We start from the raw sequence: 55,554 nt of genomic DNA, 5'->3' as shown, positions 1-55,554 counted from the left end.
AGCTGGAGCACAGTCTTGGCCGCCACGCGCTTGAGCGCCTGAGCGTCGGTGTTGGCGCAGATAAACTCGACGCCTTCGATGTTGCTCTCGACCATGTGATTGACGGCATTACCACCGCCGCCGCCGACGCCGATCACCTTGATGACCGCGCTGCTTGAGGGTGCGTTATCTACCAGTTCGAACATAAGCCCCGTCTCCTGGACCGCTCGCGGCCCGTATCAGAAATTTCCTTTGAACCAGCCCTTGATCTTGTCCAGTGCCGGAAAACCATCCTTGAGTCCCCGCCGGGAGACGTCCTCCCTCTTCGGCTGAGCCGATACTACTCGCCCGTGGCCGTGTAGGCCATGTCCATGCTTGGCGTCGCGCATGCCGTAATGTAGCAAACCGACCCCTGTCGAATAAATCGGGTTGCGCACGACATCGGCGAGGCCTCTGACGTTCTGCGGACTGGCGATGCGCACCGGCATGTGGAATATCTCCTCGGCCAGCTCGACTACGCCCTCCATCCGCGAGGTGCCGCCGGTCAGTACCACGCCGGCCGCCACCAGATCTTCATAGCCGCTGCGGCGCAGCTCCTCGCGCACCAGCGTGAACAGCTCCTCGTAGCGCGGCTCGACCACCTCGGCCAAGGCCTGGCGCGACAGATCCCGGGCAGGACGCTCGCCGACGCTTGGCACCTTGATCATCTCATCGCTCGAGGCAAGGTGGGTCAGGGCACACGCATACTTGACCTTGATATCTTCAGCGTATTGGGTCGGCGTGCGCAGCGCCATGGCAATATCGTTGGTCACCTGGTCACCGGCGATGGGAATTACCGCGGTGTGGCGGATGGCGCCTTCGGTGAAGACCGCGATATCGGTGGTGCCGCCGCCGATATCGACCATGCATACCCCCAGCTCGCGCTCATCCTCGGTCAATACCGCATGACTCGACGCCAGCTGTTCCAGAATGATCGCATCGACCTCGAGGCCACAGCGACGCACGCATTTTTCGATATTCTGCACCGCGTTCAGTGCTGCAGTAACCAGGTGCACCTGCGCTTCGAGGCGCACACCGGACATTCCCAGCGGCTCGCGAATGCCCTCCTGCTTATCGATCGAGAACTCCTGAGGCAGTACATGAAGTACCCGCTGCCCTTCGGAGATGGCCCGCGCCCTGGCCGAGTCGATTACCCGCTCGATATCGTAGGTGCTGACCTCGCGCTCCTTGATCGCCACCACACCGTCCGAGTTCATCGAACTGATATGGCTGCCGGCGATGCCGACATACACCGAGTGAATGTCGCAGCCGGCCATCAGCTCGGCTTCTTCCACGGCGCGCTGAATCGACTGCACCGTGGACTCGATGTTGATCACCACGCCCTTCTTCATGCCCCGGGACGGATGCGACCCGATACCGGCGATTTCGATACCGCCATCGTCGGTGGGTTGCCCCACGATCGCCACGACCTTGGATGTTCCGATATCCAGCCCGACTACCATATTGGAAGCGTTGGGTTGTCCTGCCATGGGTCGTGGTCACTCCTCAAACTTGTCGATATTAAGCGTCCGTTAAAAAGCACCTTTAGACATAGGCACAATTATAGGAACAACTTGTGTTGTTTCACCAGTAGTCGGCGAAAAACATACGTCAGAATACGGGGCTTTTTAAATAAAAGGAACACCCCGTGGTGTGAGTTGCCGGGAACTCGGCGAAAAAAACGCCCTAAGAGCCCTGCGCTTCATCGTCATCCCCGGTCTCGGTTTCACCATGCCAGGCAACCGCCACACCATTCGGATAACGCAGATCGATGTAGCGAATATGCGACGCCTGAGCCCCCAGCTGGCGCTGCCAGGCGGCGCTCAATCGCGCCAATCGCGCATCGCGATCATTACGCCCCAGCATCACCCAAGCGCCATCATCGAGCTGCAGCCGCCAGGCGCCACGCGCCTCAAGCCGCAGCTGAGTAATGGTCAAACCCAGGGTATCCAGCCGCGCGGAAAGATCATGATAATAGGCCAATACCTCGGGGCCACTGCCCTCCGGGCCGGCCAGATCCGCCAGGTCGCCGGGTGGCGACACCGGACCGAAGGCAAAGGGCTCACCTTCGGGATTGAGCAGAAAGTCATCGTTCCAGCGTGCCACCGGCACCTGTTCGATCAGCTCGAAGGTCAAGGCGTCGGGCCACTCCCGGGAGATCCGCACCTCGGCCAGCCAATCGATCTCACGCGCCTCGCGACGCAACTCACCGAGATTCACCGACAGCCAGGTGCGCCCCTGAATCAGCGGCGCCAGCTCCTCGCGCAGATAGCCGGCGCTGACATGGCGCAGTTCACCGCTGATCGAAACCCGCTCGACCGGCCGGTCTAGCCACAGCCAGAGTGCGCGGCCACCGGCCAGCAGCAGTACCAGAAACAGCATCAGTCCGACCAGGGACCCTCGCGCGGCGTGACTCATAAAGGGCTCAGAGTTCCTTGGGGTCGTCGAGAGTAGTGGCCAGAATACGACACACCAGCGCATCGAAGTCGTAGCCCGCGTAAGCCGCCGACTGCGGGACAAGGCTATGATCGGTCATGCCCGGCACGGTATTGACCTCCAGCAGCCAGAAGCGGCCCTGGGCATCGCGCATGACGTCGACTCGCCCCCACCCTTCGCCGCCGATGGCCGCGAAAGCGCGCCGGCATAGCTCACCGAGTTCGGCTTCTTCGGCGGCAGCAAGCCCGCACGGCAGGTGGTAGCGGGTATCGTTGGAGATGTACTTGGCTTCGTAATCATAGAAGCCGCTGGGCACTTCGACGCGAATCGGCGGCAGGGTGTCGTCGCCGAGCAGCGACACCGTATATTCAGGTCCCTGGATGAAACGTTCGGCCATCACCTGAGCATCGAAACGCGCCGCTTCCTGGTAGGCCGCAGCCAGCGCCTCGCGACTATCGACGATACTGATCCCCAGGGTCGACCCCTCGTGCACCGGCTTGACGATCAGCGGCAGACCCAGCTGCTCACAGACTCCTTCCCAATCGGCGTCCACGCCTAGAATCACGCTCTCCGGGGTGGGCAGCCCCAGCGCCTGCCACACCTGCTTGGTACGCTGCTTGTCCATGCCCAGTGACGACGCCAATACCCCGCTACCGGTATACGGAATGCCGAGGAGTTCCAGCGCGCCCTGCAGAGTGCCGTCTTCTCCGCCGCGGCCGTGCATGGCAATAAACACTCGATCCGGGGCCAGCGCCTCGAGGCCGGCCAATCCGCCATCAGCCAGATCGTAACCGGTCACGTCGAGACCACTGCGCTGCAGCGAGGCGAGCACCGCGGCACCGCTGAGCAGCGACACTTCACGTTCCGCAGAGTCGCCGCCATACAGCACCACGACACGGCCGCAGGCATGGCGAAAAGTCGTCTGATTCATAGTGTCACCTTGTTCAGATCCAGCTGTGCCTCCGCCAATGCCAGGGAGATGCCGCCCACGTCACCGGCGCCCTGGGTGATCAGAATATCACCGGAACGCAGCACGTTGGCGAGCAGCCCCGGCAGCTCGGCCTTGCCCTCGACGAACAGCGGATCGACCTTGCCACGCTGGCGGATCGAACCGGCCAGGCTGCGCCCCTCGGCCCCTGGCAACGGCGCCTCGCCGGCGCTGTAGACGTCCAGCAGCAGCAGGGTGTCGACCCCGGACAGCACCCGCACGAAGTCCTCGTAGAGGTCGCGGGTACGCGAATAGCGGTGCGGCTGATAGACCATCACCAGACGCCGCTCCGGCCAGCCGGCGCGCACCGCGCGTATCACCATCTCCACTTCACGCGGGTGGTGGCCGTAGTCGTCGACCAGCATCACCTCACCGGCGCCGCCCGGCGCGGCGAAGCTGCCATGCACCTGAAAGCGCCGCCCCACACCGGCAAACCCGGACAGTCCGCGCTGGATCGCCGCATCGCTGATGCCGGCATCGGTAGCCACGACGATCGCCGCCATGGCATTGAGGGCGTTGTGTTCACCAGGCATTGCCAGGCGCACCGCCAAGGGTGCCAGGCCGCCGGGACGATGCGCCGTGAAGCATACCTCCCCGCCCTGCTGCACGAAGTCGGCGATACGATAGTCGGCATCGGGGCTGAAGCCGTAAGTGACGAACTGACGATGCACATCGTCGAGCAGCCCACGCACGTGGTCATCATCGATGCACAGAATCGCCAGGCCGTAGAACGGCAGGTTGTGCAAAAACTCGATGAAGGTGCTCTTGAGTCTTTCGAAGTCGCCGCCGTAGGTGGCCATATGGTCAGCGTCGATATTGGTGACGATGGACACCATCGGCTGCAGGTGCAGGAAAGAGGCGTCCGACTCGTCGGCCTCGGCAACCAGATAGTCGCCCTCGCCAAGGCGCGCGTTGGTACCGGCGCTGGTCAACTTGCCGCCAATCACGAAGGTCGGGTCCAGGCCGCCCTCCGCCAGCAGCGTGGCGGTCATGCTGGTGGTGGTGGTCTTGCCGTGGGTGCCGGCCACGGCGATGCCGTGGCGAAAGCGCATCAGCTCGGCAAGCATCTCGGCGCGCCGCACGACCGGTACGCGGTGCTGATGGGCCCAGCGGATCTCGGGATTGCCGGCATCCACCGCCGTGGATACCACCACGACGTCGGCGCCCTCGGCGTGATGCTGGTGATGGCCGATGCAGACCTCTATGCCGCAGCCGCGCAGATGCTCGACCACGCTGGAGGCCTTGAGATCACTGCCACTCACCCGGTAGCCCTGGTTGGCGAGCACCTCGGCGATGCCACACATGCCGGCACCGCCGATACCCACGAAGTGAATGCGTCGAATCCGCCGCATGCCGAGGCCGGTGGCGGTCGCTTGGATGGCGTTTATATCAGTCAAAAGCAGTCTCCATGCAGCCGGCCACCAGGCGTTCGATAGCGTCAAGGCGGGCCTCGCCTCGTGCCTTCACGGCCATGGCGGCCAGCGTCTCGGGGGCCAGCAGCGCCTGCAGGCGCTCGGCCAGAAAGTCGGGGGTCAGGGTCGCCTGGGGGATCAACTCGGCCGCCCCGGCATCCACCAGCGCCTGGGCGTTGGCGGTTTGATGATCGTCTACCGCATGGGGAAACGGCACGAACAGCGCCGGCTTGGCCGCGGCGGCCAGCTCGGCCACCGTCAGCGCGCCGGCCCGGCAAACGACCAGATCGGCCCAGTCATAAGCCGCAGCCATGTCGTCGATAAACTCGCTGACCCCGGCGCTGACGCCGGCCGCGGCGTAGGCGTCGCGGGTGGCATCTGCCTTGTCGCGACCCGCCTGATGATTCAGCAACGGGCGCTGGTCTTGCGGCAGCCGTGCCAGTGCTTGCGGCAGACACTGGTTGAGCGCCTGTGCGCCCAGCGAGCCCCCCACCACCAACAGGCGCAGCGGCCGCTGGCGCATCGCCTCGGCGCTGCGCGGCTCGGCCCCCAGTGTGGCGATCTCCTCGCGCACCGGGTTGCCCACCACCTCGGCGCGCCCGTCCAAGGCTTGGGGGAAGGCGGCATAGACGCGCCGCGCCAGACGCGACAGTGCCTTGTTGGTCAGTCCGGCCACGGCGTTCTGCTCGTGGATGATCAGCGGTCGACGCATCAACCAGGCCGCCAAGCCGCCGGGGCCGCTGGCGAAGCCGCCCAGCCCCACCACCAGTTGCGGATCGAGATCACGAATCACGCTGCGCGCCTGGACAATCGCGCGCAGTAGGCGCCACGGCGCCATCAACCAGCCCGCCGCGCCCTTACCGCGCAAACCGGCGACATCGATGCAGTGCAGGGGAATGTCAGCCTCCGGGACCAGGCGGTTCTCGATCCCGCGCGGACTGCCCAGCCACTCGACGTGAACGTCCTGGGCCGCCAGCCCACGGGCCAACGACAGTGCCGGGATCACATGCCCTCCGGTACCGCCGGCCATGATCAAGACGCGCCGGGGAAAACGCTGACTCACTTGGCGACTCCTGTCGAACGCGCACCGTCGGCGCTACGCGCCCGCGGTGCAGTGGGTTTGGCACGGCGCAAGGCACGCCGTGTCTCGGCATCGACGCGCATCAATAGACCGATCATCGCCGCACTGATCAGCAGACTCGACCCGCCGTAACTGAGTAGCGGCAGCGTCAGACCCTTGGTCGGCAGCATCCCGGTACTCACCGCAATGTTGATAAACGCCTGGGAACCAATGACCAGCGCAATGCCATAGCTGAGATAGGCGGCAAACGGCAGCCGAGCCACCTCAGCGCGACGGCCAATCTTGAGTGCACGCAACACCAGCAGCGCAAACAGCCCGACCACCGCAATGGCGCCAAACAGACCAAGCTCCTCGGCCAGCACCGCGAACACGAAATCGGTATGTGCCTCGGGCAGATAAAAGAGCTTCTGCACGCTGTTGCCGAGCCCAAGCCCAAGCCAGTGTCCGCGGCCGAAGGCGATCAGCGCCTGGGTCAACTGGTAGCCACTGGCAAACTGATCGGCCCAGGGATCGGCAAAACTGGTCAGGCGCGCCAGGCGATAGGGTTCGGCGATCGCCACATAGAACCCCAGCACCCCCACCACCAGTAGCAGCAGCCCGAAGCGCCACAGCGGCGCACCGGCCATCAGCAGCATGCCCATTACACAGCCGGTCATTACCACCACCGCGCCATAGTCGGGTGCCAGGATCAGCAGCAACGCAATCAACGCCACCACCAGCAGCGGACGTAGAAAGGCGCCCCAGTGCTGGCGAACCTCGGCCAGGAAGCGTTCCAGATAGCCGGCCATATAGACGATCAGGCACAGCTTGGTGACCTCCGAGGCCTGCAGGTTGAAGGGCACGCCGGGCACCGACAGCCAGCGCTTGCTGCCATTGATCTCACGACCGAACATCAACACCAGCGCCAGCAGCACGATGCCGATCAGCAGCAGCAGCGGGCCATTGACCTTCCACCACGCCAGCGGCACGCGTGACACGCCAACCCCTACGCCAAAGGCCAGCACCACGAAGATGCCGTGACGAATGCTGAAATAGTAGGGATTACCGGTCAGGCTCGAGGCCACCTCGGTGGACGCCGAGGTAACCATCACCCAGCCGATCAGTAGCAACGACAGCGATGACAGCAGCAGCCAACCGTCGAACGGCTGGTCAGCGGTGGAAAAGCGCGCCGCGAATGAGCGCGTCCTGTTAGCGCCTTTCATGCCTCTGCTCCCGTCTGTCGGGCCAGCACCCAGCGTCGAAAGTGGTCGCCGCGCTCCTGGTAGTTGGCAAACTGATCGAAGCTGGCACAGGCCGGCGACAGCAGCACGCAGTCTCCCGGTTCAGCCAGCGACTGCGCCCAGGCCATGGCCGCTGCCAGGTCCTCGACGCAGTGCGTTTCGACGGCACCGCTCAGCACACTGGCCAGGCGCTCCGCATCCAGCCCAAAGAGTAGCGCCGTACGCACGTAATCGCGCACAGCGGTGGCCAAGGGTGCGAAGTCGGCCCCTTTACCCACACCGCCAGCGAGCAGGATCAGCCGGCCACGAAGAGTCGGCCCGATGCCGCGAATCGCCGCCAGCGTCGCCCCGACATTGGTGCCCTTGGTATCGTTGATCCAGATCACGCCGTCGATCTCGGCGATCCATTCACAGCGGTGCGGCAAACCGGCAAAGCGCCCCAACACGCGGCGCATGGCCGGCAGCGGCAGCCCCAGATGGTGTCCCGCCGCCAGTGCTGCCAGCGCATTGGCCTGGTTATGGCGCCCCTGGAGCAGCACCTCACCAGCGGGCATCAAGGGTTCGCTGCCGTGCATCAGCCACGTCTCCCCTGCATGCCGACCGATACCCCACTCGCCTGGCTCGGGGGCCAGGGTGGTGAAACGGTCCTGCGCCGGCAGACGAGTGTCGGGCCAGGTCATCGGTTCCTCGGCGTTGACCACCGCGTGGCGAGCACCACGGAAAATGCCGAGTTTGGCAGCACGGTAGCTGGCCATGGTGCGGTGGCGATCGAGATGATCCTCGGAGAGGTTGAGGAAGATCGCGCTTTCGGCGCCTAGGCGCGGCGTGGTCTCGAGCTGAAAGCTGGAGAGCTCGAGCACGTAGAAGTCGGCGTCCGGGGTGTCGTGGAGCAGATCCAGCGCCGGCGTGCCCAGGTTTCCGCCCACCGCGACGCGGCGCCCGGCCTCATGGGCCATCTCGCCGAGCAGGGTGGTCACGGTGGACTTGGCGTTGGAGCCGGTGATGGCGGCGATCGGTGCCCGCGTGGCGCGCACGAACAGGGCGATCTCACCCACCACCAGCGGCTCGCCGGTAGCCACCCGGGTGCGTCCCGCCAACTCGGCAAGCCCCGGCGTGGCAGGATCGATGCCGGGACTCAGCACCACCTCCTCGACCCGCGACAGATCCAGCCCGGTGAGCGGCCCGCAGTAGATCTCGACACCGGGATGGGCGGCGTGAAAGTCGTCGAGGCCCGGCGGCGCCGAGCGCGTATCGGCGACCATATAGGGAATCTCGCGCCGGCTCAGATGGCGACAGATCGCACGGCCCGAGATGCCCAGCCCCACCACCAGGGTCATCCCCGACGGCACCGCGACCGGTTCTGGCACCTGGGCCACCTCAGCGCACCTTCAGGGTGGCCAGGCCAACCAGTACCAGCACCACGGTGATGATCCAGAAGCGCACGATGACACGCGGCTCCGGCCAGCCCTTGAGTTCGAAGTGGTGATGAAGCGGCGCCATGCGGAAGATGCGCCGGCCGGTCAGCTTGTAGGAACCGACCTGCAGAATCACCGACACCGTCTCCATCACGAACACGCCACCCATGATGAACAGCACGATTTCCTGGCGCACGATGACGGCCACCACACCCAACGCCGCGCCCAGCGCCAGGGCGCCGACGTCGCCCATGAAGACCTGGGCCGGGTAGGTATTGAACCATAGGAAGCCGAGACCGGCACCGGCGATAGTGGCGCAGAATACCGCCAGTTCGCCGGCACCGGGGATCATCGGAATCTGCAGGTAATTGGCGAACACCGCGTTGCCGCTGGCATAGGCGAACACCGCCAGGCCCATGGCCACCAGCACGGTGGGCATGATCGCCAGGCCGTCGAGGCCGTCGGTGAGGTTGACCGCATTGGAGCTGCCGACGATCACGAAGTAGGTCAGGACGATAAAGAACACGCCCATCGGCACGACCACGTCCTTGAACAGCGGCACGATCAGGCTGGTCTCCACCGGACTCGCCGCGGTGGAGTAGAGCAGCACCGCCGCAGCCAGGCCGATCACCGACTGCCAGAAATACTTCCAGCGTGCCGGCAGGCCACGCGGGTTCTTCTCCACCACCTTGCGATAGTCATCGACCCAGCCGATGGCGCCGAAGCCCAGCGTGACCCCGAGCACGATCCACACATAATGATTGGCAAGATCGCCCCACAGCAGGGTGCTCACCGCGATTGCCATCAGGATCATGGCCCCGCCCATGGTCGGCGTACCGGCCTTGGAGAGGTGGGACTGGGGGCCGTCGTCGCGCACCGCCTGGCCGATCTGCCGCTCGACCAGACGGCGGATCATCACCGGCCCCAGCCACAGACACAGCAGCAGTGCCGTGATGGTCCCCAGAATCATGCGCAGGGTGAGATAGTTGAAAACATTGAAGGCGCTCTGGAATTGCGCCAGAAAATTGGCCAGATAAAGCAGCATGTGTCGCGTTCACCTTGATGCATCAGCGCGCAGGGCGGCAATGATTCGTTCCATGCCGGCACTGCGCGAGCCCTTGACCAGCACGCTGGCCCCTGGCGGCAGATGGTTATGGGCATGGCGCACCAGCGCCTCCCAGTCGTCGAAATGGCAGCCGGCCGTGCCGCAGGCCTGAGCGGCCTCGCGTGCGGCATCGCCGGTGGTACCGAGAAAGTCGATCCCCTTCTCCTGCGCATAGCGCCCGACCTCGGCGTGCAGCCGCGCGGACGCTTCTCCCAACTCGCCCATGACGCCCAGCAGGCACCAGCGGGGTCCCGGCATGTCGGCCAACGCATCGAGCGCCGCCTTCACCGCGCCGGGGTTGGCATTATAGGTATCATCGATCAGCCGAGTACCACGCAGGCCTTCGACCACGGCCATACGCCCCGGCATCGGCGCCGCGGCCGCCAACCCGCCGACCAGCGAGGCCTCATCGAGCCCCATGGCCAGCGCCGCCGCCGCCGCCGCCAAGGCATTCGACACGCTGTGACGCCCGATTAGCGCCAGCGGTACGCGACCCAGCTCGCGGCCATCGAACGACAGCGTGAAAGCATAGCGTCCCAGCTCGTCGCAGGCCAGCGCTGAGCCCACAACCCGTGCCTGGGAGTCCGCGAGGCTAAAATCGATCACCTCGCGCTCACCGGCCAGACGCCGCCATAGCGGGTAGAAGCGGTCATCGCGATTGAGTACCGCGACGCCGTCCGGCCCCAGTCCGGCGAGGATTTCCGCCTTGGCCTGGGCAATCTGCCCCATGCCGCCGAACTCGCCGACGTGAGCGCCGGTGACGTTGGTGATCAGCGCCACGTCGGGCACCGCCAGCGCAGTGGTCCAGGCGATCTCGCCCAGGTGGTTGGCACCCAGCTCAAGCACGGCATGACGATGTTCGGCGGCCAGCTCGAGCAGTGTCAGCGGCGCACCAATGTCATTATTGAGATTGCCGCGGGTCGCCAGCGTCGCCCCCTGCTGGGCGAGCAACAGAGCGAGCAGCTCCTTCACCGAGGTCTTGCCGCTATTGCCGGTGATCGCTGCCAGACGTCCCGCCGTGGCCTGCCTCCAGGCCCGACGCCGCGCCTGGCCAAGCAGCCCCAGGGCAAGGCGCGTATCGGCCACCACCAGCTGCGGCAGCGGATCATCCACGCGACAGTCGACCAGCGCTGCGGCGGCGCCCGCCGTCCGCGCCTGGGCGATAAAGTCGTGGCCGTCGAAGCGCTCGCCGCGCAGCGCTACGAACAGCGCCCCGGGGCTCAGCGCGCGGGTATCGGTGGTAATCGTGCCGAGCGCCAGGGCCGCCTCGTCGGACGCCGCCACGCCCAGTGCCACGGCGACCTCGCCAAGGGTGTTCAAACCCAGGCTCATGAGCGATCCCCCCGCCTTGCCAACGCCGCATCGGCTTCCGCCAGATCGCTGAAATCGTGCCGCACGCCGGCAATCTCCTGATAGGTTTCGTGGCCCTTGCCGGCGATCAGCACGATATCATCGGGTTCGGCGGCCGCCAGGGTGCGGCGGATCGCTTCGCGACGGCCGTCAATCTCCCACACGCTGTCGGCGCCAGGAGTATCGAGCCCGGCGCGAATTGCCACACGAATCGCCGCCGGATCTTCACTGCGCGGATTGTCATCGGTGATCACGACGCGGCCGGCACGCGCTTCGGCGACCTGCCCCATCAGTGGCCGCTTGCCGGGATCGCGATCCCCCCCACAGCCAAACAGGCACCACAGGGTTGCCGATTCACCGAGATGCGCGCGCAGTGCCTGCAGCGCGTTGTCCAGGGCATCCGGCGTGTGTGCGTAGTCGATCACCACACTCGGGCCACTGGAGGCTGTTAACCGCTGCATGCGCCCGGGCACCGGCGCCAGTGACTCGGCCGCCGCCAGCAGCTTGTCGAGGTCGTCGCCGAGGCCATAGAGAGTAGCGATCGCCAGCAGCACATTGTCGAGATTGAAACGTCCCATCAAGCCGAGGGCCAGCACCCGCTCGCCCTCTGGGGTGGCGATCAACGCGCGCTGGCCGCTGGCGTGGGGCAGCCACTCGACGACCCGCAGCGTGGTCGCCTCGTCCTGCCCGCAGGCCAGCACCCGCACCCGCTCCGCTATCCCCGCGAGCATCAGCCGCGCCAGCGGGTCATCGGCATTGACTACCGCGAGTTCGAGCTCGTCACGCTTGAACAGCTGCGCCTTGGCCGCGGCGTAGGCCGCCATGCTGGGATGGTAGTCGAGGTGATCGCGGCTGAGATTGGTGAATACCGCCGCTGTGAGACGGCAGCCGGCCAGTCGGCCTTGATCGAGAGCATGCGACGAGACCTCCATGGCCATGCGCGTCACGCCCTGTTCGGCGAGCCCACCCAGTGCGGCCTGCAGTGCCAGCGGCCCGGGGGTGGTCAGACCGCTATCGGCCAGGCTGCCGATACGCCCCGACCCCAGGGTGCCGACCACCCCGCAGGGGCGCCCCAGCGCCTCGCTGAGCGCGGCGATATAGTGGGTCACCGAGCTCTTGCCATTGGTGCCGGTGACGCCGATCAGCTGCAGGCTCTCGGGCACCTCGAACAGCTCGCTCCCCAACGCACCGAGCTGCGCCTTGAGGCCTGGCAGGCCGATCACGCGCGGGTCCGTCGGTGGCAATTCACCATCGTCGAGATGATAGAGTACCGCGCTCACCTTGGCGGCCAGCGCCGCCCCGGTGAAGTCGCGCCCGTCACTGTTCACCCCGGGGAGCGCCAGGAAGATATCGCCTGCCGTCAGCCGACGACTATCGAGTTCGAGACGCACCTGACCGGCGCTCGGGAGAGGCGAGAGTCGCAGAGCCTCCGGCCAGCGGCGGCTCAGGGCGTGCGTCAGGCGTTGGCGATCGACCTGCATCTGATGTCCTTGTCAGGGGGGAATGGGCTCAAGAGACTCGCTGTTGACCTCGACCGACTCACTGCGTTGGTCCGGCGGTACATCGAGCAGACGCAGCGCATTGCCGACCACGCGGGAGAAAACCGGGGCCGCCACGGCGCCGCCGTAGTACTCCCCTCCGCGCGGTTGGTCGATCATCACTACCGTCACGATACGTGGATCGGAGACCGGCGCGATCCCGGCAAACACGCTGCGATAGGCATCCTCGGCGTAGCCGCCGGCGGAGCTCTTGCGCACCGTACCGGTCTTGCCGGCAACCCGATAGCCGGGCACCGCGGCACGGCGTCCACCAGTCGTGGGCTGCACCGATTCTTCCATGATACGCAACAGGTCATAGGCCACTGCGGGGTCGATGGCAGGATGACTGGTCGGCGGCTCATCGAGTTTCAATAGCGAGGGCAAGAGCCGCTCGCCCTGGTTGGCGATGGCAGTGTAGGCGCTGGCCAGCTGCAGCGTCGACACCGACATGCCATAGCCGTAGGAGAGCGCTGCGCGCTGGCTGCGCGACCAGCGCGTCGGGGCCGGCAGCGTACCGGTGGATTCGCCCGGGTAGCCGGTCTCGGGGCTCTGTCCCAGGCCAAGTTGGCGATACTTGTCGGGCACTGCGGTCTCGTCGAGCTCGAGGGTGATACGCGACATGCCGATGTTCGACGACTTCTCGAGAATTTCGGCGAGATCCAGCTCACCATAATCGCGGAAATCGCGAATCGTGAAACGGTCGATGCGCATCCAGCCCGGTGAGGTGTCGATTACCGTATCGCGGCGGTAATCGCCGCTCTCCAGCGCCGCGGCCATGGCCAGCGGTTTCATCACCGAGCCCGGCTCGAAGACGTCGACGATGGCCTGGTTGCGCAAGCCGCGTGGATCCATGCCGGCGCGGTTGTTGGGGTTGTAGGAGGGCTGGTTGGCCATCGCCAGCACCTCGCCGGTGCGCGCGTCCATCATCACCAGACTGCCACCGTCGGCGCCGTGCTCGGTCACCGCCGCCTTGAGCTCGCGATAGGCCATGTACTGCAGCCGCTGATCGATGGAGAGCGTCAGGTCGCCGCCGGGGCGCGCCTCGCGCAGCAACTGCAGGTCGCGCACCAGCCGCCCGCGGCGATCCTTGAGCACACGCCGCTGACCGGGAGTCCCGGCCAGGTACGGCTGGTAGGCGAGCTCTAACCCCTCCTGCCCCTGGTCATCGACGTTGGTCACTCCAAGCAGTTGGGCGGCAACCTCGCCGGCCGGATAGTAACGCCGGTATTCGTTCTGCCCATAGACCCCAGGCAAGCGCAGATCGAGCACACGCTGGGCATCATCGGGGGTCTGCATGCGACGCAGGTACATGAATTCGCGCTCGCTGAAGCGTGCCAGCCGCTCATTGAGTTGATCGAGGTCGGTGCCCAGTGCCTGGGCCAGCATCAGCCGCTGAATGGTATCGTCGGGCAGCTCTTGGGGATTGACCCATAAGCTGACCACCGGGGTGGAAATTGCCAGCGGCTCGCCGTTGCGGTCGACGATCATGCCGCGATGCGCCGGGATGGTATCGGTACGCAGGGTTCTGGCATCGCCCTGGCCCTGCAGGAAGGGGCGTTCGATGACATGCAGATTGACGATACGCACCGCCAGTAGCCCCAGACCAATCAGCACCAGCGCCACCATCAACACATAGCGGCCGCCGCCAAGCGGTTCGGTGGGCGGTGGACGGCGGCGCGTCACGGCATCCTGGGGGTCGGCTCTCATGGGCGAATGACCTCGACCTCATTGACATCGGGCAAGCGCATCTCCAGGCGCTCGATAGCCAGGCGCTCGATGCGCGCCGGCGACGACCAGGCGCTCTCCTCGAGCAGCAGCTGGCCCCACTCGGTCTGCAGCTGATTCTGTTCACGCTCGAGCTGCTGCAGGCGGGCATACTGCTCGCGGGTCAGATGGCTGGATACGATGACGGCCATGGCACTGGCCAGCGTGACCACCACTAGCCCAATCACCACTACCAGACTCAGTCGCTGGCGCCATCCTGACAATATGGCGAACCGCTTGCGTCCCTGACTCATCGCCTGCCCCTAACGCCGCTTGCGCGCGGCGCGCATCACGGCACTGCGCGCACGGGGGTTGTCGCTAACCTCGTCATCACCCGGACGACGCGCCTTGCCCAGCGCCTCGAGACGCCGCTCGATCTGATCATCGCGGATCGGCATGCCACGGGGCAAATGGCTATCGCCGCGCACGTGATCGCGAATGAAACGCTTCACCCGTCGATCCTCCAGCGAGTGGAAACTGATCACCACCAGATGGCCTCCCGGTGCCAACGCCTCGAGGGCCGCTGCAAGGGCCGCATCGAGCTGCTCCAGCTCACCATTGACCTGGATACGCAGCGCCTGGAATACCCGCGTGGCGGGATGCTTGTGCTTCTCCCAGGCCGGGTGGGCCGCCTTGACCACCTCGGCGAGGTCGGCGGTGCGGGTGAAGGGAACGTCACCGCGGCGAGCGATGATCGCCCGTGCCAGTCGCTTGGCGTAGCGCTCCTCGCCGTAGGCCTTGAATACGCCCGCCATCTCGGCCTCGCCGGCGCGGGCCAGGAACTGCGCCGCGCTTTCGCCCTGGCTGGGATCCATGCGCATATCCAGCGGCCCATCGCGCAGGAAACTGAAGCCGCGCTCGGGGTCGTCGAGCTGCGGCGAGGAGACACCGATATCGAGCAGGATGCCGGCCAGCTTGCCGTGTACGCCATGGGCTTCGGCGATCTCTCCGAGGCGGGCAAATTCGCCGCGCTCGATGGTGAAACGCGGATCGTCGATAGCGCTGGCCGCGACCAGCGCCTCGGGATCACGATCAATGGCAATCACACGGCCAGCGGCACCGAGTCGCTCGAGGATCGCTCGCGAATGCCCCCCGCGGCCAAATGTACCGTCCAGGTAAACGCCCTCGGGCGCATGCACCAGCGCGTCGACCGCGCCGTCCAGCAGCACGCTTGAGTGGCGATAGGAGGGCGAGGCCGCGGCATTCTCGGGTGATGACATGAGCTTCTCGATGCGGGCTAATCGCGGTCAGGCGACGAAAAAAGGGAGGGAGTCAGCCGGTAAGCCGGGTTCTGTCGTGGACAGCCATTCATCTAGTGGACGCGTCGCCGCGCCCCTCAAGCGACCTACCCGAACCCAGCGCGGGCCACGCCAATGGGTTCCTATTTGGTCTTGCTCCAGGTGGGGTTTACCTTGCCACGCACTGTTACCAGGCGCGCGGTGCGCTCTTACCGCACCCTTTCACCCTTACCGGCCTCCCGAAGGAGACGTAGGCGGTCTACTCTCTGCTGCACTAGCCGTCGGCTTACGCCGCCCAGGCGTTACCTGGCACCCTGCCCTATGGAGCCCGGACTTTCCTCCCCCCACCGCGTCGCAAGCGACGCAGCGAGCGGCGACTGTCTGGCCGACTCCCAAGCGGGGAAGAATAACAGCGCGCCTGCCCCCTCTCAAGCGGCCGGTTGAGAAACTCGGGGCTATCGCAGATCAGACTGCACCGCTCGGGACTGATCCGTCGACAGGCCTGCGAGGAGGCCCTGTAAACCCATCCCTGGGCGCTACCTACACCATCCCTGGTGTAGAACCTCCTCTTCGGCCTGTCCCCGGCGTCCCTCGCTTACGGAGACGCTGAACAAATCGCCGAGCGAGATGAAGCACAAGGCGCACGGAGCACAGAACCGAGCGCAGCGACAAACATCCGCAGGATGGCTCCGAAGGAGCGAGAAACCGAAGGTTTCGAGTCAACCGGAGCATATGGGGTATATGTGAGGATCCGCCGGTCCGACGCTTCGGCACCGCGCAACGCAGTGATTCGCTCGTGCAGGCATTTGTGCAGTGTTTCCTTAGGGGAAGCTGCGATAAAAACTCAGCCGCCATCCTTGAGCGTCTGGGCACGTGCGTACCAGGATTTCTTGGTACCGCCCAGCAAGCGTGCGGCCAGCGCCGCCGCCTGCTTGACGCCCACGCCCTCCGCCAGTGCCGCGGCGAGCAGCTGATCGGCCTCCAGGGTGGTCTGCTCGTGCTCTTCCTTGGGCGGCGCTCCAGCGATCATCACCACGAATTCACCGCGGGCCTGATCCGGATCCTCCTGCATACGCGCCAGCAGGGCCGCCGCACTGCCGTCGAGGAAGGTCTCGAAGGTCTTGGTCAGTTCCCTCGCCAGTACCACGCGGCGCTCTCCCAACACCGAGACGATATCGTCGAGAGTGTCGCGGATACGGTGCGGCGACTCGTAGCAGACCAGCGTTTCGTCGCGCGCCGCCAGCCCCTCGAGCCGTGAGCGCCTAGCAGCGCTCTTGGCCGGCAGAAAGCCGATAAAGGTGAAGCGGTCGGTGGGCAGACCCGCGGCGCAGAGCCCCGCCACCAGAGCGCACGGGCCGGGCACCGGCACGATGCGATGGCCGGCATGGCGCAGCTCGCGCACCAGCACGAAGCCGGGATCGCAGATCAGCGGCGTGCCGGCGTCGCTGATCAACACCACGTCGTCGCCGGCCACCAGCCGCTCGGCCAGCTGCGCCACACGCGCCGCCTCGTTGTGCTCATGCAGCGACAGCATCGGCCGCTCGAGCCCCAGGTGTCGCAGCAGTCGAGCGCTGTGGCGGGTGTCCTCGGCGGCGATCACTGCCGCCTCTCCGAGCAGTCGTGCGGCCCGCGGCGACAGATCGTCAAGATTCCCAATCGGCGTAGCGACCACGTACAATGATCCGTAAGCTGAATCAGACATACCGGTTCCTCCGACAGGTAATCAGACAAGAGATAGGATTTATGGACAAATCGCCTCGCGGCCTGCTGCTCGCCGCCCTGCTGGCGCTGATGGTGGCAGGGTGTGCCGCGCCTACCGGCATAGTCGACAGGATGACCGATCCTGAGCCCCAGACGCTGCTCGAACGCGCCGCGAACCAGCCCCCCGCGGAAGCGGCTGCCACACGTCTCGAAGCGGCCGACATCCTAGCACGCCGCGGCGACGAGGCGCAGGCCTTCGAGGTGGCCGAGAGCCTTGACGACAGCCTGCTCGAAGACGCCCAGCGGGTGCGCTGGGCGGTGCTGCTGTCGGGACTGGCCTACGATCTCGAAGATGACTCCAGCGTACTCCAGGCGACCAGCATCCTCGAGGAGGACCTCGCCATGGAAAACGATGACCGCAACGCCCTGCGCTACCGCCAGGGGCTGTCGCTGGGACGCATCGGCGAGGCACTGGCCTCGTCGAGGGCGCTGCTGAGGGTACAGGCCGACACCGACAACCCGGTGCTCAACGATGATATCTGGCGGCAACTGACGCGCCTCAACCGCCAGGAGCTGGCGTCCCTCGGCGAGGACCCCGGTCCTCTCACCGCCGGCTGGCTCGAGGTCATCGACCTGCAGCGTCAAAGCGGTGGCGACATCACGCGTTTTCTCGATCGTTTTGGCGACTGGCGTGACCGCAACGCCAACCACCCCGCGGCGCGGCGCCCGCCGACCGAACTGTCCGAGCTGCGCGAACTGCGCGACCAGGACGTACGTCGCATCGCCGTGCTGCTGCCGGAATCTGGCCCGCTGGCAGATGTCGCCGAGCAGATCCGTCGCGGCATGCAAGCGCGCCATAGGGAGGCCGGGGACAACGGCGAAACGACGCCGCAGATGACCTTTATCGACGCCAGCAGCGGCGACCTTCAGGCGCTCTACGCCGAGGCCAACATGGCGGGGGCTCAGGTGGTGATCGGCCCACTCGACAAGGACCAGGTCACCGAACTCGAGAACCGCAGCAGCGTGCCGCTGCCGACCCTGGCACTCAACTACGGCTACGGCGAGCGCAACAACGCCGAAAACCTTTTCCAATATGGCCTCTCGGCCGAGGATGAGGCACGTCAGGCGGCACGCCGCGCCTACCTCGACGGCCATCGCCGCAGCGCCATACTGGTGCCCGACAACGACTGGGGAGAGCGCGTCGGCAACGCCTTCCGCCGCGAGTGGGAGCGTCAAGGCGGCAGCGTGACGTCTGCGGTGCGCTACGAGCCGGGCGGCTCGGTGGCCGGCGCCGTTCGCCCCCTGCTCAGCGTCAGCGGTGAGCGCGCCCAGCTCGGCAACGTCGATATGATGTTCCTGCTGGCGCTACCCAGCTACGCACGTCAGGTACCGCCGATGCTGGATTTCTACTACGCCAGCGATCTACCGATCTACGCCACCTCACACCTCTATGAGGGACGTCCGCAGCCGCGCATCGACCATGACCTGGACGACGTGCAGTTCGTCGATATCCCCTGGCTGATCCCCAATGCTGCGGTCGGCGGAGAGAATGCCGTACCCTTTTTCGGCAGCTATATCGCACTGCGCGAAGATAACGATCCAGGGCTGTTCAAGCTTAACGCCATGGGTGTCGATGCCTACGAATTGGCGCGCCGCCTGCCCCAGCTGCAGGCGATCTCCGGCAGCGAGGTACAAGGCGCTACTGGCATCCTGCGCGCCGAGAGCGACGGGCGCATCTACCGCGAAATGCCCTGGGCAACGTTCGCCAATGGCGTCCCCCAGCTGCCGCTCGGCCTGATCAACCGTGACGACCTGCTGGGTGACGGCATCCCGAGCCTACGCGACCCAGATAGCGATGCCGACAACGGCAGTGTCTTCGACGATGGCCGGGCCCGCTGACGCCCGCCAGCGCGGTGCGCAAATCGAGCGCGCCGTGGCCGACTGGCTGATCCAGCGCGGCCTGCAGTTGGTGGCCAGCAACCAGCATGCCAAGGGCGGCGAACTCGATCTGGTGATGCGCGACGGAGAAATTCTGGTATTCGTCGAGGTCAAGCATCGCGCCGACAGCCGCCACGGTCATCCACTGGAGTTCGTCACCGCTACCAAGCAGCGCCGCCTGATCCGGGCGGCGCGTTTTTATCTGCTACGCAACGGGCTATCATGTGCCTGCCGCTTCGATGTGGTGGCCGTGACAGGCCATGCTCCGGACCTCGATATCCACTGGGTGCGAGGCGCCTTCGAAGCGTTCTGACAGACAAGGACCAGGAAGCCACCATGGATTTCCAGACACGCATACTCGGCCATTTCAACGCCAGCATCGACACCAAGACCTATGCCAGTGAGGTGCTGCCACCCTTCATCGAGGTGGCTAGCCAAATGATGGTGCAGTGCCTGGTCAACGAGGGTAAGATCCTGGCCTGCGGCAATGGCGGCAGCGCCGGCGACAGCCAACACTTCTCCTCCGAGCTACTCAACCGCTTCGAACGCGAGCGCCCTAGCTTGCCGGCGCTGGCGCTGACCACCGACACCTCAACGCTGACCTCGATCGCCAACGACTACAGCTATAATGAGGTGTTCTCCAAGCAGATCCGCGCCCTCGGCCAGCCCGGCGACATCCTGCTTGCCATCTCCACCAGCGGCAACTCGGCAAATGTCATCCAGGCCATTCAGGCCGCCCATGACCGCGACATGACGGTGGTCGCCCTGACCGGCCGCGACGGTGGCAACATGGCCTCACTGCTCGGCCAGGACGATTGTGAAATCCGCGTACCGGCCACCTCCACTGCGCGCATCCAGGAAGTCCATCTGCTGGTTATCCACTGCCTGTGCGACCTGATCGACGAGCAGCTGTTCGGCGGCAGCGAATAATTCCAGACCCGTTAAAGCGAGTGATAAGCATGAAAAATGGACTTGTGATATCCACCCTGATGGCGTTCAGCCTGGCGCTCTCCGGCTGCGCTCAGATGTCGGCCGGCCCTGAAGACCATGGCTCCAGGACATTCGGCAGTCAGGTCGAAGACCAAGGCATCGAGAGCCGCATCTCAGGCAACCTGTCCCGCGAAGATGCACGCTTCAACGATGCCCGCGTCAACGTCGACAGCTACAACGGCATCGTGCTGCTGACCGGCCAGGTGCCCAGCGAAGAGCTCAAGGAGAAGGCCCAGGAAGTCGCCACCGGCACCCGTAACGTGCGCCGTGTTCACAACGAGCTTGCGGTCGCCGCCAATGTGCCCCTCGCCCAGCGCACTACCGACACCTGGATCACTGCCCGGGCGCGCTCGGCGCTGATCGCCGACGAGCGCATCGATGCGCGGCGCGTACGCGTTATCACCGAGAACTCCAGCGTCTACCTGATGGGCATCGCCACCCGCGAAGAAGCCGACCGCATCGTCAACGCAGTATCCGGAATCAACGGTGTGCAGCGTATCGTAAAGGCCTTCGAGTACCTCGATTGACGCCCGCCGGATAACCCTCTACGCAAAACGGCAGCCATTCGGCTGCCGTTTTGCATGGTACCGCCAAGCGTTTGCAACGCTACTTGATCACTCGCAGCGAAGGACGCCCTTTGGGCGGCGCAGCACTCTCCTCACCGTTGTCCGGCTCATCGCCGCTGGGCTCCTCTGCCCCACTATCGACGCTGGACAGCGACGGCCCATCTTGCGGGGCGACGTCGTCGCCCTCATCCTGGGCGTCGAAACCCGGCATTACCGGCTCGTGGCCAAACACCATGCCAACGCCGTTCTCACGCGCATAGAGCGCGATCAATGCCTGGCTAGGCACCACGACTTGCATCGGCTGACCACCGAAACGAGCGCTGAAGGTGATGGCATCATTCTCCATCATCAGATCGCGCACCGCGGTGGGCGCCACGTTGAGCACGATCTGACCATTCTGCACAAACTGGCGCGGCACCGTCACACCTGCTTGCTCGGCATCCACCACGACATAAGGCGTCTGGTCATTGTCCAGTAGCCACTGATAGAGGGCTCTGGCCAGATAGGGGCGGCTCGACAGCATGTCTGCCTCCTGCAGTAGGGGCACGCCGACCGGGGCCGGCGGCATGAATATCAGGTACGCATCTCGCGCTCTGCCTCGGACAGCGCCGTCTTGAAGGCATCGCGCTCGAACAAGCGCTCCATATAGCCGATCAGCGGCTTGACCTGCTTTTCCGGCAGCTCGATACCCAGCGCCGGCAGTCGCCACAGCAGCGGGGCCAGGCAGCAGTCTACCAGCGAGAACTCCTCGCTCATGAAGAATGGCATGTCCTCGAAGATGGGCGAGATGCCAACCAGGCTCTCGCGCAACTCCTTGCGAGCCTTCTCGGCATCCTTCTTGCTCCCGGCGACGATCTGTTCGACCAGCGGACACCACTCGCGTTCGATGCGGTGCATCCACAGCCGGCTCTGGGCACGCGCAACAGGATAGACCGGCAACAACGGCGGATGCGGAAACCGCTCGTCGAGATACTCCATCATCACCTTGGACTCATAAAGCACCAGGTCACGATCCACCAGCGTAGGCACGCTATTGTAAGGATTGAGATCGGCAAGCTCCTCGGGCTGGCTGCCGTCGGCGACTTCCAGAATGTCCACGGCCACGCCCTTTTCGGCCAGCACGATACGCACCCGATGGCTGAGGTGGTCGTCACTACCGGAATAGAACGTCATCGACGAACGCTTGGCCACTACACCCATGTAACAATCCTCGCATCAATTCGAAGTCGCATGATAACACGCCGTGCAACCCCTCTGTGGGCATCGGCGCATCAGCGCTTTCACTCCCACCAACCAGGTAGCGGGGGCTGGATAAACAGGGGGCGCATGACCCGGTTGGCCATACGCCCCCACAGCTTGCACGGCTAACGACCTAGTGAACGTCGCGCCAGTATTCACGCTTCAGCAAGTAGGCGATGACACCGAAGATGAAGATGAAGATCAGCACCTTGGGGCCGAGCGCCTGGGCCTGCAGCCTGGACGGCTCACCGACGTAGACCAGGAAGTTAGTCAGATCATAGACCGCCTCCTCGAACTCCTCAGGCTCCATCTTGCCCGGCTGGGTGACCTGCAGCACCTCACAGGACTGATACTTGCCGGACAGCGGGTCGAGCTCTGCGCCCTCGATGGGCCGATCACTCTCGGCACAGACCATTTCCTGTACCCCCTGCAGCGGCTCGAGCACGTTAGGCATGGCCGAAGCCTCAAGCACAATATTGTTGACGCCTAACGGTTGGCCAGGATCACGATAGAACCCCAGCAGATAGGAGTAGATGTAATCGGGACCGCGTACGCGATTGAACAGCGTCAGGTCAGGCGGTGCCACACCGAACCAATTTTCGCCATCATCGCCCTCCATGGCAATCCGCATCTGGTCGTTGAAGGCCAGCGCCGAGGAGAAGATCAGGTTCTCTTCGACCAGATCCTGGGGCATGCCCAGATCGGTTGCTGCCCGGGAAAAGCGCTGATGCTCCAGAGAGTGGCAGCCCATGCAGTAGTTGACATAGAGCTGCATGCCCCGCTGCAGGGACGCCTCGTCGTTGATGTCCGGAGTCATCGAAAACGGCTGCTCGGGGAGCGGTGCCGCCATGGCCGTGAGCGGCACCAGCGCGAAGAGCAGTGCGAACAGTTGCTTTTTCATTAGCCAGTCACCCTCTCCGGAACGGGTTTGGTTTTTTCCATACTGGTATAGAACGGCATCAGCAGGAAGAAGGCGAAATACAGCACCGTGCAGAGCTGGGCCACGGCAGTGCGAAGCGATGTGGCGGGAATCGCCCCCAGGACACCCAGGATCACGAAGCTCAAGGCGAAGATTATGAGCATTACCTTCGACATCCAGCCCTTGTAACGCATGGAGCGTACCGGGCTGCGGTCGAGCCAAGGCAGCACGAAGAGCACCGCAATGGCACCGCCCATGAAGACCACCCCGAGGAACTCAGCCTGAAGCGGGCCAATATCGAAGGTGATCGCCCTCAAAATCGCGTAGAAGGGAGTGAAATACCACACTGGCGCGATGTGATCCGGCGTGACCATGGGGTTGGCCGGTTCGAAGTTGGGTCGCTCCAGGAAGTAGCCACCCCCCTCGGGGAAGTAGAAGACTACCAGCGCGAAGACAAACAGGAAGATCGCGATGCCAACCAGATCCTTGACGGTGTAGTACGGATGGAACGGAATACCATCTAGAGGCTTGCCGCTCTCGTCCTTCTTCTCCTTGATGTCGATGCCGTCCGGATTGTTGGAGCCGACCTCATGCAGCGCAATGATGTGCAACACCACCAGCGCCAGTATCACGATGGGCAGCGCCACTACGTGCAGGGCAAAGAAGCGATTCAGGGTGATGCCGGAAATCAGGAAGTCACCGCGGATCCACTGTGCCAGGTCAGGACCGACAAAAGGAATCGTGGCAAACAGCGAGATGATGACCTGGGCCCCCCAGTAGGACATCTGCCCCCAGGGCAGCAGATAGCCCATGAAGGCTTCGGCCATCAGCAGCAGGTAGATGGCCATGCCAAAGATCCATACCAGCTCGCGGGGCGCCTTGTAGGAGCCGTAGAGCAGGGCGCGGAACATGTGCAGGTAGATCACCACGAAGAACGCCGAGGCGCCGGTGGAGTGCAGATAACGAATCAGCCAGCCCCACTCCACATCGCGCATGATGTACTCGATGGACGCAAAGGCCCCCTCACCGGAGGGGTTGTAGCTCATGGTCAGCCATACCCCGGTGAGGATCTGGTTGACCAGCACCAGCAGGGCGAGCACACCGAAAATGTAAAAGAAGTTGAAGTTCTTCGGCGCATAGTACTTGGTCAGATGGTCCTGAATCATCTGGGTGGCGGGAAAACGGTCATCGACCCAGCGCATGAGGCCCTTTTCCGCCTTGGCCTTGTTCGGGTTAGCCATCAGGCACTCTCCTCATCTTCACCGACGATGATGTCGTCGCCTTCAAAGCGGTATGGCGGCACCTCGAGGTTGGTCGGGGCCGGCACGTTACGGAACACACGTCCCGCCAGATCGAAGTAGGAGCCGTGGCAGGGGCAGAAGAAGCCCCCCGGCCAGTCGTCCATATCCACGGCGTCGGGCTCCGGGCGATACAGCGGCGAGCAGCCGAGATGCGTACAGATACCAATCAGCACGCCGATCTCGGGACGCGCAGAACGCAGCGGACCGGTGATGTAGGCAGGCTGCTGGGGCTGCTCGGAGTCAGGGTCCGAGAAACGTCCAGGGTCACTGTTCTGGGTGCGCTCGATCATCTCCTCGGTACGGCTGATTACCCACACCGGGCGTCCGCGCCATTCGACGGTGATGCGTTGCCCCGGTTCCAACTGGGATATATCAGCGCGCACCGGAGCACCCGCCGCTCTTGCCCTGGCACTGGGCTGCCAGGAAGCCACAAAGGGGACCGCAACCCCGACAGCGCCCACCGCACCCACAACGGTAGTGGCACCCACGAGGAAACGGCGCCGCCCTCTGTTTACGCCGTTATCTGCCATCTTCTAGTTTCTCCCATCAACTTACCCGCTACCGTATCGCAGGAAGGTATCCCGCGACTCACGGATACAAATGAAGGCTATGGTAAAAAAACGCGCGCGCAAACACAAGGTAATACGCCCCTTGACCTAAGTGGTAGATGCGCGACAAGCATTTGAAATACCAATAAAAAAACGCCCAGACTCCAAAGAGTCTGAGCGTCTCTTTCGCTCGCCTTGCAGCGTTTAACGCTTGGAGAACTGCGGGCGACGACGCGCTTTGCGCAGACCGACCTTCTTACGCTCGACTTCGCGAGCGTCGCGAGTCACGTAACCGGCAGCGCGCAGCGGCTGACGAAGCTCTTCGTTGTATACCATCAGGGCACGGGTAATGCCGTGACGGATGGCACCTGCCTGTGACGAACCGCCGCCGCCCTTGACGGTGACGTAGGCGTCGAACTGCCCCAGGGTTTCGGTCAGCTCGAGGGGCTGACGGACAACCATGCGCCCGGTTACACGACCAAAGTACTGGTCGAGTTCCTGGTCGTTGACGACAATCTTGCCGGTGCCCGGCTTGAGGAATACACGAGCGGTGGAAGTCTTGCGGCGCCCGGTACCGTAATACTGCTGTGTCATAGCGAAGTATCCCTTAGAGGTTCAGTTCTTGCGGCTGCTGAGCGGCGTGAGGATGCTCGGCACCGGCGTAGACCTTGAGTTTGGTGTACATGGCGCGGCCCAGCGGACCCTTCGGCAGCATGCCCTTGACGGCAGACTCGATGACGCGCTCGGGAGCGTAGCCAATCATCTTCTCGAAGTTCATGGAACGCAGGCCACCCGGGTAACCGGTATGACGATAATAGGTCTTGGCCTGGGCCTTGTTGCCGGTCACCTTGACCTTCTCGGCGTTGATCACGACGATGTAATCGCCGGTATCAACGTGCGGGGTATACTCCGCCTTATGCTTGCCGCGCAGGCGGCGTGCAATTTCGGTCGCCAGACGACCGAGCGTCTTGTCCTTCGCGTCGACGACAAACCAGTCGCGCTGGACGGACTGCGGCTTAGCACTGAACGTCTTCATGGATGAATCACCAAATCGATGTATTGGGTCTCGACACCTTGAGCGGCATCTGACCATCCCTATTTTTCTTGGTTGCCCCGCCTGCAGGCGAGCACAACGGTCGAGCGAGGCGGCATTCTACACGAGCCAGACCCGCCAAGGCAATCATCGTGCCCCACCCATCATGGTTATCGCGGTTGCTATTAGCGAGGGACGCTGACGGCAGGTCGAAGAGGAGGTTTGCGCCATGGATGGCGCAAGGTAGCGCCCAGGGATGGGTTCACAGCGCCTCCTCGTAGGCCTGCCGTCGGATCAGTCCCGAGCGGTGGTGCCATCAAAAGCCATCACGGCTTATGCGGCAGCGCCAGATAGTCGTGAGACTGCATCTCCTGAAGCCGCGACAGGGTGCGCTGAAACTCGAACTCCAGGCGCCCATCGGCGTAGAGCTGCTCGGCGTCGACCTCCGCCGACATCAGCAGCTTCACGCCGCGATCGTAGAACTCATCGACCATATTGATAAAGCGCCTGGCCTGATCATCGGTCGCCCCGCTCATGCGGGTGACATTGGAGACCAGCACGCTATGGAACTCACGGGCCAGCTCGATATAGTCGTTCTGGCTGCGCGGGCCATCGCACAGTTCGAGAAATTCGAACCACACTACATCATCGTGCAGGCGACGCGCCTTGAGGATGCGGTGATTGACCTCGACCGGCGCATCGACCTCACCCTCGGATCCGGCAATCTCGCGAAAGCTGCGCGCCAGCTCAGACTCGGCGTCGGCATCCAGCGGCGAGTGGAATATCTCGGCACGCTCCAGCGCCCTCAGCCGGTAATCGATCCCCGAGTCGACGTTGACCACCTCGCAGTGGCGCTTGACCAGCTCGATGGCAGGCAGGAAGCGCGCGCGCTGCAGGCCATCCTTATACAGGTCGTCGGGCACGATATTGGAGGTTGCCACCAGCACCACACCGTGCTCGAACAGCGCCTCGAGCAGGTTGGCAAGGATCATCGCGTCGGTAATATCCTTGACGAAGAACTCGTCGAAGCAGATCACCCGCGCCTCGCTGGCAAACTTGGCGGCAATCAGCTTGAGCGGATTCTTCTCACCCTTGTAATGGCCAAGTTCGTTGTGCACCCGCTGCATGAAGCGATGGAAGTGGGTACGCATCTTGTCGGGAAACGGCAGCGACTCGAAGAAGGTATCGACCAGATAAGTCTTGCCGCGCCCGACGCCGCCCCAGAAGTAGAGCCCCATAATGGCCGGCGGCGCCTCAAACGGCGAGGCGGCTTTCTTGCTGCCAAACAGCCCTGCCATTTTCGACTTCAGCCCCCCGCCGGTGACGACCGGCTTGGGCGCGCTGCGCGGCGTAGCCACCAGCGCATCATAGAGACGCTGCAGATGCTCGACGGCCGCCTGTTGAGCCGGGTCGTACTGGAAATCATCACGCTCAAGATCAGCACGATAGCGGGCCAGCGGCCCTTGGTCGGATGTCGTCGGCGCATTTGTCGCAGTGATTGTCACACTCATGGGGACCTTGCGTACCTCGCACTCAGCTCGTCGAGCGAGCCATTATACCCGCGACGACCCCATTTCGCATGTGCGAAACGGGGCCATCAGCGCTACTTTCCACCTCTGGTGCATTGACCTTGGTCTCGCCGTGCCCCCTATAATGGCGGCGTCGGCTCAGCTGCTCATAGGGTCGCGCCGACCCGGCCAGCACCGAGCGGAGCTAACATCCGCACCACTGGCGGCAAGAACCAAAGGGGAACGACGTGTACGACAGCAATATCGACTGGATACTGGCCATCGTCAGCGGCCTGGCCGGGATCGGCATCGGCGCACTGGGCTATCACCTGCTCAACGCCAACGTGGCGCGCAACCAGAAGGTGCGCCAGCGCCTGGCGGAAGCCGAACTCGAGCTCAGCCAGGTCAAGGATGCCCTCAACGATCACTTTGCCAGGGCCGCCGACCTGGTCGCCAGCATTCAGCGCCAGAGCCAGGAGCTCGAACAGCAGCTGTCGCTGGGGGCCGACCGCCTCTGCGACGACCTTCAGATCAAGCGCCGCCTGACCCCGAGCGACGACCTGGCGAGCGATGACGACGCCAGTCCAGCGGTGCCGAGGGACTACGCCGATGGTGATCACGGCACCCTGGCCGAAGACTTCGGTCTGCGCCGCGAGGAGGAGACGGCTGACGCCGCTCAACCGCAGCCGCCCCGCTATTGAGTCCCGCCCCCTCCCCGCTCAGGCGGGGTTGTCAATATCCACGAAGCGGTGCTCGACGCCCAGTTCGTCGCTCAGCCACTCTCCCAGCGCCCTGACGCCATCACGCTCGGTAGCATGATGCCCTGCCGCCAGATAGCTGATCCCCATCTCACGGGCGATATGGGTGGTGCGCTCGGAGATCTCCCCCGAGATAAACAGCTCTGCGCCGGCCTCGGCGGCGGCCATGATCATGTCCTGGGCACCCCCGGTGCACCACGCCACCCGGCTGACCTCGCCGCGATGGCCCTCGACCAGCAGCGGCTCGCGCCCCAGCCGTTCGCCGACGTGGACAGCCAAGGCCCGACTGTCGAGTCCCGGCGGCGGCGCGCCCAGCCATAACAGGCCTTCTCCCAGCTCACCGTCGGCACAGCCGCTGGGGCTGAAACCGAGCCGCTCGCCAAGCAGCGCATTGTTGCCCAACGCGGCGTGAGCATCCAGCGGCAGATGGTAGGCGAGCAGATTGATGTCATGACTGAGCAGGGTCTTGAGTCGACGCTGTTTCATGCCGGTCACCGCCACCGGCTCGTTCTTCCAGAAATAGCCGTGATGCACCAGCAGCAGATCGGCGCCCCAGGCCACCGCCTCATCGAGCAGCGCCTGACTGGCGGTGACCCCGCTCAGCACCCGCTTGATCCCGGGACGCCCAGCCACCTGCAGGCCATTGACGGTATAGTCCTTGAAGCGCTGCGGCTGCAGCAGCGCATCGCACGCCGCCACCAGCGCCTGACGTTCGATCATGATCACCTCCAGACAGGCCAAAACCAGCAGTGTTACAATAGCCTGCCATTGTAACGACTGTGGCCACCCCCAGCGACCGCCCTGTCCACAAGGAACCTTGCATGCGTCGTACCTTGCTGCCCTATGTGTGGCCCGTGCTGATTGGTGTACTGCTGGCCATCGTGCTGCTCAACGCCTTTCCTCAACTGATCGGCCGCGGCCAGCCCCAAATGCCAGCGCAGACGCCCGCCGAACGGGTCGAACCGCCCGCTCAGACGCTGTCGGCAGCCCAGCCGGACGGCGAGCCACGCCCGGCACCAGATCTGCAGACGGCAAGCCCGCTGTCCCGCGAACAGGGACCGTTCAGCTACTCGGCAGCGGTCGATCGCGCCGCGCCGGCGGTGGTCAATATCTACTCGTCGCGCATGGTCGAGCGCGACGAGCATCCACTGATGTCGGATCCGTTCTTCCGCCAGTTCTCCGGCGACGACGCCACCTCACGTCAGCGTATGCTCTCCAGTCTCGGCTCGGGGGTGATCGTCAGCGATGACGGCTACGTCCTCACCAACCACCACGTGATCAGTGGCGCCGACCAGATTCAGGTGGCACTGCGCGACGGCCGCAACACCCTGGCCGAGGTCATCGGCACCGACCCGGAGAGCGACCTCGCGGTACTGCGCATCGACCTGGACGACCTGCCGGTGATCGCCATCACTGACTCGACACAGGCCGCGGTAGGCGATGTCGCGCTGGCCATCGGCAACCCCTTTGGCGTCGGCCAGACGGTGACCATGGGCATCATCAGTGCCACCGGACGCAGTCATCTGGGACTCAACGCCTATGAAGACTTCATCCAGACGGATGCGGCCATCAATCCCGGCAACTCGGGCGGTGCACTGATCAATCCCGATGGCGCCCTGGTCGGCATCAATACCGCGATCTTTTCGCGCTCGGGGGGCTCCCAGGGGATCGGCTTCGCGATTCCTGCCAACCTGGCCCGCAATATTCTCGATGAGCTGGTCACCCAGGGCCGGGTGATTCGCGGCTGGCTGGGGATCGAGGCGCAGGAGATGACCCAGGAGCTGGCCGCCTCGTTCGGCCTGCAGACCCCTGGCGGCGTGGTGATCGCCGGTATCGTGCCCGATGGCCCAGCGGCTCGGGCCGATCTGCGTCCCGGCGACGTGCTGCTCGAGGTCGACGGCCGCCCGATCCTCGATGCCCGGGTGGCGATGGCCGATATCGCCGCCATCGAGCCCGGCGCTGAGCTGCCCATCGCCGTGATCCGCGGTGGCGAGCGCATCGATCTGGTCCTCGATGTCGGCGAGCGCCCACCGCCGGAGGAGCGTCGTCCGGATCGCTAGCCTCCCAGCAGAGCGCAAAACGCCCCCGCCAGTCTGAACTGCATACTGGCGGGGGCGTCTGCGTTTAGGGCTGCGCTTAGCAGCCGCGATCAAGGCTTGATGCGGTACTCCGCCGAACGCGCATGAGCGGTCAACGACTCGCCCCTGGCCAGTACCGAAGCGGTACGTCCCAGTGCCGAGGCACCGTCGGCAGAGCAGTGGATGATCGACGAACGCTTCTGAAAATCGTAGACCCCCAGCGGCGAGGAGAAGCGTGCGGTGCCGGATGTCGGCAAGACATGGTTGGGGCCGGCGCAGTAGTCGCCCAGCGCCTCGGCGGTGTAGCGCCCCATGAAGATCGCGCCGGCGTGGCGCACCTCACCGAGCCAGCTATCGGGATCGGCCACCGAGAGTTCGAGATGCTCCGGCGCGATACGGTTGATCAGCGCCGCGGCCTCGGCGCGGTCGCGACATACGATCAGTGCGCCGCGGGCACTCAGCGACTCGGCGATGATCGCCTGGCGCTCCATGCTCGGCAGCAGCGTCTCGATGGAGGCCGCCACCGCATCGGCATGCGCCGCGTCCCAGGTCACCAGAATCGCCTGGGCATCCTCGTCGTGCTCGGCCTGGGAGAACAGATCCATGGCCAGCCAGTCGCTATCGGTACCTGCGTCGGACACCACCAGGATCTCAGAGGGGCCGGCAATCATGTCGATGCCCACCTGGCCAAATACCGCACGCTTGGCGGTGGCCACGTAGATATTGCCGGGCCCGACGATCTTGTCGACCCGCGGCACCGTCTCGGTACCATAGGCCAGAGCTGCGACCGCCTGGGCACCGCCCAGGGTGAAAACGTGGTCGACACCGGCCAGATGTGCCGCCGCCAGTACCAGCTCGTTAAGGACGCCATCCGGGGTCGGCACCACCATGACGATCTCACGCACCCCGGCGACATGGGCCGGTATCGCGTTCATCAGCACCGAGGAGGGGTACGCCGCCTTGCCGCCGGGCACATAGATCCCGGCACGATCCAGCGGCGTGACCTGCTGGCCCAGCCGGGTGCCATCGGCCTCGGTATACTCCCATGAGCCCGGCTTCTGATGCTCATGGTAGATCCGGATACGCTCGGCGGCCGCGGCCAGCGCCTCACGCTGCTCGGCGGGCAGGCCGTCATAGGCCTCGCGCAGACGGGCCGGACCAATGGTCAGCTCGGCCATCGAACTCACTGCCAGACGATCGAGGCGGTTGGACAGCTCGACCAACGCCGCATCGCCGCGAGTACGCACTGCGTCGATGATCTCATCGACCCGTTGCTGCACCTCGTGACTGGAGACACCCTCCCAGGCCAGCAGGGCATCGAGACGGGCGTCGAAGTCGGCATCCGCAGTGGACAGCCGGGTGATAGCGGGAACCATACGGGCATTCTCGGTCATGGGACTCTCTTTCACGTGGCACGTCGGCGAGGACGGCAGATAACAAAGGATGACGTAGCGTTAAAGCCTGCGCGGCAAGGTCCCGGCGCGCAATAGCCGTGGCGCTATCAGGCTGACACCGACCGGCTATCACGACGCTTGGCCACCGCAGCGCGCAACCGCTCGATCAGCGGCTTGAGGCGCTCATGCTTCATGGTCATGGCTGCCTTGTTGACCACCAGCCGCGTGCTGATGGTGGCGATCAGCTCGCGGGGCTCCATGCCGTTGGCGCGCAGGGTGTTGCCGGTATCGACGATATCGACGATCTCGTCGGCGAGATTCATCAGCGGCGCCAGCTCCATGGCCCCGTACAGCTTGATCACTTCGGCCTGGATGCCCTGCTCGGCGTAGTAGCGGCGCGCCACATTGACGAACTTGGTGGCCACCCGGCGTCGCGCCAGAGCCGGTTCAGCGCCCCGCACGCCTGCGGTCATCAACTTGCAGGCAGCGATCTCCAGATCGAGGGGCTCGTAGAGCCCCTCGGCACCGTGTTCTAGGAGCACGTCCTTGCCGGCGACCCCGAGATCGGCAGCACCGAGCTGCACGTAGGTCGGCACGTCGGTGGCACGGATCACCACCAGCTTGACGTCGGGCAAGTTGGTCTCGAACAGCAGCTTGCGGCTCTTGCCGAGATCCTCGGCGGGCTCGATCCCGGCATCCGCCAGCAGCGGCAGGGTCTCATCGAGAATGCGGCCCTTTGACAGGGCCACGATCAGTTGCTTGTTCATCAGCTTACTCACGTCCGTCCGTCGGTCAGCCAGGCACGCGGCGAATCTTGGCGCCCAGCAGCTGCAGCTTCTCTTCGATACACTCATAGCCGCGATCGATGTGGTAGATGCGGTCGACGCAGGTTTCGCCGTCGGCCATCATCGCCACAATCACCAGCGATGCCGAGGCCCGCAGGTCGGTGGCCATCACCGGCGCCCCGGACAGCCGCTCGACGCCGGTGATCACCGCGGTATTGCCCTCCAAGGCAATTTGCGCGCCCATGCGATTGAGCTCCTGGACGTGCATGAAGCGGTTCTCGAAGATCGTCTCCACTACCCGCGAGGTACCCTCGGCCACCGCATTCATGGCCACGAACTGGGCCTGCATATCGGTGGGGAACGCCGGATAGGGGGCGGTACGGATATTCACCGCCCGCGGCCGCTTGCCGTGCATGTCGAGCTCGATCCAGTCGGCGCCGGTGGTGATGGTGGCCCCCGCCTCCTCGAGCTTGGCCAGCACCGCCTCGAGGATGTCGGCGCGGGTGCGCCGCACCCGCACTCGTCCACCGCTGAGCGCCGCGGCTACCAGAAAGGTACCGGTCTCGATACGGTCGGGCATCACGTCATGATGGCAGCCGTGCAGCCGCTCGACACCCTCGATGGTGATGGTATCCGTACCCTGGCCGCGAATATTGGCGCCCATCGCGATCAGGCACTCGGCCAGATCCACTATCTCCGGCTCGCGGGCGGCATTCTCGAGAATGGTCGTACCTTCGGCCAGGGTCGCCGCCATCAGCAGATTCTCGGTGCCGGTCACGGTCACGGTATCGAAGAAGATGGTCGCGCCCTTGAGGCGGCCATTGCTCCGCGCGCGAATATAGCCAGCCTCGACGCGAATCTCGGCGCCCATGGCTTCGAGGCCGCGAATATGCAGATCCACCGGCCGCGAGCCAATCGCGCAGCCGCCGGGCAGCGAGACATCGGCATGCCCGAAGTGCGCCAGCAGCGGCCCCAGCACCAGGATCGAGGCGCGCATCTTCTTGACCAGCTCATAGGGCGCATGGCAATCCTTGACCTGGGAGCCGTCGAGCTGGATGGTCATGCGTTCGCCCATCACCGGCTCGACGCCCATGCGCCCGAGCAGCTCGAGGGTGGTGGTGATGTCCTGCAGATGCGGCAGATTGCCGATGGTCACCGGCCCGTCGGAGAGCAGAGTGGCACACAGAATCGGCAGCGCCGAGTTCTTGGCACCGCTGGCCCACACCTCACCGTCGACGGGGCCGTTGCCGGTAATGATCAGTTTATCCATGAAGGTCCGTTTGGTCAGGCGCGGCCGGCGGCATTCTGCCACTGGCTGGGGGTATAGGTCTTGATACTCACAGCGTGCAGGGCGCCGCTGGCGATCTCGTCGGACAGTGCCGAATAGATCAGCTGCTGGCGCTTGACCGGCGACAGGTCACTGAACACCTCGCCTACGGCGGTCACCTGAAAGTTGCAGCCCTCACCCTGGATATGAAAGTCGCAGCCTTCGATACGGGCCTCGAGTAGCGCTTTGACGTCACTGGGTTGCATGCGCGGAGGTCTCCTCTGAATAACGCGAATCGGCGCCGTCACCGACGTGCAGCGAGCACGCGGGGCGCAAATGGCCTCCAATGGTAATCAAAAGCGCCCCGCTTGGCGATGCCAAGGGGGCGATTCAATTGCCATGGGGGTTGCTTGTCAGAGCAGCGCTGCGCGCTGCATCGCGACTGAAGTCGCTCCTACAAAAACGATGGTGGGCTGTCTTCAAGCCGCGGTGGCATCGGGCAGCAGCGTATCCAGCCCCGCCATGCGCGTCAGCCGCGCCAGCGGGGCCGACAGGGTCACGCTGTCGATCACCAGGCCGGCGGCCTCAGCGCAGCGGGTCCACTCGAGCAGTACGCTGAGCGCCGCACTGCTGACCCGGTCGACGCCACTCAGGTCGAGCACCAGGCGGGTCGCCGCCGGCTGCTGGGCAAGCCAGGCGCTGCCGCTGGCGGCAAGGCCGGCGGCGACCTCGAAATCGACGTCACCGCCGACCGCCAGGCGCGCACCCTCGACGTCGAGGCGCACGTCCCCCTCCTCGAACAGACGGGTCATGCCGAGCCGCCCTCCTCGAGTTCGTCGACACCCACTTCCGGCGACCAGCCATCGATCACCGCATCGTAGTCGCGGCCATGATCGCGCATCGCCTGATCGAACTGATTGCGGAAGGTCAGTCCCAGGTTGATGCCGTTGACGATCACGTTAACCACTTTCCACTCACCGTCGCTGAGCCGCAGCGAGTAGCTGACCGGATAGACCTGGCCGTTGGTGGCAACCACCTCCATGGCTACGCTGGCCTGGTCTTCGTGGCGCGACTCGCGCTGGCTATCGAGCACCCGCAGCTCGCGGTAGTCGAAGGTCACCAGCCCTTTGGTGTAGGTGTCGATCAGGGTCTGGCGGAAGGTCCTGGCGAAGCGGCTGCGCTGCTCTGGGGTGGCGTTCTGAAAATAGCGCCCCATCACGCTGGCCCCGATATAGCGAAAGTCGGCGATATCATCCAGATTGCTATCCACCAGCGCCTCGAGCTCATCGAGGTTGTCGGCAAAGTAGTCCCGGCGCCCTTCGATCTCGCCCATCAGCTCATCGATGCTATCGCGGATCAACTGCTCCGGCGTCTGACTAGGCTGCTGAGCCTGGGCCGAGCCTGCCATCAGCAGCATCAGGGCCGCCATCAGGGCAACCGCGCCGGACAGGTAACGCTCACATACTGCGCGCATAACGCCTCCATGAACTAGGGTCATCAATCACTGACCATGTTGGACACGAATTGCTGGATGAGTTCTTCCAGCACCAGTGCCGATTGGGTATCGCGGATGGTGTCGCCATCCGCCAGCGTTTCGGGATCCCCGCCCACCGACAGGCCGACGTACTGCTCACCGAGCAGCCCCGAGGTGAGTATCGCAGCGGTAGTGTCCCGCGAAAGACGATCCTCGAGCTTGCCGTCGAGCTCCATCACTACTCGCGCGTCATACCAGTCCGTGTCGAGTTCGATAGACGAGATCCGCCCGACGGTAACACCGGCCATGGTCACCTGGGCGCGCGGCTTGAGACCGCCAATATTCGAAAAGTTGGCCTCCAGGGTGAAGGTATTGCCAGGCGACGTGAGGGTCAGACCACTGACACGCAGCCCCAGGAATATCATTCCCAAAATCCCTGCGAGCATGAACAGCCCGACGCCGAGTTCCATTATCTTGCTGCGCTTCATGCCTTGTCTCCGCTGATCATGACAGTCCGCCGAACATTACCGCGGTCAATACGAAATCCAGTCCCAATACGGCCAGCGAGGAGTAGACCACGGTGCGCGTGGTAGCCCGTGAGATGCCCTCCGAGGTGGGGATCAGGTCATAGCCCTGGAACACCGCAATCCAGGTCACCACCACCGCAAACACCAGACTCTTGAGCATGCCGTTGCCGACATCTCCAACAAAGTCGACGCTCGACTGCATGTTGCCCCAGAAGGAGCCGTCGAACACGCCGAGCCACTCCACGCCGACCAGATAGCCGCCGTAGATCCCCACCACGCTGAAGCCAACGGTGAGCAGCGGCAGTGCCACGAAGCCCGCCCACAGCCGTGGCGCCACCACACGCCGCAGCGGGTCGACGCCGATCATCTCCATGCTGGTCAACTGCTCGGTGGCCTTCATCAGGCCGATCTCGGCGGTCAGCGCCGAGCCGGCCCGGCCGGCGAACAGTAGCGCGGCCACCACCGGCGACAGTTCGCGCAGTAGCGACAGTGCCACCATCTGCCCAAGTGCCTGCTCGGCACCAAAGTCGACCAGGATGGTGTAGCCCTGCAAGGCCAGCACCATGCCGATGAACAGCCCCGAGACCAGCACGATGGCCAGCGACAGTACACCAATGAAGTGCACCTGACGCAGCCACAGGTACAGCCCTTCGCGGGACGGCACCCCCACCGACGACTGGGCCAGGAACAGCCCGGCTCGCCCCATGGCTTCGAGCAGATCGCAGCCGCGTCGGCCAAGTGCCGAGATCTGACGCATCATCGCCCGCCTCCTGCTACGCCCAACATGTCGTGCCGGAAATCCAGTGCCGGGTAGTGAAATGGCACCGGCCCGTCGGGTTCGCCGTGCACGAACTGGCTGACTCGGGGATCCTGGTCGACGTCGAGGGACGCCGGCGAGCCGTGGGCCATCACCTGACCGTCAGCGATGACATACACGTAGTCGGCGATCGACAGCGTCTCCTTGATATCGTGGGAGACCACCACTGCGGTCAAGCCCAGCGCCTCGTTGACGCGCTTGATCAGTTGCACCAGCACCCCCTTGGAGATGGGATCCTGGCCGACGAAAGGCTCATCGTAGAGGATCAGCTCAGGGTCGAGGGCCAGCGCTCGGGCCAGTGCCACACGGCGCGTCATGCCGCCCGACAGCTCGGATGGCATCAGCGACCGGGCGCCGCGCAGCCCAACCGCTTCGAGCTTCATCAGCACCAGGTCGCGGACCATCGACTGAGGCAGGTCGGTATGCACGCGCAGCGGAAAGGCGACGTTTTCGAACACGCTCAGGTCGGAAAACAGCGCCCCGCTCTGGAACAGCATGCCCATGCGTCGGCGCAGTCGAAACAGCGCCTTGCGCGACAGCGCATGCACCTCATGCTCATCGATCCATACGCGTCCGGCATCAGGGGTCAACTGGCCGCCGATCAGCTTGAGCAGGGTTGTCTTGCCGGTGCCGCTTGGCCCCATGATCGCGGTGATCTTGCCGCGTGGAATGGTCAGTGACACGCCACGGAAGATATCCTTGTCACCGCGAGAGAAATGCAGGTCATCGATCACCACGAAGGGCGAATCACTCATCGCATATCATCTCGTCGAGAAAAATTATCGAACATCGTATCCTAACTGCGACAACACCTGCCAGCGAGAGTTGCGGCAACGCATCATTTCCCCCTTTACAACCTTGCACCCTCTATCCAAGCCGCGTTTAATTAGCGCCCTCTCACCCGGCTATGTATGGGACCGCCTTCACCATGCTGCTACCCTTGATCATCATTCTGGTTGGCCTGATCGGCCTGCTGTGGAGCGCCGACCGCTTCGTCGGCGCGGCGGCCGCCACCGCCCACCGCGCCGGCATGAGCACCCTGCTGATCGGCATGACCATCGTTGCGCTGGGCACCTCGGCGCCGGAGATCCTGGTCTCGATCATGGCCGCCCTGGACGGGGTGCCCAACCTCGCCACCGGCAACGCGCTCGGCTCCAATATCGCCAATATCGGCCTGGTGCTGGGCGTTACCGCGCTGGTGGCGCCGATTCCGGTACGCTTCTCCATCGTCCGTCGCGAGCTGCCGCTACTGCTCGGCGCTACCGGTCTGGCCGGCTACGCCCTGGCCAACGGCATCCTCGGCCGCTTCGATGCGCTGTTCCTGCTCGCGCTGCTGGTATTCAGCCTGTGGTGGCTATTCCGCGCCGACACCCCCGACGAGGACACCCCGAACCAGGTGCCGGATATGACCCTTGCCAAGGCGTTAGTCTGGCTGGTACTGACCCTGCTGCTGCTGCTGGTCAGTTCACGCCTGCTGGTATGGGGCGCCAGCGAAATAGCACGCGAACTCGGGATCAGCGAGCTGGTGATCGGCCTGACCATCGTCGCCATCGGCACTAGCCTGCCTGAGCTGGCCGCCTGCATCTCGAGTGCCCTCAAGCGCCATCACGACATCGCTATCGGCAACGTCATCGGTTCCAACCTGTTCAATATGCTGGCGGTGCTGCCGATTCCCGGCATGCTGGCGCCAGGGCCTATCGACCCTGCCGCGGCCAGTCGCGACTTCCCGACGATGCTGGCGTTGACCCTGCTGCTCGGTGCCCTGCTGCTGTGGCAGCGACGCGGCGCCATCGGCCGCCTGCCTGGCGGCGTCCTGACGCTTCTGTATGGCGGCTATCTCGGCTGGCTGGCGCTTACTCTCTGAGCGCCGATCTCTGACACTTGCGCGGCGCCAGACTTGAGCCCCGCGCCACAACCGGCAACAATCACCGCCATGACCGACACTCGCGCTTCCACATTCCGCACCAGTGCCTGCCGCACCCTCGATCTCGAGCAGCAGGCCATCGCCGCGCTCAGCGCCCAGCTGGATGCTGACTTCGACCGCGCCTGCCAGCTGATGCTCGACTGCCAGGGCCGCGTAATAGTGACCGGCATGGGCAAATCAGGGCATATCGCCGGCAAGATCGCCGCCACCCTGGCCAGCACCGGCACGCCAGCGTTTTTCGTCCATCCCGGTGAAGCCAGCCACGGCGACCTCGGCATGATCACCCGCGGCGATGTGGTGCTGGCCCTCTCCAACTCCGGCGAAACCAGCGAAGTCACCGCCCTGCTGCCGCTGCTCAAGCGCATGGGCACGCCGCTGGTCAGCATGACCGGTCGCCCCGGCTCGACCCTGGCACGCCACGCCGAGGCGCACCTCAACGCCGCGGTGGCGCGGGAAGCCTGCCCCCTCGACCTAGCCCCCACCTCCTCGACCACGGCAGCCCTGGCGCTGGGTGATGCACTGGCTGTGGCGCTGCTCGAGGCGCGCGGCTTCACCGCTGAAGAGTTCGCCCTGTCACATCCCGGCGGAAGCCTCGGCCGGCGCCTGCTGCTCAAGGTCGGCGACCTGATGCACCAGGGCAGCCGCCTGCCCCGAGTGGCCCTTGGCAGCCCGCTGCGCGACGCCCTGCTCGAGATCACCCGTCAGGGTCTCGGTTTTACCTGCGTAGTCGATGAACAGGGCCTGCTGGCCGGGGTCTATACCGACGGTGACCTGCGGCGTACGCTCGACCAGTATGCCGACTTGCGCCCTCTCAAGGTCGACGACGTCATGACCCGCCCCGGCAAGCGTATCGGCGCCGAGGTGCTGGCCGCCGAGGCGGTTCGCGTCATGGAGGACAACCGTATCACCGCCCTGGCGGTGGTCGACGACCAGGGCCGCCCGGTGGGCGCCCTGCACATGCACGACCTGCTCACCAGCGGCGTCATCTAGGAGAGTTCATGACCCCTGATACACCATCCTTACCCGCCGCACTGATCGACCAGGCCCGCCACATCCGCCTGCTGGCACTGGACGTCGACGGTGTCTTCACCGACGGCCGCCTCTATTTTCAAGCCGACGGCATCGAGATCAAGGCCTTCCACACTCAGGATGGTCACGGCATCAAACTGCTGCGCCAGGCTGGTCTGAACGTGGCGCTGATCACCGGACGCGATTCGCCGATGGTCAGCCAGCGCGCCGCGGCACTGGGCATCGACCATGTGCTGCAGGGGCGTGAGGACAAGCTCGCCGCACTCCGCGAGCTGTGTCAGCGCCTTGGCCTGGAACTCGAACAGGCCGCCTATGGCGGTGACGATCTCCCCGACCTGGCCGCCATCAAGCGCGCCGGCCTGGGCATCAGCGTGCCCAACGCGCCGGACTATATCCGTCACCACGCCGACTGGGTCACCCAGCGCCACGGCGGCCACGGTGCGGTGCGCGAAATCTGCGACGCCCTGCTCCAGGCCCAGGGCCATTGGGGCGCCGTGGTCGACACCTTCCTGCACGGTAAGCGCTGAACCATGGCGATCCGTCTGCCGCGCCCCTCCTACAAGCTGTGGCTACTGCTGCTGCTGTTGCTGCTGGGCGGCGTACTGGCACTGCTCGACCAGCGCGACAGCTTCGGCCCTGGCCCGGTGCCTCGCGACGAGGCCGGCGAGCCCGACTACTATCTTGAAGATGCCACCATGACCCGCTTCGACGTCGAAGGCCGCCCCCATCAGCGCCTCGAGACGCCGCGCCTGGTGCACACGCCTCACGACGACGTGACCCGCACCCAGACGCCGGTCAGCCGACTGCTCGACAGCGAGGGCCGCACCTGGTTCGGCTATGGCGATGTCGGCACCCTGGGGCCTGGCAACGAGCGCTTGACGCTGGCCGGCAATGCCCGCCTCGAGGCCCCCGACGAGGGCTGGCGGCTGGAGACCGACGTGCTACACGTCGACCTCGATATCGGCCACGCCTTCAGCGAGACCACCGCCACCCTGTACCAGCCGCCACAGTGGACCCGCGGCGAACGTTTCGACGCCTGGTTCGATGAAGACCGCATGCGTCTCACCGACAACGTGCGCGGCCACCACCCACCCGAAGGCTCCGAGGAACCCGCATCATGAGGCGATCACACTTGACACTGGCGCTGGCCGCCTGGCTACTGCTGGGCAGTGCCACTGCCCTGGCTCAGAGCCAGGACGCCAGCCAGCCGATTGACGTCACCGCCGACCAGCTCGACCTGGACGATCGTGCCGGTACCGCGGTATATACCGGCGATGTGGATATCCGCCAGGGCTCGCTGCAGGTCACCGGCGACCGCGTCGAGATCCGCCGCAACGACGCTGGCGAAGTATCACTGATCACCGCCACTGGCGAGCGCGCCTACGTCGAGCAGCGTCCGAATCCTGACGAGGAGTTGATGCGCGGCTGGGGGCGCACCATCATCTATCACGTTGCCGAACGCCGCGTAGAACTGATCGACCAAGCCGAACTGCATCAGGCCCGCGACACCTTCGACGGCGGCTACGTCGAGTACTTTCTCGACCGCCGCGTGGTTCAGGCCCGCTCTGACGTCGAGGGCAGTGAACGCCAGCGCGTGCGCATGACCCTCAATCCCGAGCAGAACTGATTCGTCCGCGACGCTTCGTTTTTACACTTTTTCACACAAGGCAAGCGCATGACGACCCTTCGCGCCAAACACCTGGCCAAGAGCTACAAGCGCCGCCGGGTGGTGCACGACATCAGCCTGACCATCGAGCAGGGCAGCATCGTTGGACTGCTCGGCCCCAATGGTGCCGGCAAGACCACCTCGTTCTACATGATTGTTGGTCTGGTCAAGGCCGACGCCGGCGAGGTCTTCATCGACGACCGCGACCTCTCGCGGGCCGCCATGCACGAACGCGCCCAGGCCGGGCTCGGCTACCTGCCCCAGGAAGCCTCGGTGTTTCGCAAGCTGTCGGTGGCGGATAACATCATGGCAATCCTCGAGACCCGCAAGGACCTCGACCGCAGCGGGCGTCAGGCGCGCCTCGAACAGCTGCTCGAGGAGTTCCATGTCACCCATATCCGCGACAACATGGGGATGAGTCTGTCGGGCGGCGAACGTCGGCGTGTGGAGATCGCCAGGGCACTGGCCACCGAGCCGGCTTTCATTCTGCTCGATGAGCCTTTTGCCGGGGTCGACCCAATCTCTGTGGGTGAGATAAAAGGCATTATTCGCCAGCTCAAGGCGCGCGATATCGGGGTACTGATCACCGACCACAATGTGCGCGAGACCCTGGATATCTGTGACCGCGCCTATATCGTTGGCGATGGTCAGATCATCGCCGAGGGCACTGCCGCCGAGGTCCTGGCCAGCCAGCGGGTCCGCGACGTCTATCTCGGCGAGGACTTCCGACTCTAAGAATACCCTGCCCCAAGCCCATGAAAACACGCCAGGAGCTTGACAACTGGCACACCGATTGCGTATGGCATGCTTATTGCAGAGATTTCATATCAATCCGCTTGCAAGGGGTCGCACCGCGGGATAACGTGATCCTTCACTTGTCAGCGAAGCCGTCTCTCTCATGGCCATGAAACCCTCGTTGCAACTGCGCGTCGGTACCCACCTGACGATGACCCCACAACTGCAGCAGGCGATTGCCCTGCTGCAGCTCTCGACCCTCGACCTGCGCCAGGAGATCCAACAGGCGCTCGAGTCCAACCCCATGCTCGAGCTCGACGATGCCTTCGGCGAGCAGGAGGTGGCCGAGGCCAAGGAGGACGACTGGTCGAACGAGATCCCCGACGAACTGGCGGTCGACAGCGACTGGTCGGACACCTATCAGGATATGGCCCCCAGCGGTAGCGGAGAGGCGCCCGATTTCGAGCGCAACGCCAGCGGCGAGAGCCTGCACGACCACCTCGCCTGGCAACTGGCGATGACCGACCTGGTCGACCGTGAGCGCATTATCGCCGAGAGCCTGATCGACGCCGTCGACGACAATGGCTACCTGGCGGCCAGCCTCGACGAACTCACCGGCGGGCTGCGCGACCAAGGCCTCAGCGCGCTCAAGAGCAGCGAAGTCGAGCAGGTACTACTGCGCCTGCAGCAGTTCGAACCCACCGGCGTCTGCGCCCGCGACCTGCGTGAATGCCTGATGCTGCAGCTCGGCGTACTGCCCGACGACACCCCACTGCTGCCCCAGGCCAAACGCCTGGTGCGGCAGTTCCTGGAAGCCCTGGCCGCCGACGACCGCAAACTGCTCAAACGCCGCTTGCGCCTCGACGACGATCAGCTCGACCACGTCATCGCTGTGGTACGCAGCCTCGACCCGCGCCCCGGCCAGGCCTTCAGCGACAGCGGCAACGACTATGTGATTCCCGACCTGATTGCACGTTACAGCCAGGCTGGCTGGCGTATCGAGCTGAACCCCGAGGCGCTGCCCCGGATGCGCATCCAGCCCGACTATGCGGCGCTGATCAAGCGCGCCGACAAGAGCGACGACAACGCATTCATGAAGCAGCACCTGCAGGAGGCGCGCTGGCTGATCAAGAGCCTCTCGAGCCGTAATGACACTTTGCTGCGCGTCGGTCGTGAAATCATGGCACGCCAGTTCGACTTCCTCGAGCAGGGCGAGGAAGCCATGAAGCCATTGATCCTGGCCGATATCGCCCAGGCGGTGGAAATGCACGAATCGACCATCTCGCGGGTCACCACTCAGAAATTCATTCATACCCCGCGCGGCGTCTTCGAGCTGAAGTATTTCTTCTCCAGCCACGTGGGCGGCGTCGGCGATGGCGAGGCCCACTCGAGCACGGCAATCCGCGCACGCCTCAAGAAGCTGATCGGCGAGGAACCGTCGCGCAAGCCGCTGTCCGACAGCAAACTGGTCGACCTGCTCGCCGACAGCGGTATCAAGGTGGCTCGACGTACCGTGGCGAAGTACCGCGAGGCCATGGGCATCCCACCCTCCAGTGAACGCAAGCGTTTGTCCTGACAAGAGAAATTCTGACATTCCCCGCACCATCGAAATCTCCGGAGACGGGGGGTATGCAGCGCCAGAAAAAGGGTTACAATCGAAGCGACACCCGCTGGAAAGGAGCGTGCCATGCAAGTCAACATCACCGGACACCATGTTGAACTGACCGAATCGCTACGTGATTATGTCGACGAGAAGCTCGCTCGTCTCGAACGACATTACGACAACATCACCACCGTCCAGGTCACGCTTTCCATCGAAAAGGAACGCCAGCAGGCTGCCTGCACCCTGCACGCCGCAGGTGCCGACATCCACGCCGACGCGCAAGACGTGGATATGTATGCCGCTATCGATGCCTTGGCCGACAAACTCGACCGCCAACTGGTCAAACACAAGGAAAAAGCTCAGGCCCGCGCCCAAGGCGCCGGTGTCCGCTGATTTCTCCATGACTCTGCAAACCATCCTGCCCCCCGAGCGCGCCCTGTTTGGCGTCCCCGGGGGGAGCAAGAAACGGGTGCTGGAATTCTTCAGCACCTTCATCGCCCAGAACACCCCGAGCCTCGACAGCCAGGAAGTCTTCAGCCGGCTGATCGGTCGTGAGCGGCTGGGCAGTACCGGCATCGGCAATGGAGTGGCCATCCCCCATGCCCGCAGCCCTCACTGCAAGACGCCGCTGGCCGGCTTTCTCAAGCTCAGCGAGGCGGTAGACTTCGATGCCATCGACGGCGACCCGGTGGATCTGGTGTTCGTGCTGCTAGTACCCGAGGAGGCCGACGACACCCATCTCGCGCTGCTCGCCGAAGTCGCCGGTGTGATGAACGACGCCGATACCCGAACGCGTCTGCGCCGCTGCGAGAGTCAGCGTGAGCTTCATGATACCCTGATGGACGCTATCGACCGTCAGACCTAGCCCCCCCGGCACCTCTCGCGCCCGGTTGCTGATCGGGGCAGCGGTACGCTCCACGCGTGTCGGCGGCACGTTTTCACGCAGGAGAGCAGCATGCAGCTCGTCATCATCAGCGGCCGTTCCGGCTCCGGTAAGTCGATTGCCCTGCAGGCCCTCGAAGACCTGGGCTTCTACGCCATCGACAACCTTCCGGCGGTGCTGCTCGGCTCACTGGTTGACGAGCTGCACGCTGGCGAGCCGCGCCGCGCGTCGATCGCCGTCAGCATCGACGCGCGTAACCTGCCGGACGCACTGGAGCGCTTCCCGAGCCTGCTCGATGAGGTCCGCCAGCGCGGTGTCGACTGTCAGGTCGTTTACCTCACCGCCGACGCCAAGATTTTGCTAGAGCGCTACTCTGCGACCCGCCGTCGTCACCCTCTGACGCGCGACAGTAATCGCACCCTGGCCGAAGCGATCGACTCCGAGGAGAGCGCCCTGGCGGAGATTCGCGATCTGGCCGACCTGACCATCGACACCACCCGGCTATCAGTCCACGATCTGCGTGGCCGCATTGCCGAGCAGGTCGCCCAGCACGTCGGCAAGCAGCTTACCCTGACCTTCGAGTCATTCGGCTTCAAGCGCGGCGTACCGCTGGACGCCGACACCGTGTTTGACGCCCGCTGCCTGCCCAACCCCTACTGGGATCCCCGGCTGCGCTCATTCAATGGCCGCGACGCCGAGATCGTTGCGTTTCTCGAGAGCTATCCCGACGTCGGTGACATGGCCGAAGACATCCGCGGCTGGCTGACTCGCTGGCTGCCGGCTTACCAGGCCAGCCATCGCAGCTACGTCACCGTGGCCATCGGCTGCACCGGCGGCCAGCACCGCTCGGTCTATCTGGTCGAACGGCTAGCCACCGAGTTTGCAACCAGCTATCCCGATGTACGCTTGCGCCACCGCGAGCTGGGCATTCATACCGCGATCACCCAACCAACTGCCAAGGACAGCGCACCTGCCATCACGCCACAAGGATGTTGACCCGATGCCAAGCCGTGAACTGACCCTGACCAACAAGCGTGGCCTGCACGCTCGCGCGGCCACGCGGCTGGTGCAGTGCTGTCAGCCGTTCAACGCCAGCATCAGGGTTCAACACGCCGAACGCGACGCCGACGCGGCTAATATCATGTCGCTGCTGATGCTCGCCGCGCCCTGTGGCAGCGTGCTTACCATTCACGCCGAGGGCGAGGACGCCGAGGCCGCGCTCGACGCCCTCAGTGCGCTGTTCGAATCACGCTTCGAGGAGGGCGAGTAGCCTCAGCCCAAGCCTCAACTGCCCGCCACCATCATCTCATCGATCAACCAGCTGCCGCTGTGCACGCTGCCACGAGTATCCACGTCATCGCCCACCGCCACCAGGCCGCGGAACATCTGCTCGAGATTTCCGGCGATGGTGAACTCCTCGACGGGATACTGGATGACGCCGTTCTCGACCCAGAATCCGGCCGCCCCGCGCGAGTAGTCGCCAGTCACGCCGTTGACACCCTGCCCCATCAACTCGGTGACCAGCACTCCGGTACCCAGCTGCTCGAGGAGCGAGGCGTATGGCGTGAGCGGCGCCTGGAGCCGCAGATTGCGAGCCCCCCCGGCGTTGCCGGTACTCTGCATGCCGAGCCGCCGCGCACTGTAGGCGGAGAGCATATAGCTGGCCAGCCGCCCCTGGTCGATAAACACGTTGTCGCGGGTATAGACGCCGTCGTTGTCGAATGGCGCACTGGCTGATGCGGCGACCTCCAGCGGTCTCTCGACGAGGGTGAACCAGGCCGGGAAAAGCGTCTCACCGAGCCGCCCGCAGAGGAAGGAGGCATCGCGATAGAGCGCACCGCCGGCAATGGCACTCATCAGATGGCCGATCAGTCCAGCCGACAACTGGGGGTCGAACAGGACCGGGAAACGCCCGGTGGTGGGACGCTTGGCGCCCAGCCGGCGCAGCGTCTTGTCGGCGGCCTGACGGCCGATCGTCTCCGCGGCCACCAACCGGGCCGGATCGCGCTCGCTGGTATACTCATAGTCGCGCTGCATGCCGCCAGCATCCTCGGCGATCAGCATGCACGACAGCGAATGGCGGCTGCCGCGCAGACTGCCGAGAAAGCCGTGGCTGTTGCCGTACACCCGCACCCCCTCGCCGCTGGATAGACTGGCACCATCGGAGTTGGTAATGCCTGCCACAGCGCGCCCGGCAGACTCGCAGGCCAACGCCAGTTCGATGGCCTCATCGGTGCTCAACCGCCAGGGGTGGTGCACTTCGAGATCGGGCAGCTCGGTGGCCATCAGTTCGGCCGGCGCCAGGCCGGCATGCGGGTCCTCGCCGGTATGACGGGCGATGCCGATGGCCTTCTCCACCGCGGCCTTGATCGACGCCTCGCCGGCATCCGACGATGAGGCGCTGCCCTTGCGATTGCCCACGAACACCGTCACCGCAATACCCTGGTCACGAGATAGCTCGACACTTTCCACCTCACCCATGCGCACACTGATGCCGATCCCCTGATCGACGCTGGCGCCCACCTCGCAGGCATCGGCGCCCAGCTTGCGCGCCTGATCCAGTGCCGTGGTCACTCGCGCCTCAAGCAACGTCTGCTGTGCAACGGCATCAAAAGCCTGTGTCATCTCGTGTCTCCTTGACTGGGGCTGGCTGGTATACTCGCCGCACACCCCAATGCTGATGGTAATGGCATGTCATTCGATTCCCCCGCCAACCAAGACGGTTGGCAGAGCAAGACCCAGCGCAAGCAGGAGATGCAGGCCCTGCAGGCGCTAGGCGAAAAAATCATCGCCCTCTCCGACGCCGAGCGAGCCCGGCTGCCGCTCTCCGACGAGATGCTCGCCGCGGTCGAGGAGACCGGGCGCATTCGCTCCCATGAAGGCCGCCGCCGCCACATGCAGTATGTCGGCAAGGTCATGCGCCGGGAGGACATGGCGGCGATCCAGGCCGCCTTCGACCAGTTCGAGCAGGAAACGCTGCAGCGCGACCACGCCTTCCACCGCCTGGAGAAGTGGCGCGAGCGGCTGATCGAGCAAGGCGACGACGCCGTCGAAGCCTTTATCGTCGAATTCCCGGACGTCGACCGCCAGGCACTGCGCCAGCTGATTCGCAACGCCCAGCGCGAGCGCTCCCAAGGTAAACCGCCAACCAGCTCTCGCAAGCTGTTCCGGCTGATTCGCGATACCGCGAGCCTATAGCGCCCTGCCCCTCATCGTGGCAGCGCTGCGCGCTGCATCGCGACTGAAGTCGCTCCTACAGTGCCACCAAGGCCAACGTGGGGGCGGCTTCAGCCGCGACAAGCATGCCAGGTTCACCGCAGTGGCTGGCATGCAGGCCCCTGCTCACGACGCCGTGCCGCCCACCGTGAGCTCGTCGAGCTTGAGCGTCGGCTGGCCAACGCCTACCGGCACGCCCTGGCCCTCCTTGCCGCATACCCCCACCCCGGTGTCGAGGTCCATGTCATGGCCGATCATCGACACCTGGCCCATCGCCTCGGGGCCGTTGCCGATCAGGGTCGCGCCCTTGACCGGGGCGGTGATCTTGCCATCTTCGATCAGGTAGGCCTCGCTGGCCGAAAACACGAACTTGCCCGAGGTGATATCCACTTGGCCGCCGCCAAAACTCACCGCGTAGAGGCCGCGTTTGACGCTCTTGATGATGTCGGCAGGATCGTCCTGGCCGGCCAGCATGTAGGTATTGGTCATGCGCGGCATCGGCATATGCGCATAGGACTCACGGCGCGCATTGCCGGTAGGCGCCATGCCCATCAGCCTGGCGTTGAGCTTGTCCTGCATATAGCCAGTCAGAATGCCGTCCTCGATCAGCGGCGTATAGGCCCCGGGGGTGCCCTCGTCGTCGATCGACAGCGAGCCGCGGCGATCCGCCAGGGTGGCGTCATCAACCACGGTGACGCCCTTGGACGCCACCCGCTGGCCCATGCGCCCGGCGAAGGCGGAGCTGCCCTTGCGGTTGAAGTCGCCCTCCAGACCGTGCCCCACGGCTTCGTGCAGCAGGATCCCGGGCCAACCGGCGCCCAGCACCACCGGCATCTGTCCGGCCGGCGCCTCCACCGCATCGAGGTTGACCAGCGCCTGGCGTACCGCCTCGCGGGCAAAGCGGCTCGGCGCCTCATCGTCACGCAGCCGCGCCATGGCATAGCGTCCGCCGCCGCCGGCGCTACCGCGCTCGCGGCGGCCGTTCTTGACCGCGATCACACTGACGTTGAAGCGCACCAGCGGGCGCACGTCGGCGGCCAGGGTGCCGTCGCTGGCGCGTACCAGCACCACTTCATAGAGACCGGTCAGCGAAGCGCTGACCTGGCTTACCGCAGGGTTCTCGGCCCGCGCAATACGGTCAGCCTCCTTGAGCATGGCGATCTTGTCCGCGGCGCTAAGCCCCGCCAGCGGGTCGAGGCCGACATAGCGCTCGTCGGCCTTGCCGAGCCGCGCCGGGGCCAACGCCAAGCGTGAGCCACTGCGGGCAATGCCCGAGGCGGTACGGCCGGTGTCTGCCAGCGCTTCGGCGGTGATCTGGTTGGAGTAGGCAAAGCCGGTCTTCTCGCCAGCCATGGCGCGTACGCCGACGCCACCATCGATGCTGTAGCTGCCCTCCTTGACCTCACCATCCTCCAGCACCCAGCTTTCATGCCAGCTGCGTTGGAAATAGAGGTCGGCGTAGTCGATACCGACGCCCAGCGTATGGCCGAGGCCGGCGTCGAGGCCAGCAAGATCCAGCCCACCAGGGGTCAGCAGCGTCGCCACGGCGCCATCGAGCTTATCCTGAGCCGTCAGGTCACGGGAGTGTAGGTTCATTCGGCACCTTCCAGGGAAATCTGCGGCGAGGTCCAGGGACCTTGCACGCGGTAATGAATCTGCGTCGCCCGGTCGATAGCTCCACCGAACAGACGATGTGCGATAAACAGTGCCCCGCCTATCACCGGGGCGCCGGCAGCTACCGCCGCCAGCGGGAGATTTTGGCTCACTGGTACCGTGACCCCTAGGCGCTGATCGAGTTCACGCCGCGCCAGGTCGACCTGGCCATCGAGGGTAAAGCGGGTTGCCGGCGCTTCGACCACCACCGGACCACGGGTTTCCAGAATGCCACCATACAAGGTCGCGCTACCGATAACACTGTCGAAGGCCGTGCCCTGGCCGGTGACATCGGAGAAGTCGAGCCGCAGGCGGCGCAGCAAATTGTCGAAATTGAGCAATCCTACTAGCCGCGCCGACGGCGAGTCGAGGTAGCGGAAGCGGCCGTCACGCAGATCGATATCCAGGCTGCCTCGCGAGCGGTCGAGGCCAAATTGCCAGGGTGCCCCCGGCCAAGCCAGCTGTGAGCGCACCCGAGTGCTGGCATTACTGATCGCGATAGGCTGATCGAGACGCTCCAGGGCCGACCCGAGGTCCCCGCCATCCAGCGCCAGTCGCGAGCGGGTCAGGCTGGCGCCACCAGAGGCTTCCCAGTCGATCTCACCGCGCGCCGTGATGCGCCCCAGGGTCAGGCCCAGGGGTGCCACCTGCAGTGATCCGGGACTGGCCCGCCAATGCGCGGTAAGCGGGCCGAAGGACTTACCCTCATGCAGCAGGCTGGCGACCCGCAGCCGCCCGTCTGGCAGTTCGCCGATCCAGTCGGGAAAGGCCGCCGGGCGAGGCGCCACAGCGACTTCGTCAAACAGCCCCTCGGTGTCCGCCTCCTCGGGCATCAGCGCATCCAGATTCAGGCGCACCAGGGCAACATCCAGCTCGCCGCCGCCAGCCGGCCGATAGTCGATGCGTCCCTCAAGCAGACTCCCATCGACATCGACCCGCCAGTCGTCACCGCTCCACGGGTAGGCGCTGGCATACACCGAACCCAAGCAGCGCTGGCCCACCTCCAGGCAGGGCGTCGCCACTCGCACCGCTCGCAGCTGATCGGGACTGCCATCCCCCAGGGCCAGATCGTCCACGCCGAGTCCCCCCAGCACCTCGGCCCAGGCCTGGGTGTCGACCCGCGACGTGCGCCAGTCAATTTCCCAACCGCTGCCGTCTGGCCAGTTAGGTGCCGCAGGCCACTGTTCCAACCACGCCTGTCCCTGAGCACTTCGGCCCCATTCGCGCCAGCGCAGACGTAGCCGATCGGCCAGCTCAGCCTCGATCACGCCACTCTCCAGATCGGCATCGACGAACAGTGGCGCACTGCTCTCGGCCGGCTTGCCGAACGGCGCAGGCAGGCGAATCGCCAGGCCGCTCAGATCGCTGTCGAAGCGGAAGCGCGAAGCCCCCTCGGCCAGACTCAGCCGCGCTGTATAGGGAAATACGCCGTCGAGAATCGGCCCCGCGGCATCCAGCCCTCCCCAGCTCAGCAGCCCGCTGGCCAGGGCACGGCCGCTGAAGTCGATGCCCTGATCACGGGTATCGAAGACGGCGCGCATGGGGCCACCGAACACCCGCGCACCCAACACGCCATCAACACCGCCCTGGTCGTCGCGGTGGCGGTAGGCCAGCGCACCGTTGACGTTATGCATGCGAATATCCAGCGGCACGTAGACCAGTGCCGGCACGTCGACCTCGGCCTCGATATCCAGGCGAAGCGCCTCGGGATCGTCGAGTGGCAAGGTCAGCGCCAGATCGCCAGCCAGAGCGCCGCTACCGCTGAAATCACTACTGTCGAGGTCGAAAAACGGCAGTGCCGCGAGATAACTGAGCACGGCATCGCTGCTGCCGGCCAGATCGCCCAGCACGGTCAGGGTGCCGTCATCGAGGCTGACGCGACCTTCGCTGGCCACCACGCCGAGGCTCTCGGCGTGATCGACCCAGGCCTCGAGGCGCATGCCATCCATCGCCAGGCGACCGCTGACGTTGTCCAGCGCCGGCCACTCCTCGACAAACGGCAGATAGCCGTCGACCAGCTCCAGCGCCAGTTCGAGTTCGATGTCATCGGGCTCAATGCCCTCGCGCAGCGGCTGGCGAAGACTCAGGGTGCCGGCGGTGACGCGCCCCGCCGCACCCAGTTCGAGCCAGTCGTTGAGCGCCTCGCCGAATACGCCCACCGGCAGCCAGTCACGCAAGGGAGTCTCCACCGCATCGACATCGCGAAAGGCCAGATCGAGTCCCAACTCGCCGGGCTCATCTCCACCCAGTGCCAGATCGAATCCGCCCTGTACCTGAGCACCTCGCCACAGCGCCTCGAGCTCCTGGCCGTCGACATAGACCCGCTCGCCGCGATAGTCCCAGTGGACCACGCCGCGCGCGGCATCGAGCTGCATCGGCACGCCGAACAGCTCCGGAAATTCCAGCGTCGTATTGAGATCGCCGACGAAGGTGACCTTGCCATGAAGGTCCTCGGCCTCGACCCAGGCATCGATGGGACCGCCGCCAGGGGCGTTCTGCCACGGCGATACCGCTACCTCGTGCAGCGCCCCCCGCGCCTGCCAGCTGCCGTTACGGCGGCCGACACCGAAACCGCTGATGCGTCCTTGAGGGTCGAGAGTGTCAAGCACCCGCACCAGTCCTTCGGGCAGCGGCACGCGATTGCGCCACGCCGCCAACGCATCGAGCTCGAAGCCGCTGGTATTGAGCCACCAGTCACTGCCCTCGCCGAAGAGATGCCAATGTTCGGGAATTGCCGGCCCGTGGGTAGCGTCGTCATCGGCAAGCGGTTCGCGGCTTAACCAGGCCTGCCAGCCATTGGGACCATCGCGCAGCCACTGCCCGCGGGCACGAATATCGTCCAGTGCCAACGTCGACGTTTCGTTACTGAGAATAAAGTGCGGCACATCCAGGTCGAGCCGGGCATCCTGCAGTGCGCCCGCCTGCCAGCGCCCCCATAGCTCGGCCTTGCCCTCGGCTTCATCGAGGCGTATCGGGTCGTTGCGGCTCAGCACCTCGGCCAGCTCGACCAGGCTCGCCACATCCATGCGCGCCTGCAGCGCCGCGCTGAAGTCGGCCAGGCCACGCGGCCCCGGCTGAACCTCCAGCGCCGCCTCCAGCGCGATGCTCTCCTGGCCCTCGACGTGCAGCCAGCCCTCGATATGGGTGCGCCGCTGATCACCGGTCATCAGCAAACTCGGCGCTTCGAGCACCAGCTTGCGGTCGAGGCCGTGCAACACCAGTCTCACCTGCTCGGCTTCGACCCGCTGACGCAGCAGTGCACCGACCCAGAAATCGAGACGCTCGAGGTCGAACGCAGCGTCGGGTTGGAACTCAGGCGGGAGTTCGGCTGGCTCCGGCCAGTGCCAGGTGCGTTCCGGGGTCTGGTAGAGGTGCACCGTAACCTCGCGGATACGTGCATCTTCAACCACCGGCACCCAGTCGCGCAGGGAGGCTCCCGTGGCCAGCCGCAGCCGCGCATGCTCGACCTCGAGCAGCGGCAGGTCGCGGCCGTCGCGAGTGGCAATACGCAGATGACGCAGCTCAGCACTGGGATCGAGTCGATTCACCCCAGCGCGTAATTCAGACACGCTGACCTCGGCGTTGAAACGCGCCGAGAGCAGGGTCTCGAGATTGTCGCGCAGCAAGTCGACCTGACCGAGCGCCAGGCGCAGCGCCACTACCAGAATCGCCAGCAGCGCCAGGCCGATCGCGGTCAAGGTCAATACCCAGCGCAGCGTCAGGCGAAGTGGGCTCATCGCTTACATCAGCACGATATCGTACTGCTCCTGGGAATAGTGCGCCTCGACCTGAAAGCGAATCGTCTTGTCGATAAAGGTCTCGAGGTCGGCTACTGCCGTGGACTCCTCATCGAGCAGTCGATCCACTACCGCCTGGGAGGCCAGCACCATGTAGGTTTCCGGACTGTAGGCGCGCTCCTCACGCAGGATCTCGCGAAAGATCTCGTAGCACACCGTCTCCGGTGTTTTCAGCGTGCCGCGACCGCTACAGGTTGGACAGGGTTCGCATAGCGTCTGTTCAAGACTTTCGCGGGTGCGCTTACGAGTCAGCTGAACCAGCCCCAGCTCGGTGACCCCGGTGCACTTGGTCTTGGCGTGGTCGCGCTCCAGCGACTTTTCCAGCACCCGAAGTACCTGGCGCTGGTGCTCGGGATCTTCCATATCAATAAAATCGATGATGATGATGCCACCCAGATTGCGCAATCTGAGCTGACGGGCGATAGCAGTGGCCGCCTCGAGGTTGGTCTTGAAGATGGTCTCCTCGAGGTTGCGATGCCCGACGTAGCCACCGGTATTGACGTCGATTGTGGTCATCGCCTCGGTAGGGTCGATGACCAGATAGCCGCCGGACTTGAGCTGCACCTTGCGCCCCAACGCCTTCTGAATCTCGTCCTCGACGCTGTAGAGATCGAAGATCGGCCGCTCCCCAGGGTAGTACTCGATGCGGGTTTCGGTGCCAGGCATGAACTCGCTGGCGAACTCGATCAGCTTGAGATAGTTCTCCCGGGAGTCGATGCGCACCTTCTCGATCTCGTCACGCATCACGTCACGCAGGGTGCGAATGAAAAGTGGCAGGTCGTCATAGATCACACTCGGTGCCGATGCCGTGACCTTACGCTCGCCGACCTTGCGCCACAGCCGCAGCAGGAAGTGCATATCGGCATACAGCTCCTCATGGCCAACCCCCTCGGCGGCGGTACGGATAATGAAGCCGCCGCTGATCTCGAGTTCCTGCTCGCTCTGGCACTGCTCTGTCAACTGGCGCAGCCGCTCACGCTCGGCCTCGTCCTCGATGCGCTGGGAGACGCCGTTATGCGGCGAATCGGGCATATAGACCAGAAACCGCGATGGCACCGACAGGTGGGTGGTAAGCCGCGCGCCCTTGGAGCCGATCGGATCCTTGGTGACTTGCACCACCAGCGCCTGCCCCTCGTGAAGCAGATGGCCGATCGAGACCTGCTCGTCGCTGGGGGTATTGGCCGGCATCACCTCATGGGCATGGATGAAAGCGGCTCGGTCGAGCCCGATATCGACGAAGGCGGCCTGCATGCCTGGCAACACCCGCACCACCTTGCCCTTGTAGATATTGCCGACGATACCGCGTCGCCGGCTGCGCTCGATGAAGGCTTCCTGCAGGACGCCGTTCTCGACCACCGCCACGCGGGTTTCCATCGGCGTCAGATTGATGAGTACTTCACCGCTCATGCAGGCTTCCTTATCCAGTGATCATGTCGGCATTATGGCACAGCCACCCCGCCCCCCGACCACAGCGGGACACCCTGACAGATAAGCAGTGCAGCGGACTCGTAGAGCGGCAGTCCCACCACCGCCGAGTGACTGCCCTGCATCTCGGCAACGAACACCGCCGCCAGGCCTTGGATGGCGTAGCCGCCGGCCTTGTCGGCAGGCTCACCGGTAGCCCAGTAGGCGTCGATCTCGCTCGGGGCAATATCGCGCAGAGTCACGCGGCTGGCGACACAGCACTCGAGCAAGCCGGCGGGGCCGCTGACCGCCACGGCCGTCAGCACCTGATGCGTGGTGCCGGCCAGCGCCGTCAGCATCTCGGCGGCATGGGCACGGTCGCGGGGCTTGCCGAAAATCTGCCCATCCAGCACCACTGCCGTATCCGAGCCAAGGGTCGGCAACTGACTGCCCTCCGCTCCGGCCAGGGCCTTGGCCCGGGCCAGGCGCTGAACATAGTCCTGCGCTGCTTCATCGGCATGCGGCGTCTCGTCGATATCGACCGGGTGGACGTCCACCGCGACACCAATCGACGCCAATAGCTCACGGCGTCGCGGCGAGGCAGAGGCCAGGCGCAGGGTGGCAGTCATAGAGGCTCCGGCACAGATGAGTGATTCAGAAGATGCCCAGCCGACGGCGCAGCATCTGAAACATGGTAAACAGCCACGGCCACAGCAGCGCACCGATCAGCGAGGGCAGCAGAAACGCCAGATGCATCGAGAAGGGGCCGACAATGGTGCGCAGCCACTGCTCGATCAGCTGCACGATGCCCAGTAGCATAAACACCAGCAGCGCCTGCTGCAGCAGCGAATAGGCGCGCAGGCGCTGATAGACCAGCGCACACAGGAAGGCCAGCAGCGACAAGGTCAAGGCATTCTGCCCCAGCGGCGAGCCTTCGATCAGGTCGAGCAGCAGCCCCAGCACGAAGCCGTGCAATACGCCGACGCGCTGCGGCATCACCACACACCAGTAGATCAGCATCAGTCCCAGCCAGTCGGGCCGCCAGATCAGCCACACATCGGCCAGCGGCATCACCTGCAGGCACAGCGCCAGCAGCAGACTCAGCCAGATCAGCAGGGTACCGCTAATGCCTATGGACACCATTACTGCATCAACTCCATGGGCGGTTCGATGATCGAGAAGGTCTCATCCCATAGCCGATCACCCGGTTCCGGCTCGACGGTCGGCGGCGGAAAC

Annotated in this window: 58 protein-coding genes and 1 other RNA gene (2 of these 59 cut by a window edge); 18 read left to right on the top strand and 41 right to left on the bottom strand. The window is 64.7% G+C overall.

The genetic code is table 11. From position 1 onward, the window contains the following. The 16 genes from ftsZ to rsmI all read right to left on the bottom strand — a co-directional run. Positions 1-185, bottom strand: partial view of a cell division protein FtsZ gene (gene ftsZ / locus IEI94_RS16260; protein WP_191168310.1) — the start only. Its footprint begins 985 nt before the window's first position; 185 of the gene's 1,170 nt are visible here — the first part of the coding sequence; it begins with the start codon at positions 183-185; its stop codon lies beyond the left edge, outside the window. A gap of 33 nt (positions 186-218) precedes the next feature. After that, a complete protein-coding gene (gene ftsA / locus IEI94_RS16255) occupies positions 219-1,508 on the bottom strand; it encodes a cell division protein FtsA (protein WP_191168309.1) in 1,290 nt (429 codons plus the stop codon). Between the two features lie 196 nt (positions 1,509-1,704). Then, a complete protein-coding gene (locus IEI94_RS16250; RefSeq protein WP_191168308.1) occupies positions 1,705-2,436 on the bottom strand; it encodes a cell division protein FtsQ/DivIB in 732 nt (243 codons plus the stop codon). A 7-nt stretch (positions 2,437-2,443) separates the two neighbouring features. Beyond that, positions 2,444-3,385, bottom strand: coding sequence for a D-alanine--D-alanine ligase (locus IEI94_RS16245; RefSeq protein ID WP_191168307.1), 942 nt, complete (start codon positions 3,383-3,385; stop codon positions 2,444-2,446). Further along, a complete protein-coding gene (gene murC, locus IEI94_RS16240; RefSeq protein ID WP_191169632.1) occupies positions 3,382-4,794 on the bottom strand; it encodes a UDP-N-acetylmuramate--L-alanine ligase in 1,413 nt (470 codons plus the stop codon). Before murC ends, IEI94_RS16245 begins: the two co-directional genes overlap by 4 nt. A 37-nt stretch (positions 4,795-4,831) precedes the next feature. Next, entirely contained in the window at positions 4,832-5,884 is a 1,053-nt protein-coding gene (gene murG, locus IEI94_RS16235; protein WP_191169633.1) for an undecaprenyldiphospho-muramoylpentapeptide beta-N-acetylglucosaminyltransferase, read from the bottom strand. Between the two features lie 29 nt (positions 5,885-5,913). Beyond that, entirely contained in the window at positions 5,914-7,137 is a 1,224-nt protein-coding gene (ftsW, locus tag IEI94_RS16230) for a putative lipid II flippase FtsW (protein WP_191168306.1), read from the bottom strand. After that, positions 7,134-8,492 carry a UDP-N-acetylmuramoyl-L-alanine--D-glutamate ligase gene (gene murD, locus IEI94_RS16225; protein WP_191169631.1) on the bottom strand — a complete coding sequence of 453 codons (1,359 nt, stop codon included), beginning with the start codon at positions 8,490-8,492 and terminating at the stop codon, positions 7,134-7,136. Before murD ends, ftsW begins: the two co-directional genes overlap by 4 nt. A gap of 40 nt (positions 8,493-8,532) precedes the next feature. Next, positions 8,533-9,615, bottom strand: coding sequence for a phospho-N-acetylmuramoyl-pentapeptide-transferase (gene mraY, locus IEI94_RS16220; protein ID WP_191168305.1), 1,083 nt, complete (start codon positions 9,613-9,615; stop codon positions 8,533-8,535). 9 nt (positions 9,616-9,624) lie between these two features. Further along, positions 9,625-11,007 carry a UDP-N-acetylmuramoyl-tripeptide--D-alanyl-D-alanine ligase gene (locus IEI94_RS16215; protein ID WP_191168304.1) on the bottom strand — a complete coding sequence of 461 codons (1,383 nt, stop codon included), beginning with the start codon at positions 11,005-11,007 and terminating at the stop codon, positions 9,625-9,627. Continuing rightward, positions 11,004-12,506: a UDP-N-acetylmuramoyl-L-alanyl-D-glutamate--2,6-diaminopimelate ligase gene (locus IEI94_RS16210; RefSeq protein WP_191168303.1), complete on the bottom strand. Its 1,503-nt coding sequence runs from the start codon at positions 12,504-12,506 to the stop codon at positions 11,004-11,006. Before IEI94_RS16210 ends, IEI94_RS16215 begins: the two co-directional genes overlap by 4 nt. A gap of 12 nt (positions 12,507-12,518) precedes the next feature. Then, the gene (locus IEI94_RS16205) at positions 12,519-14,270 is read right to left on the bottom strand and encodes a peptidoglycan D,D-transpeptidase FtsI family protein (protein WP_191168302.1); all 1,752 of its coding nucleotides are present in this window, start codon (positions 14,268-14,270) and stop codon (positions 12,519-12,521) included. Then, positions 14,267-14,581, bottom strand: a complete 315-nt coding sequence (gene ftsL, locus IEI94_RS16200; RefSeq protein ID WP_191168301.1) for a cell division protein FtsL — start codon at positions 14,579-14,581, stop codon at positions 14,267-14,269. The genes IEI94_RS16205 and ftsL overlap by 4 nt, the downstream gene beginning before the upstream one ends. Before the next feature lie 9 nt (positions 14,582-14,590). Further along, positions 14,591-15,547 (bottom strand): 16S rRNA (cytosine(1402)-N(4))-methyltransferase RsmH, encoded by a 957-nt coding sequence (rsmH, locus tag IEI94_RS16195; RefSeq protein ID WP_191168300.1) that lies wholly within the window; start codon positions 15,545-15,547, stop codon positions 14,591-14,593. A gap of 44 nt (positions 15,548-15,591) precedes the next feature. After that, positions 15,592-15,958, bottom strand: an RNA gene (gene rnpB, locus IEI94_RS16190) — RNase P RNA component class A. 451 nt (positions 15,959-16,409) lie between these two features. Continuing rightward, complete coding sequence (gene rsmI / locus IEI94_RS16185) at positions 16,410-17,267, bottom strand: 16S rRNA (cytidine(1402)-2'-O)-methyltransferase (RefSeq protein ID WP_191168299.1); 858 nt, start codon at positions 17,265-17,267, stop codon at positions 16,410-16,412. A gap of 41 nt (positions 17,268-17,308) precedes the next feature. Here rsmI and IEI94_RS16180 point away from each other — a divergent pair, with 41 nt between their 5' ends. Genes IEI94_RS16180 through IEI94_RS16165 form a run of 4 tightly spaced genes read left to right on the top strand, consistent with a single transcriptional unit; the run spans position 17,309 to position 20,721 of the window. Then, a complete protein-coding gene (locus tag IEI94_RS16180; RefSeq protein ID WP_191168298.1) occupies positions 17,309-19,165 on the top strand; it encodes a penicillin-binding protein activator in 1,857 nt (618 codons plus the stop codon). Then, complete coding sequence (locus IEI94_RS16175; protein ID WP_191168297.1) at positions 19,149-19,517, top strand: YraN family protein; 369 nt, start codon at positions 19,149-19,151, stop codon at positions 19,515-19,517. Before IEI94_RS16180 ends, IEI94_RS16175 begins: the two co-directional genes overlap by 17 nt. A 23-nt stretch (positions 19,518-19,540) precedes the next feature. Further along, the gene (locus tag IEI94_RS16170) at positions 19,541-20,134 is read left to right on the top strand and encodes a phosphoheptose isomerase (protein ID WP_191168296.1); all 594 of its coding nucleotides are present in this window, start codon (positions 19,541-19,543) and stop codon (positions 20,132-20,134) included. A gap of 29 nt (positions 20,135-20,163) precedes the next feature. Beyond that, positions 20,164-20,721: a BON domain-containing protein gene (locus IEI94_RS16165; RefSeq protein ID WP_191168295.1), complete on the top strand. Its 558-nt coding sequence runs from the start codon at positions 20,164-20,166 to the stop codon at positions 20,719-20,721. Between the two features lie 79 nt (positions 20,722-20,800). Here the strand turns inward: IEI94_RS16165 and IEI94_RS16160 are convergent, their stop codons facing one another. The 8 genes from IEI94_RS16160 to zapE all read right to left on the bottom strand — a co-directional run bounded on the left by IEI94_RS16160 (position 20,801) and on the right by zapE (position 27,311). Beyond that, on the bottom strand, positions 20,801-21,283 hold the full coding sequence (locus IEI94_RS16160) for a ClpXP protease specificity-enhancing factor (RefSeq protein WP_191168294.1): 483 nt from the start codon (positions 21,281-21,283) through the stop codon (positions 20,801-20,803). A 50-nt stretch (positions 21,284-21,333) separates the two neighbouring features. Next, positions 21,334-21,960 carry a stringent starvation protein SspA gene (gene sspA / locus IEI94_RS16155; protein WP_191168293.1) on the bottom strand — a complete coding sequence of 209 codons (627 nt, stop codon included), beginning with the start codon at positions 21,958-21,960 and terminating at the stop codon, positions 21,334-21,336. A 172-nt stretch (positions 21,961-22,132) separates the two neighbouring features. Beyond that, on the bottom strand, positions 22,133-22,900 hold the full coding sequence (locus tag IEI94_RS16150; protein ID WP_191168292.1) for a cytochrome c1: 768 nt from the start codon (positions 22,898-22,900) through the stop codon (positions 22,133-22,135). Further along, positions 22,900-24,159, bottom strand: coding sequence for a cytochrome b (locus IEI94_RS16145; protein ID WP_191168291.1), 1,260 nt, complete (start codon positions 24,157-24,159; stop codon positions 22,900-22,902). The genes IEI94_RS16150 and IEI94_RS16145 overlap by 1 nt, the downstream gene beginning before the upstream one ends. Then, a complete protein-coding gene (petA, locus tag IEI94_RS16140; RefSeq protein WP_191168290.1) occupies positions 24,159-24,749 on the bottom strand; it encodes a ubiquinol-cytochrome c reductase iron-sulfur subunit in 591 nt (196 codons plus the stop codon). Before petA ends, IEI94_RS16145 begins: the two co-directional genes overlap by 1 nt. Positions 24,750-24,971: 222 nt before the next feature. Beyond that, positions 24,972-25,361, bottom strand: a complete 390-nt coding sequence (rpsI, locus tag IEI94_RS16135; RefSeq protein ID WP_191168289.1) for a 30S ribosomal protein S9 — start codon at positions 25,359-25,361, stop codon at positions 24,972-24,974. Between the two features lie 13 nt (positions 25,362-25,374). Continuing rightward, positions 25,375-25,803, bottom strand: a complete 429-nt coding sequence (gene rplM / locus IEI94_RS16130) for a 50S ribosomal protein L13 (RefSeq protein WP_191168288.1) — start codon at positions 25,801-25,803, stop codon at positions 25,375-25,377. Between the two features lie 323 nt (positions 25,804-26,126). Further along, entirely contained in the window at positions 26,127-27,311 is a 1,185-nt protein-coding gene (gene zapE / locus IEI94_RS16125; protein WP_191168287.1) for a cell division protein ZapE, read from the bottom strand. A gap of 245 nt (positions 27,312-27,556) precedes the next feature. Here zapE and IEI94_RS16120 point away from each other — a divergent pair, with 245 nt between their 5' ends. After that, entirely contained in the window at positions 27,557-28,009 is a 453-nt protein-coding gene (locus IEI94_RS16120) for a YhcB family protein (RefSeq protein WP_191168286.1), read from the top strand. A gap of 18 nt (positions 28,010-28,027) precedes the next feature. Here IEI94_RS16120 and IEI94_RS16115 read toward each other — a convergent pair whose 3' ends face one another. Beyond that, positions 28,028-28,786, bottom strand: coding sequence for a Nif3-like dinuclear metal center hexameric protein (locus tag IEI94_RS16115; RefSeq protein WP_191168285.1), 759 nt, complete (start codon positions 28,784-28,786; stop codon positions 28,028-28,030). A 101-nt stretch (positions 28,787-28,887) separates the two neighbouring features. Here IEI94_RS16115 and IEI94_RS16110 point away from each other — a divergent pair, with 101 nt between their 5' ends. After that, the gene (locus tag IEI94_RS16110) at positions 28,888-30,126 is read left to right on the top strand and encodes a trypsin-like peptidase domain-containing protein (protein ID WP_191168284.1); all 1,239 of its coding nucleotides are present in this window, start codon (positions 28,888-28,890) and stop codon (positions 30,124-30,126) included. Positions 30,127-30,215: 89 nt separating this feature from the next. On the opposite strand, the gene hisD is transcribed toward IEI94_RS16110, so the two are convergent. From hisD to IEI94_RS16065, 9 genes are all read right to left on the bottom strand, one after another. Next, positions 30,216-31,538, bottom strand: a complete 1,323-nt coding sequence (gene hisD, locus IEI94_RS16105) for a histidinol dehydrogenase (RefSeq protein WP_191168283.1) — start codon at positions 31,536-31,538, stop codon at positions 30,216-30,218. A 107-nt stretch (positions 31,539-31,645) separates the two neighbouring features. Further along, complete coding sequence (gene hisG, locus IEI94_RS16100) at positions 31,646-32,305, bottom strand: ATP phosphoribosyltransferase (protein WP_191168282.1); 660 nt, start codon at positions 32,303-32,305, stop codon at positions 31,646-31,648. Positions 32,306-32,330: 25 nt separating this feature from the next. Then, positions 32,331-33,593 carry a UDP-N-acetylglucosamine 1-carboxyvinyltransferase gene (murA, locus tag IEI94_RS16095; RefSeq protein WP_191168281.1) on the bottom strand — a complete coding sequence of 421 codons (1,263 nt, stop codon included), beginning with the start codon at positions 33,591-33,593 and terminating at the stop codon, positions 32,331-32,333. Between the two features lie 14 nt (positions 33,594-33,607). Next, positions 33,608-33,856 carry a BolA family protein gene (locus IEI94_RS16090; protein ID WP_191168280.1) on the bottom strand — a complete coding sequence of 83 codons (249 nt, stop codon included), beginning with the start codon at positions 33,854-33,856 and terminating at the stop codon, positions 33,608-33,610. 213 nt (positions 33,857-34,069) lie between these two features. Beyond that, the gene (locus IEI94_RS16085) at positions 34,070-34,402 is read right to left on the bottom strand and encodes a lipid asymmetry maintenance protein MlaB (RefSeq protein WP_191168279.1); all 333 of its coding nucleotides are present in this window, start codon (positions 34,400-34,402) and stop codon (positions 34,070-34,072) included. Then, on the bottom strand, positions 34,399-35,019 hold the full coding sequence (locus tag IEI94_RS16080; RefSeq protein ID WP_412030922.1) for a phospholipid-binding protein MlaC: 621 nt from the start codon (positions 35,017-35,019) through the stop codon (positions 34,399-34,401). The genes IEI94_RS16085 and IEI94_RS16080 overlap by 4 nt, the downstream gene beginning before the upstream one ends. 68 nt (positions 35,020-35,087) lie before the next feature. Beyond that, positions 35,088-35,552: an outer membrane lipid asymmetry maintenance protein MlaD gene (gene mlaD / locus IEI94_RS16075; RefSeq protein WP_191168277.1), complete on the bottom strand. Its 465-nt coding sequence runs from the start codon at positions 35,550-35,552 to the stop codon at positions 35,088-35,090. Between the two features lie 16 nt (positions 35,553-35,568). After that, positions 35,569-36,351: a lipid asymmetry maintenance ABC transporter permease subunit MlaE gene (mlaE, locus tag IEI94_RS16070; protein ID WP_191168276.1), complete on the bottom strand. Its 783-nt coding sequence runs from the start codon at positions 36,349-36,351 to the stop codon at positions 35,569-35,571. Beyond that, positions 36,348-37,163: an ABC transporter ATP-binding protein gene (locus IEI94_RS16065; RefSeq protein WP_191168275.1), complete on the bottom strand. Its 816-nt coding sequence runs from the start codon at positions 37,161-37,163 to the stop codon at positions 36,348-36,350. The genes mlaE and IEI94_RS16065 overlap by 4 nt, the downstream gene beginning before the upstream one ends. A 173-nt stretch (positions 37,164-37,336) precedes the next feature. Between IEI94_RS16065 and IEI94_RS16060 the strand changes: the two genes are divergently transcribed. The 11 genes from IEI94_RS16060 to IEI94_RS16010 all read left to right on the top strand — a co-directional run bounded on the left by IEI94_RS16060 (position 37,337) and on the right by IEI94_RS16010 (position 45,518). Next, entirely contained in the window at positions 37,337-38,272 is a 936-nt protein-coding gene (locus tag IEI94_RS16060) for a calcium/sodium antiporter (RefSeq protein WP_191168274.1), read from the top strand. Between the two features lie 69 nt (positions 38,273-38,341). Continuing rightward, positions 38,342-39,322, top strand: coding sequence for a KpsF/GutQ family sugar-phosphate isomerase (locus tag IEI94_RS16055; protein ID WP_191168273.1), 981 nt, complete (start codon positions 38,342-38,344; stop codon positions 39,320-39,322). Positions 39,323-39,330: 8 nt separating this feature from the next. Then, entirely contained in the window at positions 39,331-39,888 is a 558-nt protein-coding gene (locus IEI94_RS16050) for a KdsC family phosphatase (protein WP_191168272.1), read from the top strand. A 3-nt stretch (positions 39,889-39,891) separates the two neighbouring features. After that, entirely contained in the window at positions 39,892-40,482 is a 591-nt protein-coding gene (lptC, locus tag IEI94_RS16045; protein WP_191168271.1) for an LPS export ABC transporter periplasmic protein LptC, read from the top strand. Continuing rightward, the gene (gene lptA / locus IEI94_RS16040) at positions 40,479-40,988 is read left to right on the top strand and encodes a lipopolysaccharide transport periplasmic protein LptA (RefSeq protein WP_191168270.1); all 510 of its coding nucleotides are present in this window, start codon (positions 40,479-40,481) and stop codon (positions 40,986-40,988) included. The genes lptC and lptA overlap by 4 nt, the downstream gene beginning before the upstream one ends. A 48-nt stretch (positions 40,989-41,036) precedes the next feature. After that, a complete protein-coding gene (lptB, locus tag IEI94_RS16035; RefSeq protein ID WP_191168269.1) occupies positions 41,037-41,762 on the top strand; it encodes an LPS export ABC transporter ATP-binding protein in 726 nt (241 codons plus the stop codon). A gap of 163 nt (positions 41,763-41,925) precedes the next feature. Next, positions 41,926-43,338 carry an RNA polymerase factor sigma-54 gene (locus tag IEI94_RS16030; protein ID WP_191168268.1) on the top strand — a complete coding sequence of 471 codons (1,413 nt, stop codon included), beginning with the start codon at positions 41,926-41,928 and terminating at the stop codon, positions 43,336-43,338. Positions 43,339-43,449: 111 nt separating this feature from the next. Next, positions 43,450-43,758 carry a ribosome hibernation-promoting factor, HPF/YfiA family gene (gene hpf, locus IEI94_RS16025; protein ID WP_191168267.1) on the top strand — a complete coding sequence of 103 codons (309 nt, stop codon included), beginning with the start codon at positions 43,450-43,452 and terminating at the stop codon, positions 43,756-43,758. 7 nt (positions 43,759-43,765) lie between these two features. Beyond that, a complete protein-coding gene (locus IEI94_RS16020; protein ID WP_191168266.1) occupies positions 43,766-44,230 on the top strand; it encodes a PTS sugar transporter subunit IIA in 465 nt (154 codons plus the stop codon). A 90-nt stretch (positions 44,231-44,320) separates the two neighbouring features. Further along, positions 44,321-45,244 (top strand): RNase adapter RapZ, encoded by a 924-nt coding sequence (rapZ, locus tag IEI94_RS16015; RefSeq protein WP_191168265.1) that lies wholly within the window; start codon positions 44,321-44,323, stop codon positions 45,242-45,244. Positions 45,245-45,248: 4 nt separating this feature from the next. Further along, a complete protein-coding gene (locus IEI94_RS16010) occupies positions 45,249-45,518 on the top strand; it encodes an HPr family phosphocarrier protein (RefSeq protein WP_191168264.1) in 270 nt (89 codons plus the stop codon). 14 nt (positions 45,519-45,532) lie between these two features. Here IEI94_RS16010 and pmbA read toward each other — a convergent pair whose 3' ends face one another. Then, a complete protein-coding gene (gene pmbA / locus IEI94_RS16005; RefSeq protein ID WP_191168263.1) occupies positions 45,533-46,873 on the bottom strand; it encodes a metalloprotease PmbA in 1,341 nt (446 codons plus the stop codon). Between the two features lie 66 nt (positions 46,874-46,939). Here pmbA and yjgA point away from each other — a divergent pair, with 66 nt between their 5' ends. After that, complete coding sequence (yjgA, locus tag IEI94_RS16000; protein WP_191168262.1) at positions 46,940-47,446, top strand: ribosome biogenesis factor YjgA; 507 nt, start codon at positions 46,940-46,942, stop codon at positions 47,444-47,446. A gap of 144 nt (positions 47,447-47,590) precedes the next feature. Here yjgA and tldD read toward each other — a convergent pair whose 3' ends face one another. The 6 genes in view from tldD to mreC are tightly spaced (at most 32 nt apart) and all read right to left on the bottom strand, a layout consistent with a single transcriptional unit that may run on beyond the window. Continuing rightward, the gene (gene tldD / locus IEI94_RS15995; protein WP_191168261.1) at positions 47,591-49,060 is read right to left on the bottom strand and encodes a metalloprotease TldD; all 1,470 of its coding nucleotides are present in this window, start codon (positions 49,058-49,060) and stop codon (positions 47,591-47,593) included. Next, positions 49,057-52,854, bottom strand: a complete 3,798-nt coding sequence (locus tag IEI94_RS15990) for a YhdP family protein (RefSeq protein ID WP_191168260.1) — start codon at positions 52,852-52,854, stop codon at positions 49,057-49,059. Before IEI94_RS15990 ends, tldD begins: the two co-directional genes overlap by 4 nt. A 3-nt stretch (positions 52,855-52,857) precedes the next feature. After that, positions 52,858-54,321, bottom strand: a complete 1,464-nt coding sequence (gene rng / locus IEI94_RS15985) for a ribonuclease G (RefSeq protein ID WP_191168259.1) — start codon at positions 54,319-54,321, stop codon at positions 52,858-52,860. A 32-nt stretch (positions 54,322-54,353) separates the two neighbouring features. After that, a complete protein-coding gene (locus IEI94_RS15980; RefSeq protein ID WP_191168258.1) occupies positions 54,354-54,947 on the bottom strand; it encodes a Maf family protein in 594 nt (197 codons plus the stop codon). A 25-nt stretch (positions 54,948-54,972) separates the two neighbouring features. Then, positions 54,973-55,461: a rod shape-determining protein MreD gene (gene mreD, locus IEI94_RS15975; RefSeq protein WP_191168257.1), complete on the bottom strand. Its 489-nt coding sequence runs from the start codon at positions 55,459-55,461 to the stop codon at positions 54,973-54,975. Beyond that, positions 55,461-55,554, bottom strand: partial view of a rod shape-determining protein MreC gene (gene mreC / locus IEI94_RS15970; RefSeq protein ID WP_191168256.1) — the 3' end only. 812 nt of this gene lie beyond the right edge of the window; 94 of the gene's 906 nt are visible here — the last part of the coding sequence; its start codon lies beyond the right edge, outside the window; it ends in the stop codon at positions 55,461-55,463. The genes mreD and mreC overlap by 1 nt, the downstream gene beginning before the upstream one ends.

The organism is Halomonas sp. ML-15 (genome assembly GCF_014779595.1).
Classification (GTDB): Bacteria; Pseudomonadota; Gammaproteobacteria; order Pseudomonadales; family Halomonadaceae; genus Franzmannia.
The sequence above is the reverse complement of the archived record's forward strand: the minus strand, read 5'-3'. Positions and strand labels throughout refer to the sequence as shown.

Excerpts from the sequence above, each read along its gene's own strand:
- ftsA (WP_191168309.1), bottom strand. The coding sequence starts at position 1,508 with ATGGCAGGACAACCCAACGCTTCCAATATGGTAGTCGGGCTGGATATC.
- IEI94_RS16250 (WP_191168308.1), bottom strand. The coding sequence starts at position 2,436 with ATGAGTCACGCCGCGCGAGGGTCCCTGGTCGGACTGATGCTGTTTCTG.
- IEI94_RS16245 (WP_191168307.1), bottom strand. The coding sequence starts at position 3,385 with ATGAATCAGACGACTTTTCGCCATGCCTGCGGCCGTGTCGTGGTGCTG.
- murC (WP_191169632.1), bottom strand. The coding sequence starts at position 4,794 with ATGCGGCGGATTCGACGCATTCACTTCGTGGGTATCGGCGGTGCCGGC.
- murG (WP_191169633.1), bottom strand. The coding sequence starts at position 5,884 with ATGGCCGGCGGTACCGGAGGGCATGTGATCCCGGCACTGTCGTTGGCC.
- ftsW (WP_191168306.1), bottom strand. The coding sequence starts at position 7,137 with ATGAAAGGCGCTAACAGGACGCGCTCATTCGCGGCGCGCTTTTCCACC.
- murD (WP_191169631.1), bottom strand. The coding sequence starts at position 8,492 with ATGACCCTGGTGGTGGGGCTGGGCATCTCGGGCCGTGCGATCTGTCGC.
- mraY (WP_191168305.1), bottom strand. The coding sequence starts at position 9,615 with ATGCTGCTTTATCTGGCCAATTTTCTGGCGCAATTCCAGAGCGCCTTC.
- IEI94_RS16215 (WP_191168304.1), bottom strand. The coding sequence starts at position 11,007 with ATGAGCCTGGGTTTGAACACCCTTGGCGAGGTCGCCGTGGCACTGGGC.
- IEI94_RS16210 (WP_191168303.1), bottom strand. The coding sequence starts at position 12,506 with ATGCAGGTCGATCGCCAACGCCTGACGCACGCCCTGAGCCGCCGCTGG.
- IEI94_RS16205 (WP_191168302.1), bottom strand. The coding sequence starts at position 14,270 with ATGAGAGCCGACCCCCAGGATGCCGTGACGCGCCGCCGTCCACCGCCC.
- ftsL (WP_191168301.1), bottom strand. The coding sequence starts at position 14,581 with ATGAGTCAGGGACGCAAGCGGTTCGCCATATTGTCAGGATGGCGCCAG.
- rsmH (WP_191168300.1), bottom strand. The coding sequence starts at position 15,547 with ATGTCATCACCCGAGAATGCCGCGGCCTCGCCCTCCTATCGCCACTCA.
- rsmI (WP_191168299.1), bottom strand. The coding sequence starts at position 17,267 with ATGTCTGATTCAGCTTACGGATCATTGTACGTGGTCGCTACGCCGATT.
- IEI94_RS16180 (WP_191168298.1), top strand. The coding sequence starts at position 17,309 with ATGGACAAATCGCCTCGCGGCCTGCTGCTCGCCGCCCTGCTGGCGCTG.
- IEI94_RS16175 (WP_191168297.1), top strand. The coding sequence starts at position 19,149 with ATGGCCGGGCCCGCTGACGCCCGCCAGCGCGGTGCGCAAATCGAGCGC.
- IEI94_RS16170 (WP_191168296.1), top strand. The coding sequence starts at position 19,541 with ATGGATTTCCAGACACGCATACTCGGCCATTTCAACGCCAGCATCGAC.
- IEI94_RS16165 (WP_191168295.1), top strand. The coding sequence starts at position 20,164 with ATGAAAAATGGACTTGTGATATCCACCCTGATGGCGTTCAGCCTGGCG.
- IEI94_RS16160 (WP_191168294.1), bottom strand. The coding sequence starts at position 21,283 with ATGCTGTCGAGCCGCCCCTATCTGGCCAGAGCCCTCTATCAGTGGCTA.
- sspA (WP_191168293.1), bottom strand. The coding sequence starts at position 21,960 with ATGGGTGTAGTGGCCAAGCGTTCGTCGATGACGTTCTATTCCGGTAGT.
- IEI94_RS16150 (WP_191168292.1), bottom strand. The coding sequence starts at position 22,900 with ATGAAAAAGCAACTGTTCGCACTGCTCTTCGCGCTGGTGCCGCTCACG.
- IEI94_RS16145 (WP_191168291.1), bottom strand. The coding sequence starts at position 24,159 with ATGGCTAACCCGAACAAGGCCAAGGCGGAAAAGGGCCTCATGCGCTGG.
- petA (WP_191168290.1), bottom strand. The coding sequence starts at position 24,749 with ATGGCAGATAACGGCGTAAACAGAGGGCGGCGCCGTTTCCTCGTGGGT.
- rpsI (WP_191168289.1), bottom strand. The coding sequence starts at position 25,361 with ATGACACAGCAGTATTACGGTACCGGGCGCCGCAAGACTTCCACCGCT.
- rplM (WP_191168288.1), bottom strand. The coding sequence starts at position 25,803 with ATGAAGACGTTCAGTGCTAAGCCGCAGTCCGTCCAGCGCGACTGGTTT.
- zapE (WP_191168287.1), bottom strand. The coding sequence starts at position 27,311 with ATGAGTGTGACAATCACTGCGACAAATGCGCCGACGACATCCGACCAA.
- IEI94_RS16115 (WP_191168285.1), bottom strand. The coding sequence starts at position 28,786 with ATGATCGAACGTCAGGCGCTGGTGGCGGCGTGCGATGCGCTGCTGCAG.
- IEI94_RS16110 (WP_191168284.1), top strand. The coding sequence starts at position 28,888 with ATGCGTCGTACCTTGCTGCCCTATGTGTGGCCCGTGCTGATTGGTGTA.
- hisD (WP_191168283.1), bottom strand. The coding sequence starts at position 31,538 with ATGACCGAGAATGCCCGTATGGTTCCCGCTATCACCCGGCTGTCCACT.
- hisG (WP_191168282.1), bottom strand. The coding sequence starts at position 32,305 with ATGAACAAGCAACTGATCGTGGCCCTGTCAAAGGGCCGCATTCTCGAT.
- murA (WP_191168281.1), bottom strand. The coding sequence starts at position 33,593 with ATGGATAAACTGATCATTACCGGCAACGGCCCCGTCGACGGTGAGGTG.
- IEI94_RS16090 (WP_191168280.1), bottom strand. The coding sequence starts at position 33,856 with ATGCAACCCAGTGACGTCAAAGCGCTACTCGAGGCCCGTATCGAAGGC.
- IEI94_RS16085 (WP_191168279.1), bottom strand. The coding sequence starts at position 34,402 with ATGACCCGTCTGTTCGAGGAGGGGGACGTGCGCCTCGACGTCGAGGGT.
- IEI94_RS16080 (WP_412030922.1), bottom strand. The coding sequence starts at position 35,019 with ATGGCGGCCCTGATGCTGCTGATGGCAGGCTCGGCCCAGGCTCAGCAG.
- mlaD (WP_191168277.1), bottom strand. The coding sequence starts at position 35,552 with ATGAAGCGCAGCAAGATAATGGAACTCGGCGTCGGGCTGTTCATGCTC.
- mlaE (WP_191168276.1), bottom strand. The coding sequence starts at position 36,351 with ATGATGCGTCAGATCTCGGCACTTGGCCGACGCGGCTGCGATCTGCTC.
- IEI94_RS16065 (WP_191168275.1), bottom strand. The coding sequence starts at position 37,163 with ATGAGTGATTCGCCCTTCGTGGTGATCGATGACCTGCATTTCTCTCGC.
- IEI94_RS16060 (WP_191168274.1), top strand. The coding sequence starts at position 37,337 with ATGCTGCTACCCTTGATCATCATTCTGGTTGGCCTGATCGGCCTGCTG.
- IEI94_RS16055 (WP_191168273.1), top strand. The coding sequence starts at position 38,342 with ATGACCGACACTCGCGCTTCCACATTCCGCACCAGTGCCTGCCGCACC.
- IEI94_RS16050 (WP_191168272.1), top strand. The coding sequence starts at position 39,331 with ATGACCCCTGATACACCATCCTTACCCGCCGCACTGATCGACCAGGCC.
- lptC (WP_191168271.1), top strand. The coding sequence starts at position 39,892 with ATGGCGATCCGTCTGCCGCGCCCCTCCTACAAGCTGTGGCTACTGCTG.
- lptA (WP_191168270.1), top strand. The coding sequence starts at position 40,479 with ATGAGGCGATCACACTTGACACTGGCGCTGGCCGCCTGGCTACTGCTG.
- lptB (WP_191168269.1), top strand. The coding sequence starts at position 41,037 with ATGACGACCCTTCGCGCCAAACACCTGGCCAAGAGCTACAAGCGCCGC.
- IEI94_RS16030 (WP_191168268.1), top strand. The coding sequence starts at position 41,926 with ATGGCCATGAAACCCTCGTTGCAACTGCGCGTCGGTACCCACCTGACG.
- hpf (WP_191168267.1), top strand. The coding sequence starts at position 43,450 with ATGCAAGTCAACATCACCGGACACCATGTTGAACTGACCGAATCGCTA.
- IEI94_RS16020 (WP_191168266.1), top strand. The coding sequence starts at position 43,766 with ATGACTCTGCAAACCATCCTGCCCCCCGAGCGCGCCCTGTTTGGCGTC.
- rapZ (WP_191168265.1), top strand. The coding sequence starts at position 44,321 with ATGCAGCTCGTCATCATCAGCGGCCGTTCCGGCTCCGGTAAGTCGATT.
- IEI94_RS16010 (WP_191168264.1), top strand. The coding sequence starts at position 45,249 with ATGCCAAGCCGTGAACTGACCCTGACCAACAAGCGTGGCCTGCACGCT.
- pmbA (WP_191168263.1), bottom strand. The coding sequence starts at position 46,873 with ATGACACAGGCTTTTGATGCCGTTGCACAGCAGACGTTGCTTGAGGCG.
- yjgA (WP_191168262.1), top strand. The coding sequence starts at position 46,940 with ATGTCATTCGATTCCCCCGCCAACCAAGACGGTTGGCAGAGCAAGACC.
- tldD (WP_191168261.1), bottom strand. The coding sequence starts at position 49,060 with ATGAACCTACACTCCCGTGACCTGACGGCTCAGGATAAGCTCGATGGC.
- IEI94_RS15990 (WP_191168260.1), bottom strand. The coding sequence starts at position 52,854 with ATGAGCCCACTTCGCCTGACGCTGCGCTGGGTATTGACCTTGACCGCG.
- rng (WP_191168259.1), bottom strand. The coding sequence starts at position 54,321 with ATGAGCGGTGAAGTACTCATCAATCTGACGCCGATGGAAACCCGCGTG.
- IEI94_RS15980 (WP_191168258.1), bottom strand. The coding sequence starts at position 54,947 with ATGACTGCCACCCTGCGCCTGGCCTCTGCCTCGCCGCGACGCCGTGAG.
- mreD (WP_191168257.1), bottom strand. The coding sequence starts at position 55,461 with ATGGTGTCCATAGGCATTAGCGGTACCCTGCTGATCTGGCTGAGTCTG.